Raw genomic sequence first — 57671 nt, forward strand, 5'->3', positions numbered from 1 at the left:
TGATGAGAGCGCTCGCGAAGATCGCGAAGGCGACGAGCGCACCGAAGCGGACGCCGCGGCGAAGGCGGAGCGAAGACCAGCCATAGGTTGGGATGCTCGAGACCATCAGCAACGCCACGGATGCCGTCCACGGCGCCACCACGTAGGTGGAGCGGAACAGGTCCTCGCCGGTCGCCAGCCAGAGGTAGAGGGGGGTGAGCGCGGTGCCCGCCCCGGCCGGTGCCGGGATCCCGGTCATGAAACCCGCCGCCTTGCGCGGCTGTTCGGTGATATCGATCTGCGCGTTGAAGCGCGCGAGGCGCAGGGCGCAGCAGACCGCGTGGCTGAGCGCGATCGTCCAGCCGAACTGCGGCATGAACTGCAACGACCACAAATAGAGCACCACCGCCGGCGCCACCCCGAAGGCGATCACGTCCGACAGCGAATCGAGCTCGGCGCCAAACCGGCTCTCGCCCCGCAGCAGCCGTGCGATGCGTCCGTCTAAGCCGTCGAGCACGCCCGCGACGACGACGACCGCGACCGCCAGCTCCCACTTGGCCGCAATGGCGAAACGTACCGCCGAGAGGCCGAAGCAGAGCGCCAGCGCGGTCACGGCATTGGGCGTGACCGCGCGCAGCGGGATGCCGCGCCGCGACCCGTCGCCGATCGGTTGGGTCACCCGCGCCATGTCCGCCCCCGACCGTTCACGCCGCCCGCCTCATCCGGTCGCCCTCACTGCGCGATGCCCTCGATCCGATCGTCGCGCCCGACGACCGCGACGATCGTCTCGCCCGCCAGCGTGCGCTGGCCGAGCAGCACCTGAGCGCCCGTCCCCGCCGGCAGGTACACGTCGACGCGGCTGCCAAAGCGGATGAGGCCGACGCGCTGCCCGCCCGCAACGATGTCGCCGGGCTTCACGAACGGCACGATCCGGCGCGCCACGAGCCCGGCGATCTGCGTGAAGCCGATACGGTTGCCGTCGCGATCCTCGACCAGGATGTGCTGGCGCTCGTTCTCCTCGCTGGCCTTGTCGAGATCCGCGTTGAGGAACTTGCCCGAGACGTAGACGACGCGGGCGATCGTGCCGCCCACCGGCGCGCGATTGATGTGCACGTCGAACACCGACATGAAGATCGACACGCGCGTCACCGGCCCGGGCGGCAGCGCCCCCTCGCCCACCAGCTCGCGCGGAGGCGGTACCGTCGCGATCATCGTCACCAGCCCGTCGGCCGGCGCCACGATCGCGCCGGGCGTGCGCGGCGTGGTGCGGATCGGATCGCGGAAGAAGGCGAGCACCCACAAGGTCACCAGCACGCCGAGCCAGCCGAGCGGCTGCCAGGCGACGAACAGCAGCAGCGTCAGCCCGGCGGAAATCGCCGCGAACTTGAAGCCTTCGGGGTGAATCGCGGGAAAACGCCAGCGCACGGTGCTGGTGCCGATCTCCGGCTTGTCGAGGGACGTCATGGCCGCCGTCCTAAGCGGTCGCCCGTCCGGTGTCACGGTTGATCCATGCGGCGGCTGGGCCTAAGCGCGGGTGCGACATCCCACATCACAGGCAGCGGAGCACCCATGGCGAAGATCGAGGTGAAGACGCCAGTCGTCGAGATCGACGGCGACGAGATGACGCGGATCATCTGGGAATGGATCCGCGAGCGCCTGGTCAAGCCCTATCTCGCGATCGACCTCGATTACTACGACCTCTCGATCGAGCACCGCGACGCCACCGACGACAAGGTGACGGTGGACAGCGCACAGGCGATCCAGAAGTACGGCGTCGGCGTGAAGTGCGCAACGATCACCCCCGACGAGGCGCGCGTCGAGGAGTTCGGCCTCAAGAAGATGTGGAAGTCGCCCAACGGCACGATCCGCAACATCCTGGGCGGCGTCGTCTTTCGCGAGCCGATCGTGATGCGCAACGTGCCGCGCTTGGTGCCGGGTTGGACGCACCCAATCGTCGTCGGACGCCACGCCTTCGGCGACCAGTATCGCGCCACCGACTTCCGCGTGCCCGGCAAGGGCAAGCTCACCATGAAGTGGACGGGCGAGGACGGGCAGGAGATCGAGCACGAGGTGTTCGACTTCCCGGCGTCGGGCGTCGCCATGGGCATGTACAATCTCGACGAGTCGATCCGCGACTTCGCGCGCGCCAGCATGAACTATGCGCTCGGGCGCCAGTGGCCACTGTACCTCAGCACCAAGAACACGATCCTCAAGGCCTATGACGGCCGCTTCAAGGACCTGTTCGCCGAGGTGTTCGAGGCCGAGTTCAAGGATCGCTTCGCCGCCGCGCGCATCGGCTACGAGCATCGCCTGATCGACGACATGGTCGCCTCCGCGCTCAAGTGGAGCGGCAAGTTCGTGTGGGCGTGCAAGAACTATGACGGCGACGTGCAGTCCGACACGGTGGCGCAGGGCTTCGGCTCGCTGGGCCTCATGACCTCGGTGCTGATGAGCCCCAACGGCCGCACCATCGAGGCGGAGGCCGCGCACGGCACCGTGACGCGCCACTATCGCATGCACCAGCAGGGCAAGCAGACCTCCACCAACCCGATCGCATCGATCTTCGCCTGGACGCAGGGCCTGCAGTTTCGCGGGCGCTTCGACGAGACGCCCGACGTGGTGCGCTTCGCCGAGACGCTGGAGAAGGTGTGCGTGTCGACCGTCGAGGGTGGACAGATGACGAAGGATCTCGCGATCCTCGTCGGTCCCGACCAGAGCTGGATGACGACCGAGCAGTTCTTCGATGCGATCCGCGAGAATTTAGAGCGCGAGATGGCCGGTTGGGCCTGATGCCTGCGGGCGGCTGCGCGCTAGCGTAGCGCGGTCGCCCCCGTCATAGTCGGGGCATGGCGTTCCCCGTCCAGTCGACCGGCCTCTCCGACGCGCTGGTGATCCTCGGCGCGGCGGGGATCGTGATCCCAGCCTTCGCGCGGGCGCGGATCAATCCCGTGATCGGCTTCATCCTGGTCGGCGTCGCGGTCGGCCCGCACGGCCTCGGCACGCTCGTCGGCCGCGCGCCGTGGCTCTACCACGTCACGATCACCGAGCCGCACGCGATCGAGCCGTTCGCCGAGTTCGGCATCGTGCTGCTGCTGTTCGCGATCGGTCTCGAACTCTCGCTGCCCCGGCTGTGGGCGATGCGCGCGCGCGTGTTCGGCGTCGGCGCGGCCAAGCTGCTGCTCTCGGCTGCGGTAATCGGCGGCGCGCTCGCCCTGTTCGGCCAATCCTGGGCAGGCGCGCTGGGGCTCGGACTCGCGCTCGCGCTCTCGTCCACCGCGCTGGTGCTGCCGATCGCGGGGACGAGCGGAGCGGTGGGCGGCGCCGCCTTCGCGATGCTGCTGTTCGAGGACTTGGCGCTCGTGCCGATCCTGTTCACGCTCTCGGCGCTCGGCCCGGCGGGTGCCGGCGACTGGACGAGCTTCGTGCGCACCAGCCTTATCAGCGGCACCACGGTGCTGGCGCTGCTCGGTATCGGTCGTTTCGCGTTGACGCCGCTGTTCGCGCAGGCGGCGCGCACCAAGAGCCCGGAGCTGTTCCTGGCGATCAGCCTGCTCGTCGTGCTTACCGCCTCGATCGCGACCGCTTCCGCCGGCTTGTCGCCGATCGTCGGCGCGCTGCTCGCCGGCATCCTGATCGCCGAGACCGAGTATCATGCAGAGGTCGAGGTCATCACCGCGCCGTTCCGCGGGCTGGCGCTCGGCGTCTTCCTCATCACGGTCGGAATGAGCCTCGACCTCGCCGCGATCGCGGACCAATGGCGGCAACTCGTCCTCGCCGTTGCCGGGATCGTGTTGGCCAAGGCGGCGGTGACGGCGGCGTTGACCCGCGCGACGGGATCGCAGCCTGGCGACGCGGCCGAACTCGGCGTGCTGATGTCGTCACCCTCGGAGACCACGCTGATCGTGCTCGGCACGGCGGAGGCCGTAGGGCTGATCGCGGCGCCCACCGCGGCGTTCTGGCAGACGGTGACGGCACTCGGCCTTACCATCACGCCGCTGCTGGCACGCCTGGGCGCGGACCTCGCGCACCGGGTCGAACGCGGACGCGCGCGCGTCGTCGATCCCGCGATCGCGGACGGGACCGGCACGCGCACGGTCGTGATCGGCTTCGGCCGCGTCGGCCACGTCGTCGCCACCATGCTGCGCAAGCATGGGCGGCCGTTCGTGGCGATCGATGCCGACGTCGACGCCGTCGCGGCGGGGCGGCACGAAGGTTTCCCGGTGCTGCTCGGCGACGCGAGCCGCACCGAGATGATCGCCCACCTCGATCTCGATCGAGCCAGCGCGGTGGTGCTGACCATGGACGATCCGGTCGGCCAGGTGCGGCTCACCCGCCGGATTCGTGCCGATCATCCTGCGCTGCCGATCGTCGCGCGCGCACGAGACGCAACGCACGCCGCCGAGCTCTACCGCGCGGGCGCGACCGACGCGGTGCCCGAGCAGCTCGAATCCAGCTACCAGCTCTCGGAAGCGGTGCTGACCGAGATCGGCGTGGCGGTAGGGCCGGTCATCGCCTCCATCCACGAGCAGCGGGCGGAGGCGCGCGCCGCGATCATGGAGATGGGGGGGCTCAGCGACGCGCCCAAGCGACGCGGCCGGCGACCCGACGCGGCGGCGCGCGGCTGACCACGGATCAGCGCGGCAGCGGGACAAGCGATCGCGTACGCTCCCGCCCCGCGAGCAGCAGCGCGACCGCCTCGCGCTCGTCGCGCATGTGGTCGCGCAACGCATCGATTATCGCGTGGAGCGCAAGCTTGTAGTCCGGCCACTCGCCAGCGACGTCGGTCATACTCCAGCGCTTCGAATGTTCGGCGTAGCGTTCGCCGGCGGCGATGCAGCGCGCCTTCAGTTCGCGGGCGAGCGCCACCTGTCGCGCCGTGCCGCCGGCGATGGTCGGATCGAAGATCTCGCCATGCTTGAAGAGCTGATACTCTCGCAGCAGCCGGACCATCTCCCACCGGCTCCTCGCGAGGGCGGGACCGGAGTCCACCGGAGGGCCTTCCATCAACGCCTCCGCCTCGGCAGCGAGCGAGAGGATACGCTCTTGATGAAAATGAAGAACCTCTAGAACACGTGAACGGATCATGTACGCCCCACAACATCGGGTAACATACGTTACCCACCCAACGGGACAAATCAAGTCCGTTTCGACCGATTACGCCGCCGCGCGAGCATCCTCGAGCGCCGCACGTACGGCCGCGACGGCATTCGCGGCCATGCTACCGTCCGGCCCGCCACCCTGCGCCATGTCGGACCTGCCGCCGCCGCCCTGCCCGCCGAGCGCGGCGACCGCGATTCGCACCAGCGCCACTGCATCGCGCTCGCCGACGAGATCGTCGGTGACGCCGACCGCCACCGACGCGCGGCCCTCGTTGACCGCGACCAGCACCGCGACGCCCGACCCCAGCCGCGCCTTCGCCTCGTCGACGAGCCCGCGCAGCCCCTTGGGATCGAGGCCCTCCACCACCTGTCCCGAAAAGCCGTGGCCGCCGACCTGATCGATCGTCTGCTCCGCCTTCGGCGCACCGCCGCCGCCCAGCGCCAGCGCCTTCTTCGCGTCCGCGAGTTCGCGTTCGAGCCGGCGACGATCCTCGATCAGCCCGGCGACGCGCGCGGGCACCTCGTCGGGCGCGGCCTTGAGCGCCGCCGCCGCCTCGCGCAGCCGCTCCTCCCGGCCCGATAGGTACAGGCGCGCCGCCTCGCCGGTCAGCGCCTCGATGCGGCGCACGCCCGATGACACTGCGCTCTCGGAGATGATCTTGAACAGCGCGATATCGCCCAGCGCCGCGACGTGCGTGCCGCCGCACAGCTCCACCGAGTAGGTGCCGTCGGTGAGCCGGCCCATCGAGAGCACGCGCACCTCGTCGCCATATTTCTCGCCGAACAGCGCCATCGCGCCCGCCTCGATCGCATCCTCGGGCGCCATCAGCTGGGTGCCGACCTGATCATTCTCGCGGATATGGCGGTTCACCTCTGCCTCTACCGCCGCGATCTCCTGCGCGGTCATCGCCTTCTGGTGCGAGAAGTCGAAACGCAGCCGCTCGGCCGCGACCATGCTGCCCTTCTGCGCGACATGCTTGCCCAACGCGTGGCGCAGCGCCGCGTGCAGCAGGTGCGTGGCGCTATGGTTGGCGCGCACCTCGGCGCGATGCTCCACGTCAACGGTCAGCTTCACCGTGTCGCCGACGCGCACCTCGCCGCCCTCGATCACCGCGTGATGGGCGTGGAGCTTGCCGAGCGGCTTCGACGTGTCGGTCACCTCCGCCTCGAAGCCGGCATCGCCGCAAATGATGCCGACATCGCCAACCTGCCCGCCGCTCTCGCCGTAGAAGGGCGTCTGGTTGAGGAGGACGACGATCTCGTCGCCGGTCTGCGCCGCCTGCACGCGCTCGCCATCGCGCACCAGCGCCACCACGTGCGCCTCGCCGGTGGTGCCGGCGTAACCGATGAACTCGGTCGGCCCGCACTCGTCGAGAATGTCGAACCACAGCTCGCCCGACGCCTTCTCGCCCGATCCCTTCCAGGCGGCGCGGGCGGCGGCGCGCTGCTCCGCCATGGCGGCGTCGAAGCCCTCCCGGTTCACTCCAAGGCTCTGCGCACGCAGCGCGTCCTCGGTGAGATCGTAGGGAAAGCCGTAGGTATCGTAGAGCTTGAACGCGGTGCGGCCGGGTAACACGTCGCCCTGCGTCATCCCGGCCGTCGCCTCGTCGAGCAGCCGCAGCCCGTTATCGAGCGTCTGGCGGAAACGCGTCTCCTCCAGCTTCAGCGTCTCCTCAATCAGCGGCTGCGCGCGGACGAGTTCCGGGTAGGCGGCCCCCATCTCGGCGGTGAGCGCGGGGACGAGGCGGTGCATCAGCGGCTCGGTGGCGCCGAGCAGGCGCGCGTGCCGCATCGCGCGCCGCATGATCCGGCGCAGCACATAGCCCCTGCCCTCGTTCGCGGGCAGCACGCCGTCCGCGACGAGGAAACCCGAGGCGCGGAGGTGATCCGCGATCACGCGGTGCGAGGCGCGATGCTCGCCGCCGGTATCGGTGCGGGTCAGCTCGCCCGACGCGGCGATCAGCGCCTTGAACGTATCGGTGTCGTAATTGTCGTGAACGCCCTGGAGCACGGCGGCCACGCGCTCCAGCCCCATGCCGGTGTCGATCGACGGGCGCGGCAGGTCGAGCCGGGTGGCGGCATCGATCTGCTCATACTGCATGAAGACGAGGTTCCAGATCTCGACGAAACGGTCGCCATCCTCGTCCGGGCTGCCCGGCGGGCCGCCGGGAATGTGCTCGCCATGATCGTAGAAGATCTCGGAGCAGGGCCCGCACGGCCCGGTGTCGCCCATCGACCAGAAATTGTCGGCGGTGGCAATACGGATGATCCGTTGCTCGGGCAGGCCGGCGATGCGCCGCCACAGGTCGAACGCCTCGTCGTCGGTATGATAGACGGTAACGGTCAGCCGGTCGGCGGCGAGCCCCCACTCCTTGTTGACGAGCGTCCAGGCGTGATGGATCGCCTGTTCCTTGAAATAGTCTCCGAACGAGAAGTTGCCGAGCATCTCGAAGAAAGTATGGTGACGCGCGGTGTAGCCGACATTGTCGAGATCGTTGTGCTTGCCGCCCGCGCGCACGCACTTCTGCGACGAGGTGGCGGTGCTGTACGTCCGCGTCTCAAGCCCGGTGAAGACGTTCTTGAACGGCACCATGCCCGCGTTGACGAACATCAGCGAAGGATCGTTGTGCGGCACCAGCGGCGCGGAGGGCACGACACGGTGCCCGGCCGCGCCGAAATAGTCGAGGAAGGACCGGCGGATGTCGTTGGTCGAAGTCATGCGCGGGACTTAAGCGAGCGTGCGGGGGGCGGCAAGCGAGGGCGTCATGGCCGTCCCGCGTGGCAATGTTGGATTTCTTGTGCCACGGTGCCGATCATGACGATGCGCGACAGGCCGACGATCCGTTCCGCCGACGCGGTGGAAGCCAGCGGGAGGGGCGATGGACCCCCGACGTGGCGTCAACTTCGTCAACTTCGCCGTTCCTTCGGGTGGGCGCGGCGACACTAGCGCATGTTCGTCTCCTTCCTCGACGAGCTTCGCCGCGCGGGCATTCCGGCGAGCCCCAAGGAGCATCTCGTGCTGCTGGAGGCGCTCGATCGCCAGGTGATCGCGCCAACGCCGGAGGAGTTCTACTATCTCTCGCGGGCGATCTACGTGAAGGACGAGAGCCTGATCGATCGGTTCGATCGCGTGTTCGCGCACGTCTTCCGTGGCCTGCAGGCGCCCGGCGAGACCACCGCCGAGGTGCCCGAGGAGTGGCTGCGCGCCGTCGCCGAGAAGTTCCTGACGCCCGAGGAGATGGAAGCGATCAGGTCGTTGGGTGACTGGGACACGATCATGGACACGCTCCGCAAGCGGCTTGAGGAGCAGAAGGGCCGTCACCAGGGCGGCAGCAAATGGATCGGCACCGGCGGCACCTCGCCCTTCGGCAATGGCGGCTATAATCCCGAGGGCGTCCGCATCGAGGGCGAGAGCCGCCACAAGCGCGCGATCAAGGTGTGGGAGAAGCGCGAATTCAGGAACCTCGACTCGTCCGTCGAGCTCGGTACGCGCAACATCAAGGTGGCGCTGCGCCGGCTGCGCCGCTTCGCGCGTGACGGCGCGGCGGAGGAACTCGACCTCGACGCGACGATCGATGGCACCGCACGCAAGGGCTATCTCGACGTCAGGATGCGGGCGGAGCGCCGCAACGCCGTCAAGCTGCTGCTCTTCCTCGACGTTGGCGGATCGATGGACCCGCACGTCAGGGTCTGCGAGGAGCTGTTCTCGGCCGCCACCGCCGAGTTCAAGCATCTGGAGTTCTTCTACTTCCACAACTGCGTCTACGAGGGCGTGTGGAAGGACAATCGCCGGCGCTTCGCCGAGCGCACGCCGACCTGGGACGTGCTCCACAAGTTCGGTCACGATTATAAGCTGCTGTTCGTCGGTGACGCGGCGATGAGCCCGTACGAGATCACGCATCCCGGCGGCTCGGTCGAGCACATGAACGAGGAAGCGGGCGCGACGTGGCTCAAGCGGATGACGGGCGTCTATCCCGCCGCGGGATGGATCAACCCGGTGCCCGAGGAACAATGGGGCTATTCGGCCTCTACCGGCCTCGTCCGCGAAATCATGGTGGACCGCATGTACCCGATGACGCTCGACGGGCTCGACCGCGCCGCGCGCGCGCTCGGACGCAAGCGTTAGCGAGCCGAGCCGAGGATGGCGCGACGGAAGCGGGCGGAGGCGAAGCGGATGCTCGCCCACAGCCACAGCGCCTGCCACGACAGGCCGACGACGTGCGGCCGCCAATCCGGCCGCTCCGCCGCCCGCGCCGCCAGCGCCAGCGGCGAACTCCACGGCAGCACGGCGGCGGCGGTTGCGATCCAATGGTCCGGCCGCCCGACGTCGATCGCCGCCAGTCCGAACAGCAGGAATTGGGCGATCGTGGTCGGCAGCGCCAGCGTCTGCACGTCGGCGGGAGAGCGGGCGTGCGCGCCAAGCCCCAGCAGGATCGTGCCGAACAGCAGATAGTCGGCCGCGAAGTAGAGCAGGGTGAGCGGGACGAACGCCCACCATCCCACCGCCGGCGACGGCAGCGCGGCGAGCACGTGAGGCGCCGTCGCCGCCACCAGCGCCAGCCCCGCCCCACCCCACGCCGCCACGCAGGTAAGCGAGAACAGCAACATGCCCAGCAGTTTGCCGAGGAAGATCGCGTCGACCGGCGCGGCGGCGGCAAGCACCTCGATCACCTTGTTGCCGCGCTCCTCGATGAAGTTGGCGAGCAGGCGCCCGGCGAGCATGATCGTCAGGATGAACATCGCATATTGCGTCGCCCGACCGAGATCGGCCCCGGTCTGCGCGTCCGGAGGCGCAGCCGCGCGGTCGCGCACCGTTGCCAGCGAGCGCACGCCCACGAGCGCCGGCGCGCGCGCCTCCGCGACGATCAGCGCCATCGCGCCGTCGAGCCCCTCCGGCGCACCGGAGTGGAGCGCCAGGAGCTGGCGCCCGGGCGGGCCCGACAGGGTGGCGACTCCCCCCATCCCTGCCACGACGCGCGGCACCGCCCCGTCGCCGAGCAGCCCCGCCAACCGCCCGCGCGCGGCAGACAGGCTTGGCGCCTGTGCGGGCGGGACCGCGACCACAGGCATTGGCGGCGACTCGGCTCCCTGCCCGCCGCGAACCGCGCCGAACAGCCCGCCCAGCCCCGCCGCGACGAAAGGCAGCACGAGGAACAGCAGGAACAGCTTGGAGAACACCGCCGCGGCATAGTCGCGGCGCGCGATCGCCCAGGCGACTCGCAGCATGTGCCTCATGCCGCCAACGGCTCGGCCGCGTCGGCGACGAGCGCCACGAAGGCGTCGTGGAGACTCGGCCGCTCGATCGACAATGCCTCGATCCCCGCGTCGCCGCCGATCAGCGCGGCGAGTACCGGCTCGATCCCGCCCTCGGGCAGCGCGAAGCTCCAGGCTCCGCCGCCGAAGACCGCATCGGTAGGCAGCGCCGCGCGCCAGCGCCCGTCCGTCGCGCGCGTCTCCAGCCGCACGCGCGAGGGCAGCGAGCCGCGCGCGTCCGCGACGCTGCCCGCGAAACGGACGCGGCCGCGCGCGATGATGGTCAGGCGTTCGCACAATCGCTCGGCATGGGCGATGACGTGGGTGGAGAAGAGCACGGTGGCGCCCGCCGCCACCTGCGCGCGGATCATCGCCTCGAGCCGGCCCTGGTTGATCGCGTCGAGACCCGAGAAGGGCTCGTCGAGTACCAGCAGTCGCGGGCGGTGGACGATGGTGGCGACGAGCTGCACCGTCTGCGCCATACCTTTCGACAGCGCGCGGATCGGCCGCCTCGCCGCCTCGCCCAACCCCGCCTCGTCGAGCAGCGCGTCGGCGCGCCTGCGCCCCTCCGCCAGCGGCAGCCCGCGCAACGAGCCCATGAAGGCGATCGCCTCGCGCGCAGTCATCGCGGGGTAAAGGCCGCGCTCTTCGGGCAGGTAGCCGACTCGGGCGGCGGCCCGCAGGGGCTCCTCCTCGCCAAGCACGACGCGGTGACCGGCATCGGGCGCGACGATGCCGAGCAGCATGCGCAGCGTCGTCGTCTTGCCCGCACCATTGGGACCGAGCACACCATGGATGCTGCCTTGCGGAACGACCAGATCGACACCGTCGACGACTCGATTACCGCCGTAAAGCTTGACGAGCCCCTCGGCCCGGACCGCGTCCGCCATTCGAAGTCAGCTCACGACCGCAGGGACCACGATCAGCGAGGCGGGAAAGGCGATCGTCAGGGTGCGGCCACCGCCTTCCTGTTCGGTCGCTTCGATCGTGACGCCGAGCGCGTCCGCGAAGCCACGCGCGATCGCGAGCGGGAGCTTGCCCGCCTGCGCATCCGCCTCGCCGGCCCCCGCGATGGCGAGCAGGATTGCGTCCGGCGTCCGCCGTCCCTCGACGACCAGCTTCGCGGTCGTGCCGGCGCTACGCGCGGCATTGAGGAGTAGGTTCACGAGCACGTGGTTGAGGAAACGTGCGTCGACCTCGACACGCGGTAGGTTGGGCGGCACTCTCAGGTCGATCGAGGTGTCGCGCAGGCGGTCTTGGATGTCGTGCGCAGCGGTGCTCACCGCCTCGGGCAGGTCCACGGGCTCGGAGGCAAGCTCCAGCTCACCCTGGTCGATCCGCACGAGGTCCGAGAGGTCGGCGAGCAGGCGCTGAACCCGGGTGCCGAGCGCCTTCGCCGAGGCGAGCGATGGCGAGCCGGAATCGGCCGCCACTGCCTCGCCGATGGCATCCACCATCGCGCCCAGCGGGCCACCCAGCTCTTGGCCCAGCGCGGCGAGCATGCCGGTGCGCATCCGATCGCGCGCCTGTAGCACTGAGAGTCCGCGCATGTCGTCCTCCAGGTGCAGCCGCTCGTGCGCGAGCGCCGCCTGCCCGACCAGGGCGGACATCAGCACCGCGCGATCGGCAGCGATCGGCTCGCGCCCGTCCTCGCGCGCGACGCCAAGGACGGCGAGCGTGCCGAGGGAGGTCTTGAGCGGCGCGAACTGCCAGTCGGCGGCGTTGAGCGTCGCGGTACCGACACCGGCGGGCTCGCCCTTGCGCCACGCCCATTCCGCCGCCGCGCCGTCCACCGGCCCGAGCGTCAGCCCGGGCGGCTGCGAGGCGAGCGGGACGAGCGCGCCGTCGCGCTCGCCGAGCAGCATCGAGTCGACATCGAGCAGGCGCGCGACCTCATGGCAGATCGCCGACGCGGTCGGCTCGCGCTCGGAGACGCGCGCCAGCGTCTGCGCGAAGGCGGCGACGGCGGCGTTGTCGTGCGCGCTCTTGGCGCCCAGGGTGGCTCGCATCTTGAGCCTGCCCGTGAGGCGGCTGGTGAAGGCGGCGATGCCGACGAGCACGAGGAGCGCGATGCCCGCCTGCGGCTCGGCCACCGTCAGCGTGTAGAGCGGCGGCAGGAAGAAGAAGTTGTAGGTGAGCCCGGCCGCGACCGCCGTGATGAGGCCGGGACGCAAGCCGTAGAGCGAGGCGGCGAGGATCACCGGAAGCAGGAACAGCAAGTCGATCGCGTTTAGGCCGATCAGCGGCTCCAGCAGCCGGCCGAAGACGGCGGTGGCGGCGATGAAGCCGGCGATGGCAGCGTAATCTGCCGGCGCTCCCCAGTGGCCGCCTCGGCCGGCGCCGGGCCGCTCCACGCCAACGCCCGGCGGAGACGCGGAGGTGGACGCCGGGATGACGTGCACGGCCAAACCGTCGCGCAGCCGCAGCATGTTGTCCACAACCGATCCGTGGCGCAGCTCGAACCACCAGCTCCGCCGCGACTTGCCGATCACGAGCTGCGTCGCCCGCGTCGCCTCGATCTGGGTGGCGAGGCCATCGGTGACGCTGTTGGCGGGCACGGTCGCAATCGTCGCGCCGAGCGTGGAGGCAAGCCGCAGCGCATCGGCAACCCGGCGCTTCTGCGCCTCCCCGAACCCTTGGCTGCGCGGTGTCTCGATGTAGATGGCGGTCCAGGGCGCGCGCAGCGCGTCGGCGAGGCGCTTGGCCGCGCGCACCAGCGTGTCGGCGCCGGCGAGTTCGTTCACCGCGACGAGTACGCGCTCACCGCCGGCGAAGGTGCCTGGGATGGCGCCGGCGTCGAGCTCGCCCAGCATCTGCCTGTCGATCGACAGCGCGACGCGACGCAGCACCATCTCGCGGAGCGCGGACAGCACCGGACGCGAGAAGAAGTGGCCGAGGGCGCGACCGAACTCGGGCGCGACGTGGACCTTGCCCTCCTCCAGCCTGCGCACCAGCTCGTCCGGCGGGAGATCGACGACCTCGATCTCGGCAGCCTCGAGCACGCCGTCGGGCACTGTGTCCGCGACGGGCAGCCGGGTGATCCCCGCGACGACGTCGGCGAGGCTCTCGACGTGCCGAATGTCGAGCGTCGCGTAGACATCGATCCCGGCGGCAAGCAGCTCGTCGACGTCCTGCCAGCGGCGTGGATGCCGACCACCTTCTGCGTTGGCGTGCGCGAGATCGTCGATCAGCACCAGTTGCGGACATCGCGTCAGGAGCGCGTCGAGGTCGAGTTCGCGCGAGTTTCGGCCGGGATGACCGGTGTCGCGCCGTGGCACGACCTCGAAGGCGTCGACCAGCAGATCCGCCTCGGAGCGGCCGTGCGTTTCGATCAGGCCGACCACGACGTCGCAGCCGGCGCGCAGCCGATCGCCGCCGTCCATCAGCATCTCGTAGGTCTTGCCGACACCCGGTGCCGCGCCGAGGAAGATCTTGAGTTTGCCGTGCGTCGCGACGGGGGCGGCGCTCGGCACGGGCTCGCGCGCGGTGTCGGGCATGACCGCTCCTTACGCCGATCGGCGCGCGGACGCCAACGGCTTCGAAAGTGACGCCGTTCCGGTGCGCGGCGTCATGCCGGGGGACGCCACAGCCGGCGGGCGATCATCGGCTTGGCCAGGAACGGTGCCACGCGGAACAACGCCATCGCGCAGCGCCACCGGGTGCTGCGGCGGCGCGCCTGGGCGGCGCGCAATAACGCGAGACCGGCGCGCGTGCGGCCGGCGACGATCAGCTCCTCTCCCTCCGCCCAGGCGGTCTCCTCCCGCATGCGGGGGATCATCGCGCGGGCCACTCGCGCCTCCGGGCGGTCGCCGAGCCGCGCGACCGCCTTCCCATACACCGTCAGCGTCGCCCGATTGATCCGCACGCCGGAAGCGGAGAGCGAAGCCGCGCGCCGGCGGTAGCGGACCAGCGGCAGCGGCAGGTAGGCGGCGCGCCACCCCTCCCCGAGCATCCTTAGCCAGAGATCGAGATCCTCGCCCGCCGGCAGCGCCTCGTCCCAGCCGCCGACTTGGGCAAGCGCCTCCTTTCGCGCGACGACCGCCGTGAAGACGTGGAAGCGTCGCGCGAGCACCGCCTCCAGCGTCGGCTCGCCTGCCTGCGAAGCGTATTTGGAGTAGAGTTCACCGTCGCGCTCGCTGCCGCCCATGAAGGTCGCGTCGCAACATACGAAGCCGCGGTCCGGATCGGCCAAGATCAGGGCGACCATGCGCGCGAGATACTCGGGTTCGTAGGCGTCGTCGCCGTCGAGCAATGCCACGATCGGCGCACGCGCCGCCGTCATCGCGCGGTTGCGCGCGGCGGAGATGCCGCCATGCTCTGTAGCGAGGAAGCGGATGCGCGGATCGACTGCCGAGAACGGCGCCACCGCGCCCGCGACATCGTCGGGCGCACCGTCGTCGACGACGATCGCTTCCCAGTCGCCGAAGGTCTGCCGCTGCAACGAAGCGAGCGCCTCGCCGACCAGATGCGCCACGCCCCAGGCGGGAACGATCACCGATACGGCGGGCGGGCGGCTACTCACGTCGGCCCAGATAGGATGGCGGCGACCGGCCCGCCAGCACGGATCCTATCCGAAGCGTCCCGTTACGTAGTCGCGGGTGCGCAGGCTCTGCGGCCGCTCGAAAAGGTCGGCGGTGGGTTGAAACTCGATCATCCGTCCGAGAAACATGAACCCCGTCCAGTCCGAGATACGCGCCGCCTGCTGGAGATTGTGCGTCACGATGACGATCGAGAACTGGTCCTTCAGCTCCATCAGCGTCGCTTCCAGCTTGGCGGTCGACACCGGGTCGAGCGCCGAGGCCGGCTCGTCGAGCAGCAGCACCTCCGGCTCGACGGCGATGCCGCGTGCGACGCACAGTCGTTGCTGCTGCCCGCCCGACAGGCCGAGGCCGGAGGAGTTGAGCTTGTCCTTCACCTCATCCCACAGTGCCGAGCGGCGGAGTGAGCGCTCGACCAGTTCGTCCATCTCGGCGCGCGACTTCTTGTAGTAGAGCCGGACGCCGTAGGCGACGTTGTCGTAGATCGACATCGGGAAGGGCGTCGGCTTCTGGAAGACCATGCCGACGCGCGCCCGGAGTGCTGCGACGTCGAGGCCGGCGGGGTCGATCTGGTCGTCGCCGTCACGCTCCTTCAGCCGCGCGACGCTGGCGCGATCGGTGAGCACGTCCTTGCCGCCGAGCAGAATACGCCCGGTTGCGGTCTGGCCGGGATAGAGGTCGTAGATGCGGTTCAGCGCCCGCAGCAGCGTCGACTTGCCGCAGCCCGAGGGGCCGATGAGGGCGGTGATGCGGTTGCGCTCGACGGGCAGATCGACGCCGAACAGCGATTGCGACTTGCCGTAGAAGAAGTCGAGCTTGCGCGCCTCCAGCGCCAGCTCGCCCGGCGGCCGCACCATGATCGGCGGCTCGGGATCGCGCGTGGGTGTCGCGACCATGGGCGTTGCGTCGGTCATGGGCGGGTGGTCTCCCGGGCGACGATCCGCCCGATCGTGTTGACGGCGAGCACCGCGACGGCGATCAGCAGCGCACCCACCCAGGCGAGGCGCCGCCAGTCGTCATAGGCCGACAGCGCGAACTGGAAGATCGTGGTGGGAAGGCTCGCCATTGGATGCGCCATGTTGGCCGAGAAGAACTGGTTGCCGAGCGAGGTGAAGAGCAGCGGCGCGGTCTCGCCGGAGATGCGCGCGAAGCCGAGCAGCCCGCCGGTGAGCAGGCCCGCGCCAGCCGCCTTCCAGATGATCGAGCGGATGACGAGGCCCCGGCCCGCGCCCAGCGCCATGCCCGCCTCGCGCAGCGTGTTGGGCTGGAGGTTGAGCATATCCTCGGTGGTGCGCGTGACGATCGGCGCGGCGAGCAGCGCCAGCGCGACCGCGCCGGCATAGCCCGAGAAGCCGTGGAAGGGCTTCACCAGCAGCTCGTAGACGAACAGGCCGACGAGGATCGACGGCGCGGAGAGCAGCACGTCGTTGAGGAAGCGCACCACCTGCCCGTAAGCGGTGTTGCCGCCATACTCCGCGAGCCAGGTGCCGGCGAGCACGCCGACGATGAGGGCGAGCGCCATCGCCAGCACGCACATCAGGATCGAGCCGGTGATCGCGTTGGCGAGGCCGCCCGGGGAGCCCGGCGCCGGCTGCGTCATTGTGAAGATCTTGAAGTCGAGCCCGCCGACGCCCTGGATGACGAGCGACCACAGGATCATGACAAGCGCCGCGAGCGCGACGAGCGTAGCGCCGCCGCACAGCACGACGAACACCCCGTTGACGATGCGGCGGCGGACGGCGCGGTCCATCTCAGTGCTTCTCCGAGGCGAGCAGCAGGCGCGCCACCGCCAGCACCGCGAAGGTGAGGATGAACAGCACGAGGCCGAGCGCGATCAGCGCGGAGGTGTGCATGTCGCTGGTCGCCTCCGCGAACTCGTTCGCGATGGTCGACGCGATCGTCGAACCGCTGTCGAATAGCGAGTGCGGAAAACCGTGCGAGTTGCCGATGATAAAGGTGACGGCCATCGTCTCGCCCAGCGCACGACCGAGCCCGAGCATCACAACGCCCACCGATCCGCGCCGGACGTAGGGGATCATCACCCGGCCCACGACCTCGAACGGCGTCGCGCCCAGCCCGTAGGCGGCCTCGCGCACCTGCGGCGGGATCGTGAGCAGCAGTTCGCGGAACACCGCCGCCATGTACGGCAGGATCATGATCGCGAGGATCAGCGAGGCGGTGAAGATGTTGGCGCCGTTGGGCACCCCGTAGAAGATCCTGCCGAGCACGCTGTCGGGATCGAGATCGGTCATCAGGGGCAGCTGGACGTGCGTCGCGAACCAGGGTGCCAGCACGAACAGGCCCCACATGCCGTAGACGATCGAAGGGATGCCGGCGAGCAGCTCGACCGCGATGGCGATCGGACGTGCGAACTGGCGGGGGCAGAACTCCACGAGGAAAACGGACACGCCGATCGCCAGCGGCAGCGCTATTGCGAGCGCCAGCACGGCGGTGACGATCGTGCCGACGATCGGGCCGGCGGCGCCGTAATTCTCGGCCACCGGATCCCAGGCCGTCGAGGTGAGGAAGCTCAAGCCGAACTGATGGAAGGCCGGCCAGCCACCGATCGCGAGACTGACGACAACGCCCGCGAGTGCCGCCAGCAGCAACGTCGCCGCGCCGAAGCAGAGCCCTTGGAAGAGCGCCTCTCCGCCCGGGCTACGCGGGCGGGCGGGTGGCGCACCGGCCACGCTTCGCTCGATCGTCACGGTTGCCATGGTTCCACCATCATGACAGGCGGAGACGCATAGCGCCCCCGCCCGATCGCTTCGATCGTCCAGCTTACTTGCCGGCGTAGACGGGCTGGCTGCCGGCCTTGACGGTCGCCGCCCACTGCCGGCGGACCAGCGCCTTCACAGGCGCGGGCAGCGGCACGTAATCGAGCGAGGAAGCCATCTGGTCGCCGTTCTTGTAGGCCCAATCGAAGAACTTCAGCACCTGTGCGCCCTGCGCCGCGTTGGCCTGATCCTTGTAGATGAGGATGAAGGTCGCGCCCGTGATCGGCCAGGCGTTCGCGCCCGGCTGATCGAGGAGCAGCAGGTAGTTGCCCGGTGCCTTCTCCCACTTGGCGCCCGCCGCCGCCGCCGCGAAGGCCGGCGCGTCGGGCATAGGATACTTGCCCGCCTTGTTCTGGACGAGCGTATAAGTGGCGTGGTTCTGCTTGGCGTAGGCATATTCGACGTAGCCGATCGAGCCCTGCGTCTGTTTCACGAAGGCGGAAACGCCGTCATTGCCCTTGCCGCCGAGCCCGGTGGGCCAATTGACCGCATCCGACGCGCCGACCTTGGAGGCCCAGGCCGGGCTCTTCATAGACAGGAAGGAGGTGAACAGGAAGCTGGTGCCCGAGCCGTCCGACCGGTGCACCACCGTGACGGGCAGGTTGGGCAGCTTCACGCCCGGGTTGATCCGCGCGATGTTGGGATCGGACCAGTTCTTGATCTGGCCGTAGAACAGCGCGGCCAGGATCGGGCCGGTGAGCTTGATCTGGCCGGGGCGGATGCCGGGCAGGTTGACGATGGGGACGACGCCGCCCTCGACCGTCGGGAACTGGTAAAGGCCGGAGGCCGCGAGATCCTCGGGCTTCAGCGGCTTGTCCGACGCGCCGAAATCGACGGTCTTGGCCTTGATCTGCTTGATGCCGCCGCCCGAGCCGATCGCCTGGTAGTTGAGGCCGGTGCCGGTCTGCGCCTTGTAGGCTTCCGCCCACTTTGCATAGATTGGCGCCGGGAACGTGGCGCCCGCCCCTGCGATGTCGGCGGCGGCGGCCGGGGTGGCGGCGAACGCGACGGCCAGCGTCGAGGCCGCGACGAAGGTCTTGAGCATCAGGATGTCTCCGAACGCCGGGTTCCCCGCCCCGGCGACCTGTCCCGTAAGAAGCCCCTGTTACGTTGATGTGACAAACTGGTGGGGAAGCCTGCGGCGAGACGTTGAGCAGGAGCGCCGACGCGAGTGGCGGCCCCCGCGCCGAATGGTTAATGATTGGCGACACGGGCGCTCGGTTCCCGTCGCGGGGGCAGGCGCTTGCGAACAGGACTTTTCCGGCGCATCCCGCGCACGGAACGGCGGCGACAGGTAGGGATGCGGGGTTTCGTCGGCATGGCGCGGCACGGGGCGGCGGTGCTGCTCGTCGCGCTCCTCGCTGTGGTCGCGCGGCCGGTCGGCGCGCAGCCGCCACGCTACGCCGCGTTCATGGTCGACGCTAACTCGCGCGAGGTGCTCTACTCCAACGCCGCCGACGAGCCGCGCCACCCCGCGTCCCTTACCAAGATGATGACGCTCTACCTCGTGTTCGATGCGCTCGAATCGGGTCGGCTGCGGTTGACGGATACAGTCACTGTGTCGCGGCTGGCGGCGAGCCAAGCGCCGTCGCGGCTCGGCCTCGCGATCGGCCAATCGATCAGCGTCGACAACGCGATCTCGGTAGTCGCGGTCAAGTCCGCCAACGACATCGCGGTGGCGCTCGCCGAGCGGATCGCCGGCTCGGTGCCGCGCTTCGTCCAGATGATGAACATGCGTGCCGCATCGCTGGGGATGCGCAACAGTCACTTCGCCAATCCCAACGGGCTGAGCGATCCGACCAACGTCACCACCGCGCGCGATCTCACGATCCTGGGCCTGGCGCTGATCCGCAACCACCCGCGCTACTATCGCTACTTCGGCGAGCGCGACTTCATCTGGCAGCGGGCCACGCTCATCAACCACAACCACTTGCTCGGCAAGATGATCGGCATGGACGGCATCAAGACGGGCTACACCGTGGACGCCGGCTTTACGCTGGCCGCCTCGGCGGTGCGCGGCAACCGCCGGCTGGTGGCGGTGCTGATGGGCGAACCGAGCCTCGCCGCACGCACCCGCGACGCCTCCGCGCTGCTGGAGGCGGGCTTCTCCGTGCTCGATCGCCGCGCGCTCGGCCAGCAGGTGACGGTGGCCGACGTGCTGCCGACGCTGAACCATCCGGCACTCCGCGTCGAGCCGATCGCCGAGCAGGGCTCCTCGGACGACGACGCCCGGCCGCGCACGCCCCGGCTACTCGCCGCGCCTCGGCGCGTCGTCGAAGTCGGCCGCACTCGGCACGCGCCGCACCATCGCGCGACGCCTGAACGCCGGGGATCGAAGGCGGGCAAGCCGATCAGAATCGCGAAGCACGAGGCCAAGACAAGGACGGCTGGGAAGGCGAAGAAAGCGCGCGGCCGTCGTTGACGCGGGGGTCTCTCGCTGGGACAATGGTCGTTCGAAGGGGCGGGAGCGGATTGCGCGATTGATCGTTTGCGCGGCTGTCAATCGTGTCGCATCCTGAGGTCCGAAATGCTCCGGCGCCTGTTGCTCCCCCTTCTTGGCGTCGCGAGCGCTGCCGCTGCACAGGATCCGGAGCCCGCTCTGCTGGTGCCGCCCGCCTTGTTGGAGCCAGCCGCCGCGGCTCCCACAACGTCGCTGGCCCCGGCGCTTTGGTCCAGATCCGCGCTGCGCCAGTTGCTCTCGGCCGCGGAAGCCGCGCGCGAAGAGGGTCTGCGCCCATCCGATTATGGTCGCGATGCGCTCGCCGACATCGTCGCGGCCGAACGCACCGGCCCGGCTGTCGACGCCGTCGCCGAGCATGCCGCGCGCGCGCTGGCGCACGACTATGCCGATGGTCGCGTGACCGATCGCCAGCGCTTCGACTGGCATATCGACCACTCGCCCGCGGCACTCGCCTCGCTCGACGCCGATCTCGATCGCGCGGTGGAGGGCGGCCAGGTCGAAACGTACTTGAAAGGCCTGCTGCCGAGCGACCCGCGCTACGCCGCGCTTCGCGACGCGCTGCGCGCGACGCCGCGATCAGACGCCACCCGCATCGCTCATATTCGCGCCTCGATGGAGCGCTGGCGCTGGATGCCGCGGACGCTCGGCGACGACTATGTTCTCGTGAACGTGCCGGCCTACCGCCTCGCGCTATTCCAGGGCCGCGAGGAGGTCGCCGCGCATGACGTTGTCGTCGGCGCGCCCAAGACGCCGACACCGCAGATCGTCGCCTATGCCGGTTCGATCGTCGTCAATCCTTGGTGGACGCTGCCCCCCAGCGTGCTCGCCGAGGGCAAGCGCTACTCGGCGGCGAAGGGCTACATCTATACCAGCACCGGCGGGCGCACCGTCATCCGCCAGCGCCCCGGGCCGCAGAACGCGCTCGGCCGCATGAAGATCGACATGCCGAACCAATATGCGATCTACCTGCACGACACGCCCGCGAAGGCAGCGTTCGCAAAGACCGATCGCGCGCTCAGCCACGGCTGCATCCGTGTGAAGGATATTGCCGGCCTGGCCGACGAGCTCGCCGATGCGACGCAGCTCCAGTCGGCGCTCGACGGCACCAGTACGCAGACGCTCCAGCTCCAGCGCAGCGTGCCCGTTTACATCGTCTACTTTACCGCCGGGGAACGCGACGGAAAGGTCGTCACCTTCGCCGATCCCTACGGCCGCGACACCACTCTCAACGCCGCGCTCGATGGCAACGCCCCGACTCCGTCGAGCTACGCGGCGGCTGCAACTTGATAGGTCGTACGACGAGCCGTGCCCGCACGACGCCGAGATGCACCTGATCTCCGGAACTTGAGCAAAGTCGTGCCGGACTGTTAAGCCAGATCCTGCTATAGCCCTTTTCGGGACAGGGGCTGATAGTGAGGTTTCGAGTGGTTGCTTCCCACGTCGCGGGCGTCTCCCGCCGCGAGTTGCTGCGGACCGGATCGGTGGTCGCGGCGGGCGCCATAGCCGGGCCGGCTCTCGCCGGTGGCCAGCTCCAGGCACTCGCGATGTTTCAGGGGCCGGTGCAGAGCCCCAATCAGCGTGCCGCGACCGTTCGCGCGACGCCGGTGAGCCCCGTCACCATTCGGCCCGATCTCTTCCGCCGCGCGCTCGCCGCGCTCCAGCGGCATCAGAGCCAGGTCGTGCTGCGCGACCGCATCGCGCTGGTCGACTTCGATCTTCCCTCGTCGAAGCCTCGCTTCCACGTCGTCGATCTCGCCTCCGGTCGCAGCCGCAGCCTGCTCGTCAGCCACGGTCGCGGGTCTGATCCCGAGCATTCGGGTTGGCTGAGCCGCTTCTCCAACGATGTTGGATCGGCAGCCTCCTCGTCGGGCGCGTTCGTTACCGGCGACGTCTATGTCGGCCAGCACGGGCGTTCGCGCCGGCTTGTCGGCCTCGATCGCACCAACGACAATGCCGAGCCGCGCGCGATCGTCGTCCACTCGGCCTGGTACGTCAGTCCCGAGATGGTCGCCCAGCACGGCAAGCTCGGCCGCTCCGAGGGCTGCTTCGCGGTGTCGACGGCGGAGTTGGAGTATACCCTCCAGACGTTGGGCGCCGGCCGGATGATCTACGCCGACAAGGTCTGATCCGCCTCGCGTGCGGAACGCCGCCCTTGCACCTGCGAACGCGCGGCCCCTATTCTCCCGCAATGTCGACCACCCGCCGGGACCTGCTCGCCGCGCTCGCTGCCGTCGCGACGATCCCGCCCGGCCGCCTCGCCGCGGCTGGGCAGGGCAGCCGCTTCTCTTGGGCGGCATTGCAGGAGTATGCCGCCAAGCTTGCGAGGCGGCCCTATGCCACCCCAGCCCGCCCGCCCGCCGGCATCGATGCGATCGACTATGACGCGCTGAACGCTGTCCACTACAAGGCCACAGCTACCCAGTTGGGCGGACGCGTGCGCTTCTTTCCCGTCAACCGCTTCCAACCGATCCCGGTGCGGATCTACGTCGTCGACGGCGATTATGCGCGACCCTTCCTCTATTCGCCGACGCTGTTCAACATGCCCGCCGGCGGCCCGCTCGCGACGCTCGGCGCGGCCGCTGGCTTCTCCGGCTTCCGCGCGATGAACCCGACCGGAGAGAGCGATTGGCTGGCCTTCGCGGGCGCCTCCTACTTCCGTGCCGCCGGCGCGCTCGATCAATATGGGCTGTCGGCGCGCGGCATCGCGATCAACGCCGGGCAGGCGGAGCCCGAGGAGTTCCCGGCCTTCACCACTTTCTGGCTAGGGCGTAGCGCCGATGGCGCGCTGCTCGTCGATGCGCTGCTCGAGGGGCCGAGCGTGGTCGGCGCCTACCGCTTCGTCAATCGCCACGACAAGAGCGGCGTGGTGCAGGATATCGATGCCGTGCTCCACCTGCGCCGCGACGTCGCGCATCTCGGGCTCGCACCGCTCACCAGCATGTTCTGGTACGATCAGTCGCAGCGCGGCCAAGCCAGTGACTGGCGACCTGAGATCCACGACTCCGACGGCCTGCTCATCCTCAACGGGCGCGGCGAGCGGCTGTGGCGTCCGCTCAGCAATCCGCCGCACCCGATCACCAGTAGCTTCGCCGATCAGGGCCCAAAAGGCTTCGGACTCCTCCAGCGCGACCGCGGGTTCGATCACTATCAGGACGATGGCGTCTTTTACGAGAAGCGCCCCTCCGCCTGGGTGGAGCCGAAAGGCGATTGGGGCGCGGGCGCAGTGACACTCGTGGAGCTGCCGACCGACACCGAGACCAACGACAACATCGTCGTTTTCTGGACGCCCGCCGCGCCGGCGCGAGCGGGCATGATGTATGAACTCTCCTACCGGCTGCGCTGGATCGCGGGCGAGCCGCTGCCGCCCGGCCCAGCCCGCGTCGTCGATAGCTGGCAGGGCGTCGGCGGGCGGCCCGGTCACGCGCCGGTAAAGGCCGCGACCAAGCTGGTGGTGGACTTGGCCGGCACGCCGCTCGCCGGGCTGAGCCGGACGAGCGGCGTGATCGCGGACCTTCAGACGGTGCGGGGCCGCGCGGACGCGATCTCCGCCTACCCGGTCGTCGGTCAGGACGCACGCTGGCGCGTCACCGTCGACGTGACGCCGGAGGGGCGGGACCCGGTCGATGTCCGCATCGCCTTGCGCCGTGCCGGCACCGCGCTCGGCGAGGTGTGCCTGACGCAGGTCGTGCCCAGATGACGCGTCTGACCGCTACGCCCGCCGACATGCCCGAGCAGGCGTTCGACCGGGCGCCCAGCGTGGTCGCACATGTCCGCACCTCACCGCACGGCGTTCACGAGCGACGACTGCTGTTGGTGCTCGGCACGCTGGTGATCGGCACCTTCGGCGCGGGCGAGGTGACGCGCAGCCTGTCCTCGGACGGTGTTGGTCTGTTCGACGTCCTGTTCATGCTGTTGTTCTTCGCACTGTTCGCGTGGATCGCCTTTGGCTTCCTGAACGCGCTGGCGGGTTTCCTGCTGCTGACCTCGGGGCGGTCGGTGCCGACGCCCGCCGCGTCCCTAGCCGCGGTTCCCGTGGGACGTACCGCGATCCTCATGCCGATCCACAACGAGGAGGTGGAGCCCGTCTTCGCGCGCTTGGCGGCGATGGCGCGCTCGGTCGCGCATGCAGGCGGCGACGCGCTCTTCGATCTCTACGTGCTCAGCGACTCCAGGCCGGAGAACGAGGCGGCGGAGCGGGCGGCGGCCGATCGTCTCGCCGCCGCCGGTCCGCTCCCCGTCCTCTACCGCCGGCGTCCGCGGAATGAAGGCCGGAAGCCTGGCAACCTCGCAGAGTGGGTCCGCAAGCACGGCGGAGCCTACGACTACATGCTCATCCTCGACGCCGATAGCCTGATGAGTGGAGCGGCGATGATGCGGCTCGCGGCCGCGATGGACCGCCACGCCGGCGTCGGCTTGCTCCAGACCGTGCCGACCGTGATCGGCGGCGAGACGCTGTTCGCGCGCTGGCAGCAGTTCGCGGCACGGCTCTACGGCCCGATCTTCTCGGCGGGGCTGTTGTGGTGGTCGGGCGCGGAGGCGAGCTTCTGGGGGCACAACGCCATCATCCGCGTGGCCGCCTTCGCGGAGAGCTGTGGCCTGCCGATGCTGCATGGGCGCGAGCCGTTCGGCGGCCATATCATGAGCCACGACATGGTGGAGGCGGCGCTCCTCAGGCGGCGCGGCTGGGCCTGCCACATGGTCGCGATGCAGGACGGCAGCTATGAGGAATATCCGCCTACCTTCGTGGAACATGCCGCTCGCGACCGGCGATGGTGCCAGGGCAACCTCCAGCACATCCGGCTGCTCGGCTCGGCGGGCTTTCACTGGGTGAACCGGCTGCAGCTGTTGATGGGCGCCACGGCCTATCTCACCTCGCCGCTATGGTTGCTGCTGCTCGCCGTTTCCGCGCTGCTCGCGGCGCAGTCGGGGGGCGAAATCCAGATCATGGCGCCGTCCTGGTGGCTGTTCGCACTGACGGTGCTGCTGCTGTTCGGGCCCAAGGCGATGGCGCTCGGCTGGTTCCTGCCCGATGTTACGCGCCGCGCGGCGTTCGGCGGCGGCTGCGCAATCTTGCGTTCGGTCGCGGCGGAACTACCGCTCTCGATCCTGGCCGCGCCGATGATGATGCTGACGCAGACATTCGCGGTCGTGGACATCCTGCGCGGCCGCAAGAGCGGCTGGGAGGCGCAGACCCGCGTGTCGGACGGTATAGCGATCCAAGACGCGCTCCGCCACTATCGCTGGCATGTGGCGCTGGGCATCGCGATGGCGGGGTTCGCGCTGGCAGGTTCGACGGCGGCGCTGTGGATGACGCCCATATTCGCTGGGTTGCTCGCGTCGCCGCTGATTGCGGCATGGACGTCGCGCCTGTCGCTCGGCCGCGCCTTCGCGGCTCGACGCGTCTTCCTCATCCCGGAAGAGCGGAGACCCAATCCGCTGATCGTCGACGGGCGTGCGCCCTCGGCGCAGCCGATCTCGACAGGTCGGCCGCCTTGGCGTCCGCTCGCCTTTCCCGCGGAACGAGTCGCCTGACTGCTCAGGTCTCGCGGAAGGGGTAAGGCGCGAGCGGTCGCTGGTACTGGTTGAGTTCCAGCGCGCGGGTGAAAGGTGGCAGCGCGCGATCGGGGCAGTCCGCACGTTCGCACAGGTGGCAAGCGGGGCCGATAAGCGTGGGCTCGGGTGGCGCCACGCCGGCACCAGCGACACGCGCCGCGTGTCGCGCCTCGCACCCGATCACGATGGTGACCAGCGCGCCCGTGGCACGTCGGACGGCACGCGCGAGCGTGAGGTAGCGGGTGCCGTCCGGCGTCTCCACCCACTCGGCTCGCGTCTCGTCGGCCACGTTGCGCGCGCGGTGCATCCGCCAGCGCGGACATCCGCCGCCGAACCGCGCAATTGGCGTTGCCTCGCCGACGTAGCGTTTGGGCACGTTGCCCGCGGCATCGACGCCGAGCAGGAAGAAGGGCACGCCCCCGGCCCCTGCCCTGCGCAAGGTGACCAGCCGATGCGCGGCCTGCTCCCAAGAAACACCGAAGCGATCGCGAAGCAGGTCGACGTCGTAGCGCGCTGTCTCGGCCGCTTCGCGAAAACGCGCGTAGGGCATCAGGATCGCGGCGGCGGCGTAGTTGGCGCACGCGATGCGGCCGAGCAGCGCCGCCTCGTCGTCGGGGGGCGACGCACGCTTCACCGTGTCGACGATCACCGGTCCGAGCGCGTCGAGCGCGAGCTGGTAGGCGATGCCGAACAGTCGAGAGCTCGCCGACAGCCGCTCGGACAGCATCAGCCGCCGGCGATGGAAGTCGTAGTGGCGCAGCGTGCCCGCGAGCACGTCCTGCGGCACCACGCGCACGCTCACGCCGCGTGTCGCCAAGCACTCGACCATCGCGGCGCGCCGCGCCTCAGGCCCGTCGCCGAAATCGACGGCCAGCGCCTCGGCGGCGGCATCGATGTCGGCGAGGTGACCGTGGCGCGCCTCCGCCTCCGCGCGCAGCCACTCGATCGGGGACGCGGCGGCGACGCCCACGGCGCCGATGGCGTCGATCCGATCCGGCATGCGGCGAAGGTCGCCCAGCGCACGGTACAGCCGCCCCACGGCGTCGGCGAAGCTTGGATAGTTTTCGGCGACTTCCATGATCTCGTGACGGGGAATGCCGATGTCGCGAACGAGCCCGTCGGCGAACACCTCGTGCAGGTCGCTCGCCGCCGCCTCGTTGGCGCCAGCGACGAAGTCGCGCACGTCGATGTCGTAGGTATGAGCGAGCCGGAGCAGCATCTGCGCGGTCAGCGGCCGCTGATTGCGCTCCAGGTGGTTCAGGTAGGAAGGCGAGACGCCAAGCTCCTCCGCCATCTTCGTCTGGTTGAGTCCCAGTTCGCGGCGCAGCACGCGCAGGCGCGGCCCGAGATAAAGTTTGCGATCAGATGCAGCGCCCATAAGTCCGACTGTCATAGCGTGACAGCATGAACAAGTCGTGGCGTGACGACGCGACGCTGATTGCTCTTCCGCCGTGCAACGGCATCGCGCATTCGCCGTTTCCGCATCATCGACCAATTCCTACGTACAAGGAGAATAAAAATGGCGCCGCAGCCCGAAGAGACGATCACTCCGGAGCCGGCGCGTGCCCGCGCCGTGTTCTCCACCGAGGATTTCAAGCTGCTCCGCACCGCCGTACTCGCCTATATGAAGGCGCACGAGGACGACGAGGACTCCGTCAAGTATAGCAACCTCTATCATCGCCTCGGCCGGCTCGGCTGACGCGGTTTCGACGCGTGATGGCGCCCGCCATCCCCTCGGGATGGCAGGCGCTTCGCGTTTCGGGCTCGCCGCGCGGCGAGCCTCTTCTTCATCGGGCCAAACGCGATCGAACCGAGGCATCGCGGGTGACCTGCGTGGTTTGATCATAGTCGAGCAAGCCGTGCCGCGCCGAAAATAAAGCTTCGTGCGATATTTTCTTGAAGTCGGGCAGTTTACGTTTAGTGGCCCGTCGCAGCCCGCCAGTCGCGGGAGGTTCAAGATCGCGGAAAGGCCTTGTGATGGACGATGAAACCAAGAACGAGCTGCTCGGGCTCACCGCCGAGATCGTGGCGGCGCACGTCGCCAACAATCGCGTGGCGACGAACGAGGTCTCCGATCTCATCGCGCAGGTGCACGGCGCGCTCGCCGATCTCGCCAGCCCCAAGCCCGCCGAGGCGCCCGCGCCGGAGCCGGCGGTTCCGGTGCGTTCTTCGGTGAAGCAGGACTACATCGTCTGTCTCGAAGACGGCAAGAAGCTGAAGATGTTGAAGCGCTACCTGCGCACCAACTTCGACATGTCGCCCGATGAGTATCGCTCCAAGTGGGGCCTGCCGCGCGATTACCCGATGGTGGCGCCGGCCTATGCCGAGCAGCGGCGCGGCCTCGCGCAGAAGATCGGCCTCGGCCGCAAGCGTGCCGACGAGGTGGCCGCCGATCCCGACGTCGATCTGGAGTCGCAGGCCGAGGCTGTCGAGGCGGGCGTGACCGACGCGCAGCCCGACGCCGCCGCCGAGAAGCCGGCGCGCCGCGGGCGCGGCCCCGCCAAGAAAGCGGATGCCGCCCCCGCCGACGACGCCGCGCCCAAGAAGCGTGGCCGTCCGCGCAAGGCACCCGCCGCCGCCTGACGCGTTCGGGGGCGGGATGAACGACCTCGCCCCCGATCCTCAAGCCGAGCAGAAGCGCGGCGCCGCCGAGGCGGCCGTTGCCGAGATCGCCGACGGCATGATCGTCGGCCTCGGCACCGGCAGCACGGCGGCGTTCGCGATTAAGGCACTCGGTCGACGCGTCGCCGCCGGCCTCCGGGTCACCGCCGCCGCCACCTCGCTCGCGACCGAGCGCACGGCCCGCGCGGTGGGCGTGGCGGTGGTGCCGTTCGAGGAAATCGGCCGGGTCGATCTCTGCATCGACGGCGCCGACGAGGTCGATCCGGCCTTTCGCGCGATCAAGGGCGCGGGCGGCGCGCTGCTGCGCGAGAAGGTGGTCGCCGCCTCCGCCGCGCGGATGATCTGCATTATCGATGCCGGCAAGCTCGTGGAGCGGCTGGGCACCAAGCCGCTGCCGATTGAGGTGCTGCCCTTCGCGCACCGCTTCGTGGCGGACGCGGTGCGTGCGCTCGGCGCCGATCCCGTGACGCGGGGCGACGCGGCGGGCCGGCTCGCCGCCAGCGACCAGGGCAACCTGCTGATCGACTGCCATTTCGGCGCGATCCCCGATCCGGAAGGCCTGGCGCAGGCGCTGGACGGCATACCCGGCCTGCTCGGCCACGGCCTGTTCCTCGCGCAAGTGGACGCGCTGTTCGTCGGCGCGACGGAACGCCGCGAACGGCCGATGACAGGCCCGTAACTCCGGAACCCCCCTTGCCGCGATCCGTTTCCGGAGCCAGAGGCGCGCCACACGCAGCCGAGGATCATTTCATGAGCGACATCGATACCGCCGCCCGCCCGTCCACGTCGGCGCGCGAAGACGGGTCGCTCGACAGGCTGGCGATCGACACCATCCGCACGCTGGCGATGGACGCCGTGCAGAAGGCAAACAGCGGCCATCCCGGTACGCCCATGTCGCTGGCGCCGATCGGCTACACACTTTGGACCAAGTATCTCCGCTACGATCCCTCGACGCCCGACTGGCCGAACCGCGATCGCTTCGTGCTCTCGGTCGGCCACGCCTCCATGCTGCTCTACGCGCTGATTCACCTGGCCGGCATCGAGCAGATCGACGCCGACGGAAACAAGACGGGCGACGAGGCCGTCAGCCTCGACGACATCAAGCAGTTCCGCCAGCTCTCGTCGCGCACGCCGGGCCATCCCGAATATCGCATGACGACGGGCGTGGAGACGACCACCGGCCCACTCGGCCAGGGCTGCGGCAACTCGGTCGGCATGGCGATCGCCGCGCGCTGGCTCGGCGCGCACTTTAACCGCGACGATTTCACGCTGTTCGACAACAATGTCTACGTCTTCTGCTCGGACGGCGACATGATGGAGGGCGTCGCCTGCGAGGCGGCCTCGCTCGCCGGCCACCTGAAGCTCTCCAACCTGTGCTGGGTGTACGACAGCAACCACATCACGATCGAGGGCGGCACCGATCTCGCCTTCGACGAGGATGTGGGCAAGCGTTTCGAGGCTTATGGCTGGAACGTCATCCACGTAAACGATGCAGAGGATACCGACGCGTTCGCCCGCGCGCTCGACCGGTTCAAGGCGAACGACGAGCGGCCGACCTTCATCGTCGTCCACTCGATCATCGGCATGGGCTTCCCGACGCGGCAGGGCACGCACAAGGCGCACTCCGATGCGCCGGGCGAGGAGGAGATCCGCGGCGCCAAGAAGAGCTACGGCTGGCCCGAGGACGCCCAGTTCCTGGTGCCGGAGGAGGCCAAGTCGCACTTCGAAGACCAGATCGCCGGGCGTGGCCGCCCCTTGCGCGAGGCATGGGAGCAGACATTCGCAAAATATCGCGAGCATTATCCCGATCTCGCGCAAGAGTTCGAGCTGATGAAGCAGGGCAAGATGCCCGAGAACTGGGACGCCGAGCTGCCGGTGTTCGACGCCGACGCCAAGGGCATCGCCAGCCGCGAGGCCTCGGGCAAGGTGCTCAACGCCTTCGCCGCGCGCGTGCCGTGGCTGGTCGGCGGCGCCGCCGATCTCTCGCCCTCCACCAAAACGGACGTCAAGGACGCGCCCTCGCTGGAGGCGGACACGCCCGGCGGCCGCAACATGCATTTCGGCATCCGCGAGCATGGCATGGGCTCGGTCGCCAACGGCATGGCGGCCAGTTACCTGCGGCCCTACACCGGCACCTTCATGGTCTTCTCCGACTATATGCGGCCGCCGATCCGGCTCGCCGCGATCATGGAGCTGCCCGTCATCTTCGTGTTCACGCACGATTCGATCGGTGTCGGCGAGGACGGGCCGACCCACCAGCCGATCGAGCAGTTGACCGCGCTCCGCCTCATCCCCGATCTCGACGTGATCCGCCCCGGCGACGCCAACGAGACGCGCGAGGCGTGGAAGGCGGCGATGACCGCCACCGATCACCCCACCTGCCTGATCTTCTCGCGCCAGCCGCTGCCGACGCTCGACCGCACGCGCTACGCGCCCGCTGACGGCTTGCAGAAGGGCGGCTACGTGCTGAGCAAGGAGGATGGCGGCGAGCCCGACGTCATCCTGATCGCCACCGGCTCTGAGGTCGGCCTCGCGGTGCAGGGCGCGGAGGCGCTGGCCGAGGACGGCACCAAGGTGCGCGTCGTCTCCATGCCGAGCTGGCACCGTTTCGAGAACCAGGACAAGGCCTATCGCGACAGCGTGCTGCCGCCGCCGGTGCGTGCCCGCGTCGCGATCGAGCAGGGCGGCGAGATCGGCTGGGATCGCTACGTCGGCTTCGACGGCGAGACGATCACCATGTCCACCTTCGGCGCATCGGCGCCGATCGCCAAGCTGCAAGAGAAGTTCGGCTTCACGATCGAGAACGTCGTGAAGGTCGCGCGCCGCGCCATGGAGAATGTCCGTTGAGCAACCCGCTGAACGCGCTCGAAGCGCAGGGTCAGGCTGTCTGGCTCGATTTCGTCGATCGCAAGTTCATGGCCGAGGGCGGCTTGAAGAAGCTCGTCGCAGAGGACGGGCTGACTGGCGTCACCTCCAACCCGTCGATCTTCGAGAAGGCGATCGGCCATTCCGACGCCTATGACGATCAGCTCAAGGCCGACATCGAGGCCAAGGACGCGACCGTCGAGACCGCTTACGAAGCCCTCGCCATCCACGACATTCGCGAGGCGTGCGACACGCTGCGCCCGGTCTACGACAGGCTGGAGGGCAAGGACGGCTACGTCTCGATCGAGGTCTCGCCCTATCTGGCGCTCGAGACGGAGACGACGCTGGCTGCGGCGCGACGGCTGTGGAAGACGGTCGACAAGCCCAACCTCATGGTCAAGATCCCCGGCACGACGCCGGGCACGCCCGCGATCCGGCAGGCGCTGGAAGACGGCATCAGCATCAACGTGACGCTACTGTTCGCGGTCTCCGCGTACAAGGACGTGCTGGAGGCCTATCTCGCCGCCCTGGAGGCGCGCGTCGCCAAGGGCTTGGCCGTAGATCGCGTCGCCTCGGTGGCGAGCTTCTTCATCAGCCGCATCGACGCCGTGATCGACAAGAAGCTCGACAAGATCGGCACCGATGAGGCGAAGGCGCTCAAGGGCAAGGTGGCGATCGCCAACGCCAAGCGCGCCTACCAGCATTATCTGGAGGTCTCGGGTTCCGACCGCTGGAAGGCGCTGGAGGCAAAGGGTGCGATGCCGCAGCGGCTGCTGTGGGCGTCCACTGGCGTCAAGAACCCCGACTATCCCGATACGCTCTACATCGACACGCTGATCGGGCGCGACACCGTCAACACCATGCCGCCCAAGACGATGGACGCCTTCCGCGATCACGGCACCGCGGCCGCGACGATCACCGCCGATCTCGACGAGGCCGAGCGCGTGCTCGCCGAGGCGGACCGGCTCGGGCTTGATCTGGATGGCGTGACGCACGAGCTCGTCGAAGACGGCGTGCGGCTGTTCGCCGACGCGGCGGACGCGCTCTACGGCGCGGTGGCGGCAAAGCGCACCAAGCTCATCAGCGACAAGCTCGACGGGATGGAGGAGGAGCTCGGCTCCCTCCAGGATAAGGTCGAGGAGACGATCGAGCGCGCCCGCAAGGAAGGTTGGTCGCGCAAGCTGTGGGCCGGCGATGCGTCGATGTGGACCGGCAAGGACGAGGGCAAGTGGCTCGGCTGGCTGCCCGCCGCCAAGGGTGAGCGCGTCGATCTCGACCAGCTCGAACGATTGTCGGAAACGGCGAAAGGCCTGAGCCACGTCGTGCTGCTCGGCATGGGTGGATCAAGCCTGGGGCCGGAGGTGATCGCGCGCATTCTCGGATCGGCGTCCGGCTATCCCAAGCTGATCGCGCTCGACAGCACCGATCCCGATCAGGTGAGCACGGTGGCGGGCGAGATCGATCCGGCGTCCACGCTGTTCTTCGTCTCGTCAAAGTCGGGCTCGACGATGGAGCCCGAGCTGCTTCGCGCCTATTTTTGGAATCTAGCCGTAGGAAAGATCGGCGAGGACAAGGCCGCGCAACAATTCTACGCCGTCACCGATCCCGGCTCCAAGCTGGAGGCCGCCGCCAAAGACAAAAAGTTCGCCGACATCTTCCTCGGCGATCCCGCGATCGGCGGGCGCTATTCGGTGCTGTCGCCGTTCGGCATGGCGCCGGCCGCCGCAATCGGCCTCGACGTGCGAGACTTTTTCGAGACGACGATCGCGCCGATGGTCAACTCGGTCGGCCCCGACGCGCCGCCCGCCGACAATCCCGGCGTACGGCTGGGCTGCATCATCGGCACGGCGGCGGTTAACGGGCGCGACAAGCTCACGATCGTCCCCTCCCCCACGCTTAAGCCGTTCGGATCGTGGCTGGAGCAGTTGCTGGCCGAATCCACCGGCAAGCAGGGCAAGGGCATCGTTCCCGTCGACTTGGAACCGCTGGGCGATCCGTCGGTCTACGGCGAAGACCGGCTGTTCGTGCACCTGATGCTCAAGAACGACGAGATGGCGGACGATCACGCCAAGCTCGATGCGCTCAAGGCGGCCGGGCACCCGATCGTCACCGTCACGCTCGCCGATCCCAAGCAGATCGGCCAGGAGTTCATCCGCTGGGAGGTGGCGACCGCCGTCGCCGGCGCGGTGATCGGCATCGATCCGTTTGACCAGCCCGACGTCGAGGATGCCAAGATCCAGACGCGCGACCTAATCGGCGAATATGAGAAGTCCGGCAGCCTCAAGCCCGAGCAACCTTTCGCCGAGAACGGCCCCCTCGCCTTCTACGCTCCCGACGGCCAGCCCGGCGGGGACGCGAAGACGATCGTCGATGCCTTCCTGGGCCAGGCGAAGCCGGGCGATTATGTCGGCTTCCTCGCCTACATCGAGCGGAACGAGGCCCACGAGGCGCTGATCGAACGGCTGCGCGTGACTGTCCGCGATCAGCGCAAGGTTGCCACGGTCGCCGGTTTCGGCCCGCGCTTTCTCCACTCGACGGGTCAGGCCTACAAGGGTGGGCCGGTCGAGGGGCTGTTCGTGGAGGTCACGCGCGATCCCGCCGAGGATGTCGACATCCCCGGCAGTCGCGCAAGCTTCGGCACGGTGCAGCTCGCGCAGGCGCGTGGCGATCTCGACGTGCTCGCCTCGCGCGGGCAGCGCGTGCTGCGTATCCACCTCACCGACGAGGCCACTGGCCTCGACGCACTCGCCGCCGCCTTCGGCGCGTAAGGAGCTTCCACATGCAAATCGCGATCGTCGGCCTCGGCCGAATGGGTGCCGGCATCGCCCAGCGCCTGATGAAGCACGGTCACGAGGTGGTCGGCTGGGACGCCAGCGAGGAGACGACCAGCAAGCTCGCGGACGCCGGCGCCACCGCCGCCACGTCGCTGGAAGATGTCGTCGCCAAGCTCGCCAAGCCGCGCACGGTGTGGGTGATGCTGCCCGCCGGCGAGATCACCGAGACGACGATCGAGAAACTCGGCGGCCTGCTTGAGGCGGGCGATCTCGTGATCGATGGCGGCAACACCTTCTACAAGGACGATATCCGCCGCGCCAAGACGCTCAAGGAGAAGGGCATCGACTATGTCGACGTCGGCACGTCCGGCGGCGTCTGGGGGCTGGAGCGCGGCTTCTGCATGATGGTCGGCGGGCTGGAGGATCAGGTGACGCGCATCGATCCGATCCTCGACGCGCTGGCGCCCGGCTATGGCGACGTGCCGCGCACCAAGGGGCGCCACGACGGCATGGATACGCGGCCGGAGAAGGGCTACCTCCATGCCGGCCCGGCCGGCGCGGGGCATTTCGTGAAGATGGTCCACAACGGTATCGAGTACGGCCTGATGCAGGCCTATGCCGAGGGCTTCGACGTGTTGATGATGAAGTCGTCCGATCGCGTGGCCGAGGACCAGCGCTTCGACATCAACCTGACGGACGTTGCCGAGGTGTGGCGGCGCGGCAGCGTGATTTCGTCCTGGCTGCTCGATCTCTCGGCCGAGGCGCTGGCCGAGGACAACCACCTTTCCCGCTATTCGGGCAAGGTGGCGGATTCGGGCGAGGGCCACTGGACGATCGAAGCGGCGATGGAGGAGGCGGTGCCCGTCAACGTGCTCTCCGCCGCACTCTACGCGCGCTATCGCTCGCGCTCCGAGAACACGTTCGGCGAGAAGCTGCTGTCGGCGATGCGCCACGGCTTCGGCGGCCACGTCGAGATGCCGCAATAGTGGCGCGCGGCGGGTCGGCGCGGATCGCCCCCGGAGATCCTGCGCCTGCCGCGACGATCGTGATCTTCGGTGGCGCGGGTGATCTCGCGCGCCGCCTGCTCGCGCCCGCGCTGGTCAATCTTACGCGCGATCGCCTGGTGGGCGACGATCTCGACGTCCTCGTCGTCAGCCATGGCGAGAGCAGCGATGAGGCGGTGCGCGAGCGGCTTGCCGAGCATCTCGACGGCGACGACGCGGACGCCGCCAAAGCGTGGAAGACGCTATCGGCGCGCATCCGCTATTTCCAGGCTGACTTCGGCGATGCCGCCGCGTTCGGGCGGCTGGCGGAGACGTTGCCGAAGGACGGCAACATCGTCTTCTACCTGGCCTGTGCCCCGCAATTCTTTTCGCCCGTCGCCGAGAACCTCGCGGGCGCGAAGCTGCTGGCCGAGGACGGCTTCTTCCGCCGGCTGGTAATCGAGAAGCCGTTCGGCCACGATCTGGAGAGCGCCCGCGCGCTGAACGCGCTGCTGCTCGGGCACATGGACGAGGCGCAGATCTACCGGATCGATCATTTCCTCGGCAAGGAGACGGTGCAGAACATCATGACGACGCGCTTCGGCAACGCCTTCTTCGAGGCGGTGTGGAACGCGCGCTACGTCGATCACGTCCAGATCACCGCCGCCGAGACGGTGGACGTGGGCACGCGCGGCAAGTTCTACGACGCCACCGGCGCGCTGCGCGACATGGTGCCCAACCACCTCTTCCAGCTCCTCGCCATGATCGGGATGGAACCGCCCAACAGCTTCGACGAGGAGGCGGTGAGGAACGAGAAGGCCAAGCTGCTCGACGCGGTGCGCGTGCCGACGCGCGCCGAGGCGAAGCGCGACGCGGTGCGCGGCCGCTACGCCAAGGGCGAGGCCGGCGACGCGGTGGTGAAGGATTACGCCGGCAGCGCCGATGTCGCGAAGGACAGCCGCACCGAAACCTACATCGCGTTGAAGCTGCTCGTCGACACTTGGCGCTGGGCGGGCGTGCCCTTCTACCTGCGCACCGGCAAGGCGCTGGCGGCGCGCGACACCGAGATCGTGATCCGCTTCAAGCCGATCCCGCTCGTGCTCTTCCGCGACGCGCCGGTGGAGAAGATCCCGCCCAACCAGCTCGTCATCCAGATCCAGCCCGACGAGGGCATCGCGCTGGATTTCGTCGCCAAGGCGCCCGGCCCGGTGGTGGACACAGCGCCCGTGCGGATGGACTTCCGCTACGCCGACAATTTCGAACTCGGCCACCGCACCGGCTACGAGACGCTGCTCTACGACGTGCTGATTGGCGACCAGTCGCTGTTCCAGCGCGCTGACACGGTGGAGCGCGGCTGGGCGATCGTGCAGCCGATCCTCGATCTCTGGGCCAAGGGCGGCGAGCCCGAGGACTATCCCGCCGGCAGCCAGGGCCCGGCCGGGGCCGACGCGCTGATGGAGCGCGACGGCCGCCAGTGGCACGCGGTGGGCTGATGGACACGCCCATCCGCCTGCTCGTCAGCGACATCGACGGCACGCTCGTGCGCGCCGACAAAAGCCTCGCCTCAGCCACGATCGCGGCGGCGAAGCGTCTCATCGCGGCGGGCGGCCGCATGACGCTGATCAGCGCGCGCCCGCCGTCCGGCATCCTGCCGCTGGCGCGAGAGCTGGGGCTGACGAGCGAGGTAGGCGCGTTCAACGGCGGCACCGTGGTGGCGCTCGACGGCACCATCCGGGTGGCGCACCGCCTCGACGCCGCGATCAGCCGCGCGGCGGTGACTAAAATCGAGCAAGCGGGCACCACCTGCTGGGCTTTTGCCGACAACAGGTGGTTCTCGTCCGACGGCACCAACCCGCACACCGCGAGCGAGCGCAAGGCCTCGATGCAGGAGCCGGTGCTCGGTACCGATTTTGCGGCCCTCCACGGCCGCATCGACAAGATCGTCGCCGTCACCGACGACCGCGCGGAGATGAAGCGCCTCACCGACCGCCTCAAGGCCGCGCTCGGCGACGGCGCCAACGTCTCCAACAGCCAGACCTATTACTGCGACGTCACCCACCCGCTCGCCAACAAGGGCGACGGCATCGCCACGCTGGCGGACGCGATCGGCGTGCCGCTTGCTGAGACGGCCTCGATCGGCGACATGCCCAACGACCTGCCGATGCTCGCGCGGGCGGCGCTGCCGATAGCGATGGGCCAGGCGCCCGACGAGGTGAAGGCGGCAGCCAAGGAGGTGTCCACCAGCAACGAGGAGGACGGCGTGGCGAACGCGATCGACCGCTTCGTGCTGCCCCGGCTGGCGGAGGATTAAGCCGGGGGCGGAGCGGCTTTCAGCGACACCGGCGCGGGTAAGCGCCTAGAAGCGGAAGCTGCCCAACCAGAGGTCGGCGCGGCCCGGGTCGCAACACAGATCCAGTGGCGTGGGGAACAGCTCGTCGCTGTCCTGAACCTCGTAGAGGCTTCGGTTGACGAAGCTGACTTCGAGCACGCCTGGAACCACGACGTTACCGGCCAGCCCCCAGCCGCCATACACGTTTCCGTGCACGTGGATCGGTGCATAGAATTTGGAGAGTTTCCTAAGACCCCGGAAGATCTTCTGCCGCACGTCCAGTCTGTCCATGAAGTTGAACTGGTGAAGCTCGCAGGTGATCTGCGCGAAGCGTCGGATCAGATCGAGCGGAGTCGCCTCCAACACAGGCCATTCCCAATTCTCTATGTCCATCTTCAGGATCATGTTGGGCCGGGGAGCGCCGCGGTCGTGCTCGCGTATCAACGAAGCGAGCGACCTTGCGCTCAAGCCATCCTCTGGAGCGATCATCTGCTTGTTGAAGTGCATCCGCGCATCGCCTGACGCGGGATCATCCACGGTATGATCGAATTGGTGGACGATCATACCCCTGTCGGCGATCGCCTTGTCCCACTCGATATTGTCGTTGATGCCGAAGCTTAGCGCGGTATCGATGCCGCTGAAATCGTCCAGCATGACGTAAGCGCCGTCATGCCCCGCGCCTATCCGGGCCTTGCCGAAACCGACGACTTTCTGAGGCTGGAGAAGCCGCAGAATACTCCGTATCATCTCGCCTAATTCGGCTTCGTCTGCGGCCTGTAGGCGGTTGAGTTCCTGGAAATTGGGTCCGAGCATGAACATGCCTTTCGGGTAACCCGCACGATCATGGCTGTCCAGCGGCCGGCGCGTCCCTTCCTCACCGCCCAATCGCCTCGCGCTGGCGCTTCGCCTCCTCGCGCTCCCACTTGCGGTTGGCCTCGTCCTCGCGGGCGTGCTGCTTGGCCTCGCGCTTCTTCTGCTTGCGCATCTTGCGACCGTAATTGCGGTCGGCCTCGTCGCGGCTGGTGGTCGTCCAGTCCACCATTTGGCTTCCGGCGCGCACCGGCAGCGTGGCGACGTTGAAGGCGGTGCGCGCGACGCAGCCCGAGAGAACCATCAAGAGCAGGACGAGGATGAACGGACGCATGCAGCCCCTCCTAAGCCGGCCGGTCTGAACCGACGATGCGTTTCATAGGTTAGGACCGCGGCCGGATTGCGGCAGCGAGGATCAGCATGACCGAGATCGTGGCCGTCGACATCGGCGGCACCAATGCGCGCTTCACCATCGCCACCGTCAACGACGACGGCACGATCGATCTCGGCGAGGTTGTGACGCTGCCGACGCACGAGCATGCCAGCCTGCGGTCGGCATGGGAGGCGTTCGCGACGCGCGCCGGCCGGCCGTTGCCGCGCGCCGCCGGCATCTCCTTCGCGGGCCCGGTCGAAAGCCAAGTTCTGAAGCTCACCAATAGCCCGTGGATGCTGCGGCAGGACGCGCTGGACGGCGAACTCGGGCTCGACGCCCACGTCATCGTCAACGATTTCGCTGCGGTCGCCTATGCGGTGTCGCGGCTGCGCCCCGAAGATCTTCGGCACATTTGCGGTCCGGACGAATCGCTGCCCGCGGACGGCCTGATCAGCATCCTCGGTCCGGGAACCGGCCTCGGCGTAGCGCAGCTGCTACGCGTTGACGGAGCCGTCCACGTGATCGCAACCGAGGGCGGCCACGTCGACTGGGCACCGCTCGATCCGCTGGAAGACCGCATTCTCGCCCGGCTGCGCGAGAAGTTCCGGCGAGTGTCGGTGGAGCGCTTGGTATCGGGGCCCGGCCTCGCCAACATCCACGAGGCACTGGCTGCGATCGAAGGCCGCGCGCTCGTACCGATAGAGGACACGGCGCTGTGGAGGCTCGCGCTTACCAACGAGGACGTGCTCGCGGCCGCGGCGCTCGATCGTTTCTGCCTGACGCTCGGCGCGGTGGCCGGCGATCTCGCGCTCGCGCACGGTGCGGTCGCTACCGTGATCGGCGGCGGTGTGGGGCTGCGCGTGGCGGACGCGCTGCCGAGCTCCGGCTTTCCCGGTCGTTACGTCGCCAAGGGGCGATTCGAGCGGCACATGACGGGATTGCCCGTCCGGCTCATCACCCATCCGCAACCCGGCCTGCTCGGCGCTGCCACCGCGTTCGCAGAACTTCAGGCGGACCGCGCCCGCGCTTGAACAGGGCGAGTCCGACCGCCAAGGACGGGTGATGCACCAGACCACAGTTGCGCAGCGGCTCGCCCCACGGGTGGAGCCGCCCGGCCCGCATCAGGGTATCGGCTTTCGCGAGTTCGTAGGGCTGGTTGCCGCGCTGATGGCGACCAACGCCTTGGCGATCGACACAATGCTACCGGCGCTGCCCAACATCGCTTCATCGCTCGGCGTTCACGAAGAGGCGAGCCGCGGCTGGATCATCACCGCCTTCATCATGGGTTTCGGCGCGGCGCAGATCATGTATGGGCCGCTTGCGGACCGGATCGGACGGCGGCCGGTGCTGATCGGCGGGCTTGCCTGCTACGTGCTGTTCGGCGCGGGCGCGGCCTGCGCGACCAGCTTTGGCATGTTGCTTGCCTTCCGCGTGGCGCAGGGTTTCGCGGTGGCGGCAACGCGGGTGGTTACAATCTCGGTCGTGCGGGATTGCTACAGCGGTCGGCAGATGGCACGCGTCACCTCACTCGCCTACATGGTGTTCCTGGCGGTGCCGGTGCTCGCCCCGTCCATCGGCCAGTTCATGCTCGCCTTCATGCCCTGGCGCGGCCTGTTCCTGGGCCTCGCCGCCTATGGCGCGCTCGTCCTTACCTGGTTGCTGCTGCGCTTGCCCGAGACGTTGCACCCGGACTACCGACGCCCTATCGACCCGCGGACGATAAGGCGGGCCATCGCGGTGACGGTCGCGGACCGGCAGTCTCGCGGCTACGCAATCGCGCAGGCGATGGTGAACGGTGCGCTGCTTGGGTTCATCAACTCGCTACAGCCGATCTTCGCCGACATCTTTCGCGTGCCGCACCTGATGCCGACGGTATTCGCGGGTACGGCGGGCATGATGATGCTCGCATCGCTCCTCAACGCCCGCGTCGTGGAGCGACTTGGGTCGCGCCGTATGTCGCACGGCGCGATCCTCGGCTTCCTGGTGGTGGAGCTCGTCCATCTCGGCATCGTGCTTTCGGATAGCGAGACGATCGCCAGCTTCGCCATCTGCCAAGGCGCGGCGATGTTCTGCTTCGGGTTGAGCTTTGGCAATTTCGGCGCGCTCGCGATGGAGCCGCTGGCGGCTGTCGCCGGCACGGCCGCCTCAACGCAGGGCTGCTTCGTAACCGTGCTCGGCGGCCTGTTCGGCTACACCATCGGCGCCGCCTTCGACCGAACGACGCTGCCGATGACGCTGGGCTTCGTCATCGCGGGGGTGCTGGCGCTCGCGGCCATCCTCGTCACCGAGCGTGGGCGACTGTTTCGTCCGCAGCATGCTGATCCCGGTTTGCCGATGCGGTGAGGATCGAACTATCGGGCTGATACGCAGCAGACGTTGTGGGAACTTCGCCCGCCCGAAATCTGCGGGTGGTCGACGTAGCGCGGCGGTGCGAGGCAGGCGTCGATGCGAGCAGAAGGCTATCGCCGCTCGCGCAGAAGCGGAGCAATATCGGCAAGGTCGTTCCTGATCGTCGTCGCGGCGACCGCCGCCTCGCCCATGGCGTGGCTGATCTGGTCAAGCCCCTTGGTGACGTCCCCGGCGGCGTAGAGCCCCGGAACCGTCGTGCGCTGATGCTCGTCGATGACGAGGCACCCCTCCTCGGTCGCCCGCGCGCCGAGCGCCACCGCGATTTCGGATCGGATCAGCGAGCCGAGCGCCGGGTAGACGCTGTCGAAGGTCAGCGCGCCGCCGGGTACGGGAACCTCGATCCTGTCGCCGCGCCTCGTCAGCGAGCCGCAGGGTCCGTCGTGCGTCACGATCCCGAGCTCCTCCAGCCGGGAGCGCTCGGCGTCCGTCAGGTCGAGCGCGTCCTCGGGCGCGACAAGCGTCACGTCCGCGGTGAACATGCGCAGGAACACGGCTTCCTTATAGCCGTGCGTGCGCGCTCCAATCACGCCTACACGCTTGTCCGTTACCTCATAGCCGTCGCAGATCGGACAATAGCGGAGGAGACCGCGTGCTAGCGCGGCATCATGTTCAGCCGCATCCATCCTCGGTTGATGGTTGACGACACCGGTGGCGAGCAGAACCGTCCGCGCGCCGATCATGCCGTCGGCGACACGCGCGCGGAAACCGTCCTCATCCCGCTCCAGCCGTTCCACGATGCCCTGGTGGACGCGGACGCCGAACTCCGCCGCCTGCTCCCGCATGAGGTCGAGCAGCGCCGCGCCCGCGATCCCACCGGGATAGCCGGCATGGTTGCGCGTCCGCGGGATGAGCGCCGCGCGACTCTCGCGGGCGTCGACGACCTCGATGTCGAGGTGGAAGCGGGCGAGGTAGATGGCTGCGGTCAAGCCGGCCGGGCCGGCACCGATCACGAGGCAGTCGAGCATCCAATTCCCCGGAGGTCAGTCCCATTGAGGCGCGAACAATAGCCTGACAGGTGTGCGGCTATCGTCAGAACCTGATTACGCCGAACGCCATCAGCAAGACCATGGTGGCGATCGCCGACAGCAGCAAAGATCCCGCGCAGCCCAGCTTCGTCGAGAAAAGCAGGAACATCGCTAGTCCCCCGCGCGGTCGAGGCAGTCGAGCACCGCCTCCGGTGAAACATCCTCTTTGATCTCGCCCAGCTCCTCGTCGGATACCACGTCAATGCCCATCTGCTTAGCCATCGCGTCCACAAGGGCCACGAGGCGCGTCAGCTCGTGCTCCGCCAGCAGGTTGATCTGAAGATCGAGATCGGACTGCTTCGCCGCTGCACCCATCATCCGGTTCTGACTGATGAGGACGAAGGTCGACAAGAAGATGGCTTCGACGCTCGCCTCCATGGCGAGCACGACGAAGCTAGGGTCGAATGGCCTCACGCCCGGGACCACCCCCAGGTTCGCCGCAAACCAGAGGCCGTAGGCGACCGCGTGGATTGCTACGAAGGTCATGCTGCCGGCGAAGCGGGTGACGCGATCCGAGATCTTCTCGGACACGCTGGCCTCGGCCTCTTGACGCGCTCTCCGCTTCTGCATTCGCGACATGTTGCGAACCAGGACCGAAGCGAGTCCCGGTGGCGTCGGAGCGGGATGCGTGACGCTGTCGGCCATGCCGTGATCTCCGCTTGTGGAGGCTCGTCATGCGCCCGCGCGCGCCTGCTGGCCAGCCCGCTGAGGTATGCAGCAGGATGCTTCTTGGTTGAGAAAGGCCTCGTTCCCGGTTCGATCGAGCGAGAGCCGAGCATCGCCTCGCGCGCCCGACGAGGCGGCCCGCGCAACCATGTCCGGCTCGGGAGGTGGGCGCACGATACGGCGCCGCATATCTGCCGCCCCTTCGAAACAGACAGACGGCGGCCGAACTCACCCCAGGCTTCGACGGCACCTCATATCCGTCGCGCCGCCGGTGGCTTCCGCGCTCCGCGATCGAAAGCGCGCGAGGCGCGGACTTCACTGGGCTCGCGTCCAGACCACAGGCTTTGGTCATTAGGACTGCGGATGCCCCCCGGCGCGACGCCTCACCGTCGACGAGCGTCCGCACCCCGTCCTTTTCGCGCCTTCGCCGGCGCCGTGGACGCTGAGCGGCGCGGCTCGTCATCCTCGCCAAGAGGCTCGGCGCGGGCGCCGTCGACGACAGGGTTGCCAAAAGTGGAGAGCGTCGGGTCAGCGTGCCGAGGCGAGCACCGTCTCAAGTACCGAGGGGTGCAGCGTCGCGGCGAAGCGGCAGCCCGCCGACAGGCCTTCCGACCACACCACCTCAGCCATCAGCGGCTCGAGGTGGCCGATCTTGAGCCACACCACGCTACCCTGCGGCAGCCGCTCCTGTGCGTCGATGCGAAAGCCCGAGCGCGACAGGTCGCGCACGGTGCCGGCCACGCGGCTGCTGCCGGAACGCCGAACGCCTCCCGGCAGCACGGTATCGTAACGCTCGGCGGCGCGCTGCTCCTCGACGGCCTCGATCTGGAGCTCTGCCTGCATCGCGAACGCGGTCATCGTGGCGATCCCCTCTAGCCAGCGCGGAGGGTCTGCGCCCGCTTAGGTTAACATCCGGTAAAAGCCGCCGGCTTGTCGCCGCGCCGCACCATGCCTAGGCTCTCCCTTCACGCAGCCGAGGAGTGACGTGTGCGGTTCGAGGGTACGGGCAACTACGTCGCCACCGATGATCTCAAGGTCGCGGTCAATGCCGCAGTGGCGCTGCGCCGTCCGCTGCTGGTGAAGGGCGAGCCCGGCACCGGCAAGACCGTGCTCGCGCACGAGATCGCCGAGGCTGCCAAAGCGCCGCTGATCGAGTGGCACGTCAAGTCCACCACCAAGGCGCATCAAGGCCTCTACGAATATGACGCGGTCGCCCGTCTCCGCGACGGCCAACTCGGCGACGAGCGCGTTCACGACATCGCCAACTACATCCGGCGCGGAAAATTGTGGGAGGCGTTCACCGCGCCCGAGCTGCCCGTCCTGCTCATCGACGAGATCGACAAGGCCGACATCGAGTTCCCCAACGACCTCCTCCAGGAGCTCGATCGCATGAGCTTCGACGTCTACGAGACGGGCGAGCGTATCGCCGCGCGCGAGCGCCCGATCGTGGTGATCACCTCGAACAACGAGAAGGAACTGCCCGACGCGTTCCTGCGCCGCTGCTTCTTCCACTATATCCGCTTTCCCGATCGCGAGACGATGCGGGCGATCGTCGACGTGCACTTCCCCGCTATCGAGAAGCGGCTCGTCTCCCGCGCGCTCGACATCTTCTACGAGGTGCGCGACGTGCCTGGCCTCAAGAAGAAGCCGTCGACGAGCGAACTGATCGACTGGCTGAAGCTCCTCCTCCACGAGGACATGCCAATGGAGGTGCTGGCCGAGAAGGACATCCGCAAGGCGATCCCGCCGCTTCATGGCGCGCTGCTCAAGAACGAGGCCGACGTCATGCTGTTCGAGCGCCTCGCCTTCCTGGCCCGGCGGCAAGGAGCCTAGCGGCTGGGCCGGCCCTGCTGCGACCGGCCGCCGGCTTGCGTGAACTCTGATCATACCGGTTCGTCGATCGAGCGCGGCGGTTCGCTGAACCAGCGCGGACCGTCTACCGTCACGTGAAAGCAGTCCTCCAGTCGGACGCCGAACTCGCCCGGAACGTAGAGGCCGGGTTCGTCGGAGAAGCACATTCCGGCCGCCAGCGGCATGGCCTCGCCGTGGACGAGGTTGACCGGCTCGTGGCCATCCAGGCCGATGCCGTGGCCGGTGCGATGCGAGAGGCCGGGCAGGCGATAGCGCGGGCCATAGCCCAGGCCCTCGTAGAAGCGCCGCACCGCATCGTCGATGCTGCCGGCCGCCGCTCCCACCCGCGCGGCGGCGAACGCGATCTGCTGGCCGCGTGCGACCTGGTTCCACACCGCGCGCTGGCGGGCGGAGGCGCCGCCGGGCACGAAGCTGCGCGAGACGTCGGACTGGTAACCCTCGACGGTGCAGCCGCAGTCCATCAGCACCATCTCGCCGGCGCGCACGACCTGCGGAGCGGACGAGCCGTGCGGATCGGCGGAGGCCTCGCCCGTCAGCACGAGCGAGAACTCCGGCTCGCCGCCGAGCGCCCGCGTCGCGCCGTCCATCATCGCCGAGACCTCGGCTGGAGTCAGGCCCGGCGTGACACGCGGCACGACGTGGCGATAGGCCGCGATGGTGACGTCGGTGGCACGCTGCATCAGGGCGATCTCGGACGTCGATTTGACCATGCGGCAGGCTCGCACGATCGCGGCGCCCGAGACGGTCGGCGCGTCCGGTAACGCGGCGCGCAGCCCGTCGACGACGAAGAAGCGCGTCGTCTCCTCGACCGCGATCGGGCCGGCGGCCGCACCGGCCTGGCGCAGTACCGCAGCGACGAGGCGCAGCGGATCCTCGTCCTCCTGCCAGGTGTCGACGCGCGCGCGGATGCCGAGTGACTGACGGACGGACGGCGCCTCGAAGAAGGGCGTGACGATCACCGGGTCGCCGCGTGCCGGCAAGATCGCGGCGGTGACGCGCTCGCTCCTGTGCCAGCGCACGCCGGTGAAATAGACGAGCGAGGCTCCCGGTTCGATCAGCAGCGCGGCGACGCCCGCACGCGCCATCAGGTCGCGCAGCTTGGCGAGCCTCGCGAGTCGCTCGCCGGTGGTGATCGGCGCGGGCGGCGGGCCGGGCAGCGACGCCGGCGCAGCCGAACCGGAGCCCCACGCAGATCCTCGCGAGGCGCCGAGCGTGACGATCGCCGCAGCGGTCTTCAGTAGGGCGCGTCGGGAGCTGCCGAGCGCTCCTCCGGACGCCAAGACCGGATCAGGCGTAGGCGTAGGGGCCGCCGCGCGCGAGCGCCGCCTGATAGGCGGGCCTCTGGTGGAGACGATCGAGCCAGGCGTTAAGCCGGGGGTAGCGCTTATCGAGCCCGGCGCGCGCGCGGGCCGCCTCGAGAGGGAAGCTCATCATCACGTCCGCCGCGGTGAAGTCCGGCCCCGCGAACCAGGGCCGCTTGGCCAGCTCGCCTTCTAGGAAACGCAGATGCTGCGCGAACATGGCGAGCAGCGGCTTCCTCGCCGGCCGGCCGAACAGGCCGAGCCGTCCGACGACGAGCAGCGCCAGCAGCGGCGGCATCAGCGACCCTTCCGCATAGTGGAGATATTGCCGCCACAGCAGCGTATCGCTCAAATCCTGCGGAGGCCCGAGCCGGCCGCCAGCATAGTTGCACAGGTATTCGACGATCGCGCCCGTCTCGATCAGCACCGCGTCGTCGATTTCAACGGTCGGCGACTTGCCGAGCGGGTGGACCTTACGAAGTGCGGGAGGCGCCAGCATCGTCTTCTTGTCGCGCTCGTAGCGCACGACCGAATAGGGCAGCCCGAGTTCCTCCAGCAGCCACAGCACACGCTGCGATCGGCTGTTCTCGAGATGGTGGACGGTGATCATGAACGGCTCCTCCCCGCCCCCGAACGCGCGGGGGCGGAGGGGGTGCCATGCCGAGCGGGGGAACGCGAAGTTGACGAAGTTGACACCACGCCACCCCTCGCATCCGGTCTCCGCAACGCTCAGCCCTCGTCGCCTTCCGGGTCCGCGCCCGCCATCATCGCCTCGCCCAGCCCCTCGGTCTGCTGACGGATGGCACGCTCCAGCTTGGCGGCGACGTCGGGATGCTCGCGCAGGTAGGTCTTGGAGTTCTCGCGCCCCTGCCCGATCCGGATCGAGTCGTAGGAGAACCACGCGCCCGATTTCTCGACCAGCCCGGCCTTGACGCCAAGATCGAGGATCTCGCCGATCTTGGACACGCCCTCGCCGTACATGATGTCGAACTCGACCTGCTTGAAGGGCGGCGCGACCTTGTTCTTGACGACCTTCACGCGCGTCGCGTTGCCGATGATCTCGTCGCGATCCTTGATCTGGCCGGTGCGGCGGATGTCGAGGCGGACGGAGGCGTAGAACTTGAGCGCGTTGCCGCCCGTCGTCGTCTCCGGGTTGCCGTACATCACGCCGATCTTCATGCGCAGCTGGTTGATGAAGATCACCATGCAGCGCGAGCGGCTGATCGAGCCGGTGAGCTTGCGCAGCGACTGCGACATCAGCCGCGCCTGCAGGCCGACATGGCTGTCGCCCATCTCGCCCTCGATCTCGGCACGGGGCACCAGCGCCGCGACCGAGTCGACCACCAGCACGTCGATCGCGTTGGAGCGGACCAGCGTGTCCACGATCTCCAGCGCCTGCTCGCCGGTATCGGGCTGGCTGACGATCAGCTCGTCGATGTTGACGCCCAGCTTCTTGGCATAGACCGGATCGAGCGCATGCTCGGCGTCGACGAAGGCGGCGGTGCCGCCATTCTTCTGCGCCTCGGCGATGGTGTGCAGCGCCAGCGTGGTCTTGCCCGAGCTTTCCGGGCCATAAATCTCGATCACGCGACCGCGCGGCAGGCCGCCGACGCCGAGCGCGATGTCGAGGCCCAGCGATCCCGTCGAGATCGCCTCGACCTGCATCGCCTCCTTCTGGCCGAGCTTCATCGCCGAGCCCTTGCCGAACGCGCGATCGATCTGCGCGAGCGCCGCGTCGAGCGCCTTCTGCCTGTCCGACACCGCCAGCTTGTCGATCATGTCGCCGCCCGCCCCGATCACCTTGAGAGATGCCGCCATCGCTTCCGCCTCCTCGTAGAGCGTAGCCGCGCGGGTGTCGATGCGCGGCGCCGAGAGGAGTTATGTACCATCCTTGTTCCCAAGGAACAAGAGTAGAACGGCGATTACCCGATGACGCCGACCACACGCTCCACGTCGGCGAGCGTATAAGGCTTGTTGAGCGTCGGCGCGCCGGCATGGCGGGCAGGCGGCGCCTCGGTATGACCGCCCGTCGCCAGCACGAAGGCGATACCGCGATCGGCCAGCGCGTCGGCGACGGGCCAGCACGGCTCCCCGCCGCGAAGGTGGACGTCGAGGATGGCGAGGTCGATCTCGCCCTCCTCCGCGATCCGCGCGAGCGCGTCGGCGGCGCTCTCGGCAACCCCGACGACGCGATGGCCCATGCCGTCGATGAAATCCTCGAGCATCATCGCGATCAGGCTTTCGTCCTCGACGACGAGAACGGAACGGGGGCTTGTCATGCCTGCGTGCCTAGCCGGGCAGACCGTTTGGCGACAAGAACATTCGGAACGGGCACGAGCCGCGCCGACGTTACGCCAGCCTTGTACCGCCCGTGCGATCGACAGGACGGCGCGCCGCCATGCCACCGGTCCGACGGCGGGCGCCCGCGCTCGACGGCGAGCTCGTGTCGGCGGACGGCGCCGTCAGCGGAGGCCTGGACCGGCATATGGTCCCTATGGTCGGGAGTCCGATGCGCCGCCGAGTTCGGCCAGCCGATCGTTGAGCTTCTCGATCAGCCGAGTAAGCTCCTCGCACTCGGCGACGGTAAGCGTGCCGAACACGCGCTCGATATGCTCGCGGCGGACACGGTCGGCACCCTCGGCGGCCGCCAATCCGGCAGGCGTCAGCGAGATGCGCTTCGCGCGCCGGTCGAGCGGATCGGGATCCCGGCGAACGAGACCGTCGCGCTCCAGCCCGTCTACCGCCTCGGTGACGGTACGTGGCGCGTAGCTGAACATCGCGGCAAGATCGGCCGAGCGCAACGGTCCCTCTCGCATGATTTGGAGGAGCAGCCGCGCCCGCGCGAAGGAGGCACCCTGCTCCGACATCGAACGGTCGATCACGCGATGCGAACGCCGATAGAAGTCCGCCAGCATCAGGGCTGCGAGTTCCGACTGGCCGGCTTCACTTACCTGAGGTTCCACAATAAGAGGGATTGCCAGATTTGGCGCACGCGGGCAAGTGCGGCAATCCACGCTGACGCGGTACTAGGGCGACGATGGCCGATCACGTCTCGAACGATGTCCAGCAGGCGGCGCCGGCGCAGCGGCGGCTGGATCCGCGCGTCGGGCGCCTGTTGCTCGTCGCGCTGGTGGCGGTGCTGGTTGCGCTCGGCCTCTGGTTCTTTCGTTACGAGACGCGCGGCAGGTACCGCATGTCGACCAACGACGCCTATCTGCGCGCCGACGCGGTGACGGTGAGCCCGCGGGTCTCCGGCTATGTCGAGCAGGTCTATGTCGCGGACAACCAGGATGTGCGCGCCGGCCAGCCACTCGCCCGCGTCGATCCGCGCGACTATCGCGCGCAAACCGCGCAGTTCCGCGCGCAGGTAAACGTCGCCGGCGCTACCGCCGAGAACGTCCGCGCCGGTCTCGCCGAGCAGCTGGCCGCGATCGATCAGGCGCGGGCCGAACTCGCCTCCGCCGACGCCGACGCACGCTACGCGGCCGACGAGGTGACGCGCTACACGCCCCTCGTGGAGACCGGCGCGGAGCCGCGCGAGAAGCTCTCGTCGCTGCGCAACCAGTCGGCGCGCGCCGCCGCCGCTGCCGCCGCGGCGCGCGCCGCTCTGGAGGGCGCCGAGCGCCGTGTCGCCTCGCTCCGCGCGCAGGTCCGTCAGGCGCAGGCGCAGGGCGAGGCGGCGCAGGCGCAACTCCAATCCGCCGACGTCAATCTCGGATCGACGATCGTTCGCGCCTCGATCGACGGGCGGATCGGCGACAAGACGGTGCGGGTCGGCCAGTTCGTCACGGTGGGCACGCGGCTGATGTCGGTGGTGCCGGTGCAGCAGCTCTACATCGTCGCCAACTACAAGGAGACACAGATCGGACTGATGCGGCCAGGACAGCCGGTGGAGATAGATGTCGACGCGATGCCGGGCGTCGAACTGCACGGCCATGTCGAGAGCGTGTCGCCCGGCACCGCCGCGCAATTCTCGCTGCTGCCGCCGCAGAACGCGACGGGTAACTTTACCAAGATCGTCCAGCGAGTGCCGGTGCGGATCGCCATCGATTCGCCCGCCGACGTGCGCCGGCTGCTGGTTCCCGGCCTGTCGGTGACGACGATCGTCGACACCGTCTCGGCGAGACACGAACCCGATCGCATCCAGCACCGCGATGACGCGGCGCGAGCCGCAGCACACGCGCGATGAGTGCCGCCACCCTCCCGATGGTGCCTACCTATCCGCGCGCCGACGCGGCGGCGTGGCTGGCGGTAGCGGCGGGCGCGCTCGGCGCCATGATGGCTACGCTCGACATCTCGATCGTCAACTCCGCGCTTCCCACCATCCAGGGGGAGATCGGCGCCAGCGGAACCGAGGGCACGTGGATCTCCACCGCCTACCTGGTGGCGGAGATCATCACCATCCCGCTGTCGGGTTGGCTGGAGAAGGTTCTGGGGCTGCGCACGCTGCTGCTCGCCGCCGCGCTGCTGTTCACCGGCTTCTCCATGCTGTGCGGCGCGTCGCACTCGTTACCGATGATGATCGCCGGCCGCGCCGGCCAGGGCTTCTCGGGCGGCACGCTGATCCCGACCGCCATGACGATCATCGCGACGCGTCTGCCGCCGCCGCAACAGCCGATCGGCAACACGCTGTTCGGCGGCACCGTGATCCTCGGACCCGTCGTCGGACCGGTGCTCGGCGGCTGGCTGACAGAGAATGCGAGCTGGCACTACGCCTTCTTCATCAACCTGCCGGTCGGCGCCGCGCTCGTCATGCTGCTCACGGTCGGGCTGCCGCACCAGCGGCTGCGCACGGACTTGCTGCGGCAGGCCGATTGGCTGGGAATAGCCGGCCTGGCGCTCGGTCTCGGCGGCCTGACGGTGGTGCTGGAGGAGGGCGAGCGCGAGGAGTGGTTCGCCTCGTCCGAAATCCGGATTCTCGCGATCGTCTCGGTGATCGGCTTTGCGTTGCTGGCGCTGGGCCAGCTGCGATCCGAGAAGCCCGTGATCCGGCTGGCGCTGCTGCGCGATCGCCAGTTCGGCGCAATCGCCGCGCTGGTGACGGTGGCGGGCATGGTGATCTACGGCACCGCCTACGTCATCCCCCAGTTCCTCGTCTCGATCGCCGGCTACAACGCGCTGCAGGCAGGCGAGGTGGTGCTGTTCTCCGCGATCCCCACTTTGGCGATGATGCCGTTCACGCCCCGGCTGGTTCGGCTGCTCGACATCCGCCTCGCGGTCGGCCTCGGCATGGCGCTGATGGCCTTCTCGGCTTGGCACGAAACCGATATCTCGTCACAGACGGCGGGCAGCACCTTCGCGTTTTCGCAAGTCCTGCGCGGCTTCGGCACGATGTTCGCGATGGCTTGGATGAACCAGGCGTCGATCCGCTCGGTGGCGCCCGAGCTCGCCGGCGACGCCTCCGGCCTCTACAACACCGCGCGCAACCTCGGCGGCAGCCTTGCGCTCGCCGGCATCGCGGTGGTGCAGGACCAACGCATCTGGCTGCATAGCCGCCGCATAGAGGAAAGTTTGTCCGCCAATTCACCGCAAGTGCAAACCTACATGGCAGACCGGGCGCAGGCGCTGGGCGGGATGGACAATGCCTATCGCTCGCTCAGCGGCACCATCCAGACCGAGGCGCTCGTGATGACCTATGTCGACCTGTTCTGGATTCTCACGATGATCGTGATCGTGCTGATGCCGCTGGTGCTGCTGCTGCGGCCGCTGCCAAAAGGCGGCAGGATGGTGATGGCGCATTGAGGACGGCGGTCCTCCTCGCGTCCGCGCTCGCCGGCTGCACGGTCGGTCCGCGCTATGCCGGTCCTCCCGCCGGCGCGGGCACGAGCTTCGTGCGGGCCGGCGATCTGGCGGCGACGTCGCCTGCTCTCGCCGAGTGGTGGACGGTGCTCGGCGACGCGCGGCTCGATGCGCTGGAAGCGGAAGCCCTTGCCCGCAGCCCGGACGTCGCAGTCGCGGCGGCGCGGATTGCGCAGGCGCGCGCGGCGCTCGGGCAGACGCGAGCAAGCAACTTGCCGGGGATCAAGGCCTCCGCCCTGTACGCGCACGCGCACATTCCGGGTGTGAGCTTCGGCCGGCCGGTGACGACCGAACCGTCCGCGACGGCTGGAGACAGCGACGCCGACGACGATCTCGACCTCTTCAATCTCGGCTTCAACGCGAGCTGGGAGGTGGACCTGTTCGGCGGCCGGCGCCACGCCGTCGAGGCCGCGCGCGCCACCGAAGAGGAAATGGAGGCGAGCCGCTCCGACGCGCAGGTGAGCCTCACCGCCGCCGTCGCCAACGCCTATCTCGGCTTGCGCGACCATCAGCGCCAACTCGCGCTCGCCACGCGCTCGATAGCGATGCAGGAAGAGAGGCTGGCACTCACGAGTCAACGCTACGCAGGCGGCACCGCCTCGCGCCTCGACGTCGAGCGGCTGAGCCAACAGCTCGATCGCACGCGGGCGGACGCGGCGCCGGTTGCGGCCGCGATCGACGGCGATCTCGACCAGCTCGCGACGCTCGCCGGCGCCGAGCCGGGCACGCTTGACGCGGACCTGCGCGCAGACGCGCCGATCCCGCTGCCACCCGCGCAGGTGGCGGTGGGCGACCCCGCCGCGCTCATCCGCCGCCGTCCCGACGTCCGAGCCGCCGAGCGCGCACTCGCCGCCGACACCGCCAGGATAGGACAGGCGCGGGCCGCACGCTTCCCGCAGCTCTCGCTCATGGGCATCTTTGGGATTGGCGGCTCGCATCCGAGCGACCTCACCCACCTCGACGATTTCACCGCGCTCGCCGCGCCGCAGCTTTCGTGGAGCTTCCTCGACTTTGGACGCACCGCCGCGCGGGTCCACCAGGCCGAGGGCGCGCGCGACGAAACCGAGGCAAGGTACCGCAAGGCCGTATTGGGCGCGCTGCGCGACGCCGAGGATTCACTCTCCCGCTTTCGGGCGCAACGGGTCGCGGTAGCGACCCTGGCGCGCGCCAGGGCGTCCGCCGATGCCGTCGCCGACCTGTCCAACCAGCGTTATCGTGCGGGCACGACGACGCTGATTGACCTGCTCGACGCGCAGCGCCAGCAGATCGCCGCCGAGCAGAGCCTCGCCGATGCGGAAGCCGGGCTGACCCGCGACTTCGTGGCCATACACAAGGCGCTCGGCCTGGGATGGCGGAACGAGTCGGCAACCCCTAAACCTGCCTTGGCAGCGGCGGGAGCGCGCGACCCTCAGCCTAGCAGGAGATAGACGGTCCCGCCGATCAGCGCGGAGACGCCGCTCGCCAGCGCGAGCAGCCACCCGTCCAGATCGCACAGGGATGAGCTATAAGACTCCATTGCATCCTCTCTCGATCCGCACCGCTCTTCGGCGGTTGCGATGAAGAAGCTATCATAGTGGCGGGGACGATCAAGCGCTTCGACAGCGTCCGTGTCGGCGCGGGAAAATGCCTCAGACCAGCCGCGACTGGCGGAGCGCGGCCTCGACGAAGCTCGCGAACAGCGGGTGCGGATCGAAGGGCTTGGACTTGAGCTCGGGGTGGAATTGGACGCCGACGAACCAGGGATGGTCGGGCCGCTCGACGATCTCGGGAAGCTCGCCGTCGGGCGACATGCCGGAGAATAGCAGGCCGCCCTTCTCCAGCGGCTCGCGATAGTGCGCGTTGACCTCGTAGCGATGGCGGTGGCGTTCCGAAATGTCGGTGGCGCCATAGATGCCCGCCACCTGGCTGTTTCCCGCGAGCTTCGCGTCGTAGGCGCCGAGCCGCATCGTGCCGCCGAGATCGCCCCCCGCCGCGCGCGTCTGCAGCCCTTCGTCCGACATCCACTCGGTAATGAGGCCGACGACGGGCTCGTCGGTCTCGCCGAACTCGGTGGTGGAGGCGGTGGCGATCCCGGCGGTGTTCCGCGCGCCCTCGATGCACGCCATCTGCATGCCGAGGCAGATGCCGAAATAGGGCACGCGGCGCTCGCGCGCGAAGCGGACGGCGGCGATCTTGCCCTCGCTCCCGCGCTCGCCGAAGCCGCCGGGGACGAGGATGGCGTGGCACGGCTCCAGCGCGGGCGCCACGTCCGCCGCCTCGAACAGCTCCGCATCCAGCCAGCGGATGTTGACCTTGGCACGGTTGGCGATGCCGCCGTGGACCAGCGCCTCGTGAAGCGATTTGTACGCGTCCTTGAGGCCGGTATATTTGCCGACGACGCCGATCGTCACCTCCCCCTCCGGGTTGGCGAGGCGATCCTCGATGTCGGCCCAGCGGCGCATGTCGGGCGCGCTGGCGCCGGGATCGATGGCGAAGGCGCGCAGCACCTCGGCGTCCAGCCCCTCGGCATGATATTGCGCGGGCACGCCGTAGATCGATTTGGCGTCGAGCGCGGGGATCACGGCTTCCGGGCGCACGTTGCAGAACAGCGCGATCTTGGCGCGCTCGCTCGCCGGCAGCGGCTGCTCGCAGCGGCACACCAGCACGTCGGGCTGGATGCCGAGCGCGGTGAGATCGCGCACCGAGTGCTGCGTCGGCTTGGTCTTCAGCTCGCCGGCCGCCGCGATGTACGGCACCAGCGTCAGGTGGACGAAGCAGGTGGCGTCGCGGCCGAGATCGTTCCGAAGCTGGCGGATCGCCTCCATGAAGGGCAGCGATTCGATATCGCCCACCGTGCCGCCGATCTCGCACAGCACGAAGTCGAGATCGTCCGTCTCGGCGCGGGCGAACGCCTTGATGGCGTCCGTCACGTGCGGGATCACCTGCACCGTCGCGCCGAGATAGTCGCCGCGCCGCTCGCGCGCGATGATCTGGCTGTAGATGCGGCCCGACGTGACGTTGTCGGACTGACGCGAGGGCACGCCGGTGAAGCGCTCGTAGTGGCCGAGATCGAGGTCGGTCTCGGCGCCGTCGTCGGTGACGTAGACCTCGCCGTGCTGGTACGGGCTCATCGTACCGGGATCGACGTTCAGATAAGGGATCGAACTTGCGAATGCGGACGCGATAGCCGCGCGCCTGGAGCAGCGCGGCGAGCGATGCCGCCATCAGGCCCTTGCCGAGCGAGGAGACCACGCCGCCGGTGATGAAGATGAACCGGGTCATGGGAGTTGGGCCTTAGGCGACGAGCCGCCAGCCGCGCAATGGGGCGACTCCGCTCAAGCCGGATGTGCGGTGATTAGCCGACGGCTCGGCCGCCGTGACCCGAAGTCGGGCTACTGCCCGTTGCCTGCCGCGGGCGGCGGCGGGGCGACCGAGACGACCGGCGGCGCCGCGTCGGGCTTGGCGGGCGCGGGCGCCGGTGTCGCGGCGGCCGGTGTCTTTCGCGGTGCGCGGGGCGCCGCCGTTGCTCACGCCGTTGATGCCGACGGTGGGCGCGGGCTCCGTCCTCGCGATCGGGCGGCCGGTGTTGCGCTCGATCGAGCCGGTGGTCGGCTCCGCCGCGCGGCGCTCCGCCTGCGCCTCGGGCGCGGGGCGCGTCGGCGGGCCGCCTGCCGCCGGCGCCAGCGCCTGCGCGGTCAGCGGATCGGGCGCGGCCGGGCTCGGCGCGCCCATCATCGGGATGCCCGACACGGGCGAGGTCGGCTGCGGCGCGGTGATCGGCCCGGCGGGCGCGTGGCCCGCGAGGCTGGTGTCGATCGATCCCGAGTTGCGCGTCGCCGCCATCGCGGCGAGCAGGAACGCCATCAGCACGAACAGCGTGGCGAGGATGCCGGTGGCGCGCGTCAGGAAGTCGGCGGCGCCGCGCGCGGTCATCAGCCCGGACGGACCGCTGCCCATGCCGAGCCCGCCGCCCTCGGATCGCTGCATCAGGATCACCGCGACGAGGGCGGCCGCGATCAGCGCGTGGACGACGAGGAGGAAGGTGAACATGGGCGGGGCCCTTAGCCGAGCGCCCCGCCGCGTTCAATCGCCGCGCCGCCCCACGCCGTTCAGCCCTGCGCGGCGGCGGCCTCGACGATCGGCACGAACGCCGCCGCCGTGAGGCTGGCGCCGCCGACCAGCGCGCCGTCCACGTCCGCCACCGCCAGCAGCTCCGCCGCGTTGCCGGCGTTCACCGATCCGCCGTAGAGGATGCGGACCTGCGCGCCCGCCGCGTCGCCCAGGATCGCGCGCAGGTCGCGCCGGATGGCTGCGTGGATCGCGGCGACGTCGTCGCACGACGCGGTGCGGCCGGTGCCGATCGCCCACACCGGCTCGTAGGCGACGACCAACCGCTCCGCACCGTCCGTCGGCAGCGAGCCCCTGAGCTGGCGCGCGACCACCGCCTCCGCCTCGCCGGCGTCGCGCTCGGCCTCGGTCTCGCCGACGCAGACGATCGCGGTCAGCCCCGCCGCGATTGCCGCCTCGGCTTTGCGGCGCACCTCCTCGTCGGTTTCGTGCGCGTATTGGCGGCGTTCGGAATGGCCGACGATCACCAACCTCGCGCCCGCCTCGACGAGCATCGCGCAGGACGTCCAGCCGGTGTACGCGCCTTTCTCGGCCCAGTGGCAATCCTGCCCGCCGATCGCGACCGGCGTGCCCTCGACCTTTCGGACGGCGGGTTCGATCAGCGTGAAGGGCGGGCAGATCGCGACGTCGACGCCGTTCGCACGCTCGGCGGCGGCGGCGATGGCGTCGACCTCGGCGAGCGCCGCCCGCGAGCCGTTCATCTTCCAATTGCCGGCGATCAGCGGCTTGGGCATGCGGATGGTCCCCCTCGTTGGCCCCGGTGCCGTAGCGGGGCGCCCGCCCCCGCGCCAGCGCCGAGACACGCTTGCTTGTCCCGCGCAGCGACGCCCCGTAAGGCCGGCCGATGCCCCTGCCCGTGGACCGCCGATGATCGCCTTCTTCCGCCGCACGCTCGCCTCCAAGCTCGCGCTGGGCCTGCTCGCGCTCGTCATGCTCGCCTTCCTGCTGACGGGCGTGTTCACGCGCGAGATGCCGGGCACATCGGGCCTCGGCGGCGCGAGCGGCGACGTCGCGGCGCGTGCCGGCGATCGCCGGGTGACGGTGCCCGAGATGGACGAGCGGGTGCGCCGCACCTTCGCGCAATATCAGCAGCAGCAGCCGGGGCTCGACCTGCCGCGCTTCGTCGCCACAGGCGGCTTCGACGCGGTGGTCGACCAGACGATCGGCGCGGCGGCGCTGGAGGCGTTCGCGCGGCGCATTGGGCTGGCCGCCAGCAAGCGGCAGGTGGACGGCGAGATCGCGGGCATCCAGGCCTTCCAGGGGCCCAACGGCAAGTTCGATCCGCAGGCGTTCCGCGCCGCGCTGGCGCAGCAGCACATCGCCGAGCCCGATCTGCGCCGCGACATCGGCGGCGATATCCTGCGCCGCATGCTCTACCTGCCCGCCAGCGGCGCGGTGACGGTGCCCGACGGGCTGATCCGCCCCTATGCCGGCCTCGTCGCGGAGACGCGATCGGGCGCGATCGGGTTGGTGCCGGCGGCCGCCTTCGCCAGCGGCCCGGCGCCGGGCGACGCCGAGCTCAAGGCGTTCCTCGCCGCGCACGCCGCCGCCTATATGCTGCCCGAGCGGCGCGTGCTGCGCTATGCGCTGATCGGCCGCCAGCAGGTGGCGGGCGCGGCGGTGCCGAACGAGGCCGAGATCCGCCGCGCCTACGACGCCAAAGCGCAGAAATACGCCGCGCGGGAGACTCGCGCGCTGTCGCAGGTGGTGCTCGACAGCCAGGCCAAGGCGCAGGCCTTCGTAGGCCAGGTGAAGGGCGGCAAGGGCTTCGCCGAGGCCGCGAAGGCGGCCGGCTTCGGCGCCGCCGACATCGCGATCGGCGACAAGACGCAGGCGCAGTTCGCGGGCCAGGCCTCGCCCGCCGTCGCCGCCGCCGCCTTCGCCGCGCCGGATGGCGGCATCACCCCGCCGGTGAAATCCGATTTCGGCTGGCACGTCGTCAAGGTCGACAAGGTCGTGCGGACGGCGGGCACCGGCTTCGAGGCCGCGCGCCCGCAGATCGCCGCCGATCTCATCAAACAGAAGCAGGACACGGCGCTCGCGGCGCTGACCGCCAAGGCGCAGGACCAGCTCGAC

46 protein-coding genes and 3 pseudogenes (2 of these 49 running past the window's edge) are annotated in these 57671 nt (G+C 69.1%); 23 read left to right on the forward strand and 26 right to left on the reverse strand.

Annotated features, from left to right (window positions below):
- Both ACOFKX_RS01695 and ACOFKX_RS01700 read right to left on the reverse strand, forming a co-directional pair.
- Positions 1 to 667 carry the 5' portion of a CDP-alcohol phosphatidyltransferase family protein gene (locus ACOFKX_RS01695; RefSeq protein WP_419825369.1) on the reverse strand. 131 nt of this gene lie to the left of the window's left edge, so only the first 667 of its 798 coding nucleotides appear in the window; its start codon is at positions 665 to 667; its stop codon lies beyond the left edge, outside the window.
- Positions 668 to 711: 44 nt separating this feature from the next.
- Positions 712 to 1443 (reverse strand): phosphatidylserine decarboxylase, encoded by a 732-nt coding sequence (locus tag ACOFKX_RS01700; RefSeq protein WP_419825370.1) that lies wholly within the window; start codon positions 1441 to 1443, stop codon positions 712 to 714.
- A gap of 105 nt (positions 1444 to 1548) precedes the next feature.
- On the opposite strand from ACOFKX_RS01700, the gene ACOFKX_RS01705 reads away from it, so the two are divergent.
- Complete coding sequence (locus ACOFKX_RS01705) at positions 1549 to 2769, forward strand: NADP-dependent isocitrate dehydrogenase (protein WP_419825371.1); 1221 nt, start codon at positions 1549 to 1551, stop codon at positions 2767 to 2769.
- A gap of 56 nt (positions 2770 to 2825) precedes the next feature.
- Complete coding sequence (locus ACOFKX_RS01710) at positions 2826 to 4604, forward strand: cation:proton antiporter (protein WP_419825372.1); 1779 nt, start codon at positions 2826 to 2828, stop codon at positions 4602 to 4604.
- A 7-nt stretch (positions 4605 to 4611) separates the two neighbouring features.
- Here the strand turns inward: ACOFKX_RS01710 and ACOFKX_RS01715 are convergent, their stop codons facing one another.
- Complete coding sequence (locus ACOFKX_RS01715; protein WP_419825373.1) at positions 4612 to 4929, reverse strand: hypothetical protein; 318 nt, start codon at positions 4927 to 4929, stop codon at positions 4612 to 4614.
- 204 nt (positions 4930 to 5133) lie between these two features.
- Entirely contained in the window at positions 5134 to 7797 is a 2664-nt protein-coding gene (alaS, locus tag ACOFKX_RS01720; protein WP_419825374.1) for an alanine--tRNA ligase, read from the reverse strand.
- A 231-nt stretch (positions 7798 to 8028) separates the two neighbouring features.
- Between alaS and ACOFKX_RS01725 the strand changes: the two genes are divergently transcribed.
- The gene (locus ACOFKX_RS01725) at positions 8029 to 9204 is read left to right on the forward strand and encodes a vWA domain-containing protein (protein ID WP_419825375.1); all 1176 of its coding nucleotides are present in this window, start codon (positions 8029 to 8031) and stop codon (positions 9202 to 9204) included.
- On the opposite strand, the gene ACOFKX_RS01730 is transcribed toward ACOFKX_RS01725, so the two are convergent.
- The 8 genes from ACOFKX_RS01730 to pstS form a co-directional block, all read right to left on the reverse strand.
- Positions 9201 to 10304 (reverse strand): ABC transporter permease, encoded by a 1104-nt coding sequence (locus ACOFKX_RS01730; RefSeq protein WP_419825376.1) that lies wholly within the window; start codon positions 10302 to 10304, stop codon positions 9201 to 9203. The two genes, ACOFKX_RS01725 and ACOFKX_RS01730, sit on opposite strands and share 4 nt — an antisense overlap.
- Before the next feature lie 5 nt (positions 10305 to 10309).
- A complete protein-coding gene (locus tag ACOFKX_RS01735) occupies positions 10310 to 11221 on the reverse strand; it encodes an ABC transporter ATP-binding protein (RefSeq protein WP_419825377.1) in 912 nt (303 codons plus the stop codon).
- Between the two features lie 6 nt (positions 11222 to 11227).
- On the reverse strand, positions 11228 to 13828 hold the full coding sequence (locus ACOFKX_RS01740) for a DUF4118 domain-containing protein (protein WP_419825378.1): 2601 nt from the start codon (positions 13826 to 13828) through the stop codon (positions 11228 to 11230).
- 71 nt (positions 13829 to 13899) lie between these two features.
- A complete protein-coding gene (locus ACOFKX_RS01745) occupies positions 13900 to 14853 on the reverse strand; it encodes a glycosyltransferase family 2 protein (protein ID WP_419825379.1) in 954 nt (317 codons plus the stop codon).
- Between the two features lie 45 nt (positions 14854 to 14898).
- Positions 14899 to 15765 carry a phosphate ABC transporter ATP-binding protein gene (locus ACOFKX_RS01750; RefSeq protein WP_419827315.1) on the reverse strand — a complete coding sequence of 289 codons (867 nt, stop codon included), beginning with the start codon at positions 15763 to 15765 and terminating at the stop codon, positions 14899 to 14901.
- A gap of 14 nt (positions 15766 to 15779) precedes the next feature.
- Positions 15780 to 16619: a phosphate ABC transporter permease PstA gene (pstA, locus tag ACOFKX_RS01755; protein ID WP_419825380.1), complete on the reverse strand. Its 840-nt coding sequence runs from the start codon at positions 16617 to 16619 to the stop codon at positions 15780 to 15782.
- 1 nt (position 16620) lies between these two features.
- On the reverse strand, positions 16621 to 17586 hold the full coding sequence (gene pstC / locus ACOFKX_RS01760) for a phosphate ABC transporter permease subunit PstC (RefSeq protein ID WP_419825381.1): 966 nt from the start codon (positions 17584 to 17586) through the stop codon (positions 16621 to 16623).
- A gap of 64 nt (positions 17587 to 17650) precedes the next feature.
- On the reverse strand, positions 17651 to 18691 hold the full coding sequence (gene pstS / locus ACOFKX_RS01765; RefSeq protein WP_419825382.1) for a phosphate ABC transporter substrate-binding protein PstS: 1041 nt from the start codon (positions 18689 to 18691) through the stop codon (positions 17651 to 17653).
- 255 nt (positions 18692 to 18946) lie between these two features.
- Between pstS and ACOFKX_RS01770 the strand changes: the two genes are divergently transcribed.
- The 5 genes from ACOFKX_RS01770 to mdoH all read left to right on the forward strand — a co-directional run bounded on the left by ACOFKX_RS01770 (position 18947) and on the right by mdoH (position 25639).
- Positions 18947 to 20068, forward strand: a complete 1122-nt coding sequence (locus ACOFKX_RS01770; RefSeq protein ID WP_419825383.1) for a D-alanyl-D-alanine carboxypeptidase family protein — start codon at positions 18947 to 18949, stop codon at positions 20066 to 20068.
- Positions 20069 to 20173: 105 nt separating this feature from the next.
- Positions 20174 to 21394: a L,D-transpeptidase family protein gene (locus tag ACOFKX_RS01775; RefSeq protein ID WP_419825384.1), complete on the forward strand. Its 1221-nt coding sequence runs from the start codon at positions 20174 to 20176 to the stop codon at positions 21392 to 21394.
- A 137-nt stretch (positions 21395 to 21531) separates the two neighbouring features.
- On the forward strand, positions 21532 to 22233 hold the full coding sequence (locus tag ACOFKX_RS01780; RefSeq protein ID WP_419825385.1) for a murein L,D-transpeptidase catalytic domain family protein: 702 nt from the start codon (positions 21532 to 21534) through the stop codon (positions 22231 to 22233).
- A gap of 62 nt (positions 22234 to 22295) precedes the next feature.
- Positions 22296 to 23804 carry a glucan biosynthesis protein gene (locus ACOFKX_RS01785; RefSeq protein WP_419825386.1) on the forward strand — a complete coding sequence of 503 codons (1509 nt, stop codon included), beginning with the start codon at positions 22296 to 22298 and terminating at the stop codon, positions 23802 to 23804.
- Entirely contained in the window at positions 23801 to 25639 is a 1839-nt protein-coding gene (gene mdoH, locus ACOFKX_RS01790) for a glucans biosynthesis glucosyltransferase MdoH (protein ID WP_419825387.1), read from the forward strand. Before ACOFKX_RS01785 ends, mdoH begins: the two co-directional genes overlap by 4 nt.
- Positions 25640 to 25643: 4 nt before the next feature.
- Here mdoH and ACOFKX_RS01795 read toward each other — a convergent pair whose 3' ends face one another.
- Positions 25644 to 27038, reverse strand: a complete 1395-nt coding sequence (locus ACOFKX_RS01795; RefSeq protein WP_419825388.1) for a helix-turn-helix domain-containing protein — start codon at positions 27036 to 27038, stop codon at positions 25644 to 25646.
- A 141-nt stretch (positions 27039 to 27179) separates the two neighbouring features.
- Between ACOFKX_RS01795 and ACOFKX_RS01800 the strand changes: the two genes are divergently transcribed.
- The 8 genes and pseudogenes from ACOFKX_RS01800 to ACOFKX_RS01835 all read left to right on the forward strand — a co-directional run bounded on the left by ACOFKX_RS01800 (position 27180) and on the right by ACOFKX_RS01835 (position 37215).
- The gene (locus tag ACOFKX_RS01800) at positions 27180 to 27359 is read left to right on the forward strand and encodes a hypothetical protein (protein WP_419825389.1); all 180 of its coding nucleotides are present in this window, start codon (positions 27180 to 27182) and stop codon (positions 27357 to 27359) included.
- A gap of 278 nt (positions 27360 to 27637) precedes the next feature.
- Positions 27638 to 28033: pseudogene (locus tag ACOFKX_RS01805) on the forward strand (MucR family transcriptional regulator); the annotation flags it as partial.
- A gap of 226 nt (positions 28034 to 28259) precedes the next feature.
- The gene (gene rpiA, locus ACOFKX_RS01810) at positions 28260 to 28961 is read left to right on the forward strand and encodes a ribose-5-phosphate isomerase RpiA (RefSeq protein ID WP_419825390.1); all 702 of its coding nucleotides are present in this window, start codon (positions 28260 to 28262) and stop codon (positions 28959 to 28961) included.
- 71 nt (positions 28962 to 29032) lie between these two features.
- Complete coding sequence (gene tkt, locus ACOFKX_RS01815; RefSeq protein ID WP_419825391.1) at positions 29033 to 31129, forward strand: transketolase; 2097 nt, start codon at positions 29033 to 29035, stop codon at positions 31127 to 31129.
- A complete protein-coding gene (locus ACOFKX_RS01820) occupies positions 31126 to 33915 on the forward strand; it encodes a bifunctional transaldolase/phosoglucose isomerase (RefSeq protein WP_419825392.1) in 2790 nt (929 codons plus the stop codon). Before tkt ends, ACOFKX_RS01820 begins: the two co-directional genes overlap by 4 nt.
- Positions 33891 to 34886: pseudogene (gene gnd, locus ACOFKX_RS01825) on the forward strand (phosphogluconate dehydrogenase (NAD(+)-dependent, decarboxylating)); the annotation flags it as partial. The gene ACOFKX_RS01820 and the pseudogene gnd, both read left to right, overlap by 25 nt.
- A gap of 20 nt (positions 34887 to 34906) precedes the next feature.
- Complete coding sequence (zwf, locus tag ACOFKX_RS01830; protein WP_419825393.1) at positions 34907 to 36397, forward strand: glucose-6-phosphate dehydrogenase; 1491 nt, start codon at positions 34907 to 34909, stop codon at positions 36395 to 36397.
- Positions 36397 to 37215 carry a Cof-type HAD-IIB family hydrolase gene (locus ACOFKX_RS01835; RefSeq protein ID WP_419825394.1) on the forward strand — a complete coding sequence of 273 codons (819 nt, stop codon included), beginning with the start codon at positions 36397 to 36399 and terminating at the stop codon, positions 37213 to 37215. The genes zwf and ACOFKX_RS01835 overlap by 1 nt, the downstream gene beginning before the upstream one ends.
- Positions 37216 to 37260: 45 nt before the next feature.
- Here the strand turns inward: ACOFKX_RS01835 and ACOFKX_RS01840 are convergent, their stop codons facing one another.
- Both ACOFKX_RS01840 and ACOFKX_RS01845 read right to left on the reverse strand, forming a co-directional pair.
- Entirely contained in the window at positions 37261 to 38118 is an 858-nt protein-coding gene (locus ACOFKX_RS01840; RefSeq protein ID WP_419825395.1) for an FkbM family methyltransferase, read from the reverse strand.
- Complete coding sequence (locus ACOFKX_RS01845) at positions 38108 to 38377, reverse strand: hypothetical protein (protein WP_419825396.1); 270 nt, start codon at positions 38375 to 38377, stop codon at positions 38108 to 38110. Before ACOFKX_RS01845 ends, ACOFKX_RS01840 begins: the two co-directional genes overlap by 11 nt.
- Positions 38378 to 38463: 86 nt before the next feature.
- On the opposite strand from ACOFKX_RS01845, the gene ACOFKX_RS01850 reads away from it, so the two are divergent.
- Together ACOFKX_RS01850 and ACOFKX_RS01855 are read left to right on the forward strand one after the other, a co-directional pair.
- On the forward strand, positions 38464 to 39447 hold the full coding sequence (locus tag ACOFKX_RS01850; RefSeq protein WP_419825397.1) for an ROK family protein: 984 nt from the start codon (positions 38464 to 38466) through the stop codon (positions 39445 to 39447).
- A 31-nt stretch (positions 39448 to 39478) separates the two neighbouring features.
- A complete protein-coding gene (locus ACOFKX_RS01855; RefSeq protein WP_419825398.1) occupies positions 39479 to 40759 on the forward strand; it encodes a multidrug effflux MFS transporter in 1281 nt (426 codons plus the stop codon).
- Between the two features lie 116 nt (positions 40760 to 40875).
- Here ACOFKX_RS01855 and ACOFKX_RS01860 read toward each other — a convergent pair whose 3' ends face one another.
- From ACOFKX_RS01860 to ACOFKX_RS01870, 3 genes are all read right to left on the reverse strand, one after another.
- Entirely contained in the window at positions 40876 to 41790 is a 915-nt protein-coding gene (locus tag ACOFKX_RS01860; protein WP_419825399.1) for an NAD(P)/FAD-dependent oxidoreductase, read from the reverse strand.
- Between the two features lie 171 nt (positions 41791 to 41961).
- Positions 41962 to 42495: a DUF1003 domain-containing protein gene (locus tag ACOFKX_RS01865; protein ID WP_419825400.1), complete on the reverse strand. Its 534-nt coding sequence runs from the start codon at positions 42493 to 42495 to the stop codon at positions 41962 to 41964.
- Between the two features lie 549 nt (positions 42496 to 43044).
- Complete coding sequence (locus ACOFKX_RS01870) at positions 43045 to 43374, reverse strand: PilZ domain-containing protein (protein WP_419825401.1); 330 nt, start codon at positions 43372 to 43374, stop codon at positions 43045 to 43047.
- A 129-nt stretch (positions 43375 to 43503) separates the two neighbouring features.
- On the opposite strand from ACOFKX_RS01870, the gene ACOFKX_RS01875 reads away from it, so the two are divergent.
- Positions 43504 to 44349 (forward strand): AAA family ATPase, encoded by an 846-nt coding sequence (locus tag ACOFKX_RS01875; protein WP_419825402.1) that lies wholly within the window; start codon positions 43504 to 43506, stop codon positions 44347 to 44349.
- A 50-nt stretch (positions 44350 to 44399) separates the two neighbouring features.
- On the opposite strand, the gene ACOFKX_RS01880 is transcribed toward ACOFKX_RS01875, so the two are convergent.
- The 5 genes from ACOFKX_RS01880 to ACOFKX_RS01900 all read right to left on the reverse strand — a co-directional run bounded on the left by ACOFKX_RS01880 (position 44400) and on the right by ACOFKX_RS01900 (position 48604).
- A complete protein-coding gene (locus ACOFKX_RS01880; protein ID WP_419825403.1) occupies positions 44400 to 45668 on the reverse strand; it encodes a M24 family metallopeptidase in 1269 nt (422 codons plus the stop codon).
- Between the two features lie 7 nt (positions 45669 to 45675).
- A complete protein-coding gene (locus tag ACOFKX_RS01885; RefSeq protein ID WP_419825404.1) occupies positions 45676 to 46299 on the reverse strand; it encodes a glutathione S-transferase family protein in 624 nt (207 codons plus the stop codon).
- Positions 46300 to 46418: 119 nt separating this feature from the next.
- Complete coding sequence (gene recA / locus ACOFKX_RS01890; protein ID WP_419825406.1) at positions 46419 to 47507, reverse strand: recombinase RecA; 1089 nt, start codon at positions 47505 to 47507, stop codon at positions 46419 to 46421.
- Positions 47508 to 47611: 104 nt separating this feature from the next.
- Positions 47612 to 47968 carry a response regulator gene (locus tag ACOFKX_RS01895; protein ID WP_419825407.1) on the reverse strand — a complete coding sequence of 119 codons (357 nt, stop codon included), beginning with the start codon at positions 47966 to 47968 and terminating at the stop codon, positions 47612 to 47614.
- A gap of 213 nt (positions 47969 to 48181) precedes the next feature.
- The gene (locus ACOFKX_RS01900) at positions 48182 to 48604 is read right to left on the reverse strand and encodes a MarR family winged helix-turn-helix transcriptional regulator (protein ID WP_419825408.1); all 423 of its coding nucleotides are present in this window, start codon (positions 48602 to 48604) and stop codon (positions 48182 to 48184) included.
- Between the two features lie 122 nt (positions 48605 to 48726).
- Here ACOFKX_RS01900 and ACOFKX_RS01905 point away from each other — a divergent pair, with 122 nt between their 5' ends.
- From ACOFKX_RS01905 to ACOFKX_RS01915, 3 genes are read left to right on the forward strand one after another with little or no spacing between them, the layout of a single operon-like run.
- Complete coding sequence (locus ACOFKX_RS01905) at positions 48727 to 49878, forward strand: HlyD family secretion protein (protein ID WP_419825409.1); 1152 nt, start codon at positions 48727 to 48729, stop codon at positions 49876 to 49878.
- Entirely contained in the window at positions 49875 to 51431 is a 1557-nt protein-coding gene (locus ACOFKX_RS01910) for an MDR family MFS transporter (RefSeq protein ID WP_419825410.1), read from the forward strand. Before ACOFKX_RS01905 ends, ACOFKX_RS01910 begins: the two co-directional genes overlap by 4 nt.
- Complete coding sequence (locus ACOFKX_RS01915; protein WP_419825411.1) at positions 51428 to 52915, forward strand: efflux transporter outer membrane subunit; 1488 nt, start codon at positions 51428 to 51430, stop codon at positions 52913 to 52915. Before ACOFKX_RS01910 ends, ACOFKX_RS01915 begins: the two co-directional genes overlap by 4 nt.
- A 201-nt stretch (positions 52916 to 53116) precedes the next feature.
- On the opposite strand, the pseudogene ACOFKX_RS01920 reads toward ACOFKX_RS01915, so the two are convergent.
- The 3 genes and pseudogenes from ACOFKX_RS01920 to tpiA form a co-directional block, all read right to left on the reverse strand.
- A pseudogene (locus tag ACOFKX_RS01920) lies at positions 53117 to 54749 on the reverse strand (CTP synthase).
- Positions 54750 to 54761: 12 nt separating this feature from the next.
- On the reverse strand, positions 54762 to 55517 hold the full coding sequence (gene secG, locus ACOFKX_RS01925; RefSeq protein ID WP_419825412.1) for a preprotein translocase subunit SecG: 756 nt from the start codon (positions 55515 to 55517) through the stop codon (positions 54762 to 54764).
- Between the two features lie 59 nt (positions 55518 to 55576).
- Positions 55577 to 56329 (reverse strand): triose-phosphate isomerase, encoded by a 753-nt coding sequence (tpiA, locus tag ACOFKX_RS01930; protein WP_419825413.1) that lies wholly within the window; start codon positions 56327 to 56329, stop codon positions 55577 to 55579.
- Positions 56330 to 56462: 133 nt separating this feature from the next.
- Between tpiA and ACOFKX_RS01935 the strand changes: the two genes are divergently transcribed.
- A protein-coding gene (locus ACOFKX_RS01935) for a SurA N-terminal domain-containing protein (protein WP_419825414.1) crosses the window boundary here: on the forward strand, positions 56463 to 57671 show its 5' portion. It continues 747 nt past the right edge of the window; the window shows 1209 of its 1956 coding nt (coding positions 1-1209); it begins with the start codon at positions 56463 to 56465; its stop codon lies beyond the right edge, outside the window.

The organism is Sphingomonas sp., from assembly GCF_965200105.1.
Classification (GTDB): domain Bacteria; phylum Pseudomonadota; class Alphaproteobacteria; order Sphingomonadales; family Sphingomonadaceae; genus Solisphingomonas.

Excerpts from the sequence above, each read along its gene's own strand:
- ACOFKX_RS01700 (WP_419825370.1), bottom strand. The coding sequence starts at position 1,443 with ATGACGTCCCTCGACAAGCCGGAGATCGGCACCAGCACCGTGCGCTGG.
- ACOFKX_RS01705 (WP_419825371.1), top strand. The coding sequence starts at position 1,549 with ATGGCGAAGATCGAGGTGAAGACGCCAGTCGTCGAGATCGACGGCGAC.
- ACOFKX_RS01710 (WP_419825372.1), top strand. The coding sequence starts at position 2,826 with ATGGCGTTCCCCGTCCAGTCGACCGGCCTCTCCGACGCGCTGGTGATC.
- ACOFKX_RS01715 (WP_419825373.1), bottom strand. The coding sequence starts at position 4,929 with ATGGTCCGGCTGCTGCGAGAGTATCAGCTCTTCAAGCATGGCGAGATC.
- alaS (WP_419825374.1), bottom strand. The coding sequence starts at position 7,797 with ATGACTTCGACCAACGACATCCGCCGGTCCTTCCTCGACTATTTCGGC.
- ACOFKX_RS01725 (WP_419825375.1), top strand. The coding sequence starts at position 8,029 with ATGTTCGTCTCCTTCCTCGACGAGCTTCGCCGCGCGGGCATTCCGGCG.
- ACOFKX_RS01730 (WP_419825376.1), bottom strand. The coding sequence starts at position 10,304 with ATGCTGCGAGTCGCCTGGGCGATCGCGCGCCGCGACTATGCCGCGGCG.
- ACOFKX_RS01735 (WP_419825377.1), bottom strand. The coding sequence starts at position 11,221 with ATGGCGGACGCGGTCCGGGCCGAGGGGCTCGTCAAGCTTTACGGCGGT.
- ACOFKX_RS01740 (WP_419825378.1), bottom strand. The coding sequence starts at position 13,828 with ATGCCCGACACCGCGCGCGAGCCCGTGCCGAGCGCCGCCCCCGTCGCG.
- ACOFKX_RS01750 (WP_419827315.1), bottom strand. The coding sequence starts at position 15,765 with ATGGTCGCGACACCCACGCGCGATCCCGAGCCGCCGATCATGGTGCGG.
- pstA (WP_419825380.1), bottom strand. The coding sequence starts at position 16,619 with ATGGACCGCGCCGTCCGCCGCCGCATCGTCAACGGGGTGTTCGTCGTG.
- pstC (WP_419825381.1), bottom strand. The coding sequence starts at position 17,586 with ATGGCAACCGTGACGATCGAGCGAAGCGTGGCCGGTGCGCCACCCGCC.
- pstS (WP_419825382.1), bottom strand. The coding sequence starts at position 18,691 with ATGCTCAAGACCTTCGTCGCGGCCTCGACGCTGGCCGTCGCGTTCGCC.
- ACOFKX_RS01770 (WP_419825383.1), top strand. The coding sequence starts at position 18,947 with ATGCGGGGTTTCGTCGGCATGGCGCGGCACGGGGCGGCGGTGCTGCTC.
- ACOFKX_RS01775 (WP_419825384.1), top strand. The coding sequence starts at position 20,174 with ATGCTCCGGCGCCTGTTGCTCCCCCTTCTTGGCGTCGCGAGCGCTGCC.
- ACOFKX_RS01785 (WP_419825386.1), top strand. The coding sequence starts at position 22,296 with ATGTCGACCACCCGCCGGGACCTGCTCGCCGCGCTCGCTGCCGTCGCG.
- mdoH (WP_419825387.1), top strand. The coding sequence starts at position 23,801 with ATGACGCGTCTGACCGCTACGCCCGCCGACATGCCCGAGCAGGCGTTC.
- ACOFKX_RS01795 (WP_419825388.1), bottom strand. The coding sequence starts at position 27,038 with ATGGGCGCTGCATCTGATCGCAAACTTTATCTCGGGCCGCGCCTGCGC.
- ACOFKX_RS01800 (WP_419825389.1), top strand. The coding sequence starts at position 27,180 with ATGGCGCCGCAGCCCGAAGAGACGATCACTCCGGAGCCGGCGCGTGCC.
- rpiA (WP_419825390.1), top strand. The coding sequence starts at position 28,260 with ATGAACGACCTCGCCCCCGATCCTCAAGCCGAGCAGAAGCGCGGCGCC.
- tkt (WP_419825391.1), top strand. The coding sequence starts at position 29,033 with ATGAGCGACATCGATACCGCCGCCCGCCCGTCCACGTCGGCGCGCGAA.
- ACOFKX_RS01835 (WP_419825394.1), top strand. The coding sequence starts at position 36,397 with ATGGACACGCCCATCCGCCTGCTCGTCAGCGACATCGACGGCACGCTC.
- ACOFKX_RS01845 (WP_419825396.1), bottom strand. The coding sequence starts at position 38,377 with ATGCGTCCGTTCATCCTCGTCCTGCTCTTGATGGTTCTCTCGGGCTGC.
- ACOFKX_RS01850 (WP_419825397.1), top strand. The coding sequence starts at position 38,464 with ATGACCGAGATCGTGGCCGTCGACATCGGCGGCACCAATGCGCGCTTC.
- ACOFKX_RS01855 (WP_419825398.1), top strand. The coding sequence starts at position 39,479 with ATGCACCAGACCACAGTTGCGCAGCGGCTCGCCCCACGGGTGGAGCCG.
- ACOFKX_RS01860 (WP_419825399.1), bottom strand. The coding sequence starts at position 41,790 with ATGCTCGACTGCCTCGTGATCGGTGCCGGCCCGGCCGGCTTGACCGCA.
- ACOFKX_RS01865 (WP_419825400.1), bottom strand. The coding sequence starts at position 42,495 with ATGGCCGACAGCGTCACGCATCCCGCTCCGACGCCACCGGGACTCGCT.
- ACOFKX_RS01870 (WP_419825401.1), bottom strand. The coding sequence starts at position 43,374 with ATGACCGCGTTCGCGATGCAGGCAGAGCTCCAGATCGAGGCCGTCGAG.
- ACOFKX_RS01885 (WP_419825404.1), bottom strand. The coding sequence starts at position 46,299 with ATGATCACCGTCCACCATCTCGAGAACAGCCGATCGCAGCGTGTGCTG.
- recA (WP_419825406.1), bottom strand. The coding sequence starts at position 47,507 with ATGGCGGCATCTCTCAAGGTGATCGGGGCGGGCGGCGACATGATCGAC.
- ACOFKX_RS01895 (WP_419825407.1), bottom strand. The coding sequence starts at position 47,968 with ATGACAAGCCCCCGTTCCGTTCTCGTCGTCGAGGACGAAAGCCTGATC.
- ACOFKX_RS01900 (WP_419825408.1), bottom strand. The coding sequence starts at position 48,604 with ATGCTGGCGGACTTCTATCGGCGTTCGCATCGCGTGATCGACCGTTCG.
- ACOFKX_RS01905 (WP_419825409.1), top strand. The coding sequence starts at position 48,727 with ATGGCCGATCACGTCTCGAACGATGTCCAGCAGGCGGCGCCGGCGCAG.
- ACOFKX_RS01910 (WP_419825410.1), top strand. The coding sequence starts at position 49,875 with ATGAGTGCCGCCACCCTCCCGATGGTGCCTACCTATCCGCGCGCCGAC.
- secG (WP_419825412.1), bottom strand. The coding sequence starts at position 55,517 with ATGTTCACCTTCCTCCTCGTCGTCCACGCGCTGATCGCGGCCGCCCTC.
- tpiA (WP_419825413.1), bottom strand. The coding sequence starts at position 56,329 with ATGCCCAAGCCGCTGATCGCCGGCAATTGGAAGATGAACGGCTCGCGG.